Origin of the sequence: Caballeronia sp. LZ032 (assembly GCF_031451315.1) — a bacterium.
GTDB lineage: Bacteria > Pseudomonadota > Gammaproteobacteria > Burkholderiales > Burkholderiaceae > Caballeronia.
In genome coordinates this window covers 3,274,349-3,332,019 of sequence record NZ_JARUXP010000001.1, presented here as the reverse complement: position 1 = coordinate 3,332,019, position 57,671 = coordinate 3,274,349, and the positions used below count along the sequence as shown (strand labels likewise).

Annotated in this window: 48 protein-coding genes (1 of these 48 cut by a window edge); 31 read left to right on the top strand and 17 right to left on the bottom strand. The window is 58.6% G+C overall.

The genetic code is table 11. From position 1 onward, the window contains the following. The 3 genes in view from QCE69_RS15610 to QCE69_RS15600 are tightly spaced (at most 11 nt apart) and all read right to left on the bottom strand, a layout consistent with a single transcriptional unit that may run on beyond the window. On the bottom strand, nt 1–280 hold the beginning of the coding sequence (locus QCE69_RS15610) for a TIR domain-containing protein (protein WP_309931499.1). Its footprint begins 632 nt before the window's first position; only the first 280 of its 912 coding nucleotides appear in the window; its start codon is at nt 278–280; its stop codon lies off the left edge, out of view. Between the two features lie 11 nt (nt 281–291). Then, nucleotides 292–1,113: an E2 domain-containing protein gene (locus QCE69_RS15605; protein ID WP_309931497.1), complete on the bottom strand. Its 822-nt coding sequence runs from the start codon at nt 1,111–1,113 to the stop codon at nt 292–294. 10 nt (nt 1,114–1,123) lie between these two features. Then, nucleotides 1,124–2,650: a transcriptional regulator gene (locus QCE69_RS15600; RefSeq protein WP_309931495.1), complete on the bottom strand. Its 1,527-nt coding sequence runs from the start codon at nt 2,648–2,650 to the stop codon at nt 1,124–1,126. Between the two features lie 109 nt (nt 2,651–2,759). Between QCE69_RS15600 and QCE69_RS15595 the strand changes: the two genes are divergently transcribed. From QCE69_RS15595 to QCE69_RS15580, 4 genes are all read left to right on the top strand, one after another. Continuing rightward, nucleotides 2,760–3,638 (top strand): WYL domain-containing protein, encoded by an 879-nt coding sequence (locus tag QCE69_RS15595; protein ID WP_309931493.1) that lies wholly within the window; start codon nt 2,760–2,762, stop codon nt 3,636–3,638. A 117-nt stretch (nt 3,639–3,755) separates the two neighbouring features. Further along, on the top strand, nt 3,756–6,194 hold the full coding sequence (hsdR, locus tag QCE69_RS15590; RefSeq protein WP_309931667.1) for an EcoAI/FtnUII family type I restriction enzme subunit R: 2,439 nt from the start codon (nt 3,756–3,758) through the stop codon (nt 6,192–6,194). A 107-nt stretch (nt 6,195–6,301) separates the two neighbouring features. Next, nucleotides 6,302–7,771, top strand: coding sequence for a class I SAM-dependent DNA methyltransferase (locus tag QCE69_RS15585; RefSeq protein WP_309931491.1), 1,470 nt, complete (start codon nt 6,302–6,304; stop codon nt 7,769–7,771). Then, nucleotides 7,768–9,459: a restriction endonuclease subunit S gene (locus tag QCE69_RS15580; protein WP_309931490.1), complete on the top strand. Its 1,692-nt coding sequence runs from the start codon at nt 7,768–7,770 to the stop codon at nt 9,457–9,459. Before QCE69_RS15585 ends, QCE69_RS15580 begins: the two co-directional genes overlap by 4 nt. A gap of 367 nt (nt 9,460–9,826) precedes the next feature. Here the strand turns inward: QCE69_RS15580 and gyrB are convergent, their stop codons facing one another. From gyrB to dnaA, 3 genes are all read right to left on the bottom strand, one after another. Beyond that, nucleotides 9,827–12,310, bottom strand: a complete 2,484-nt coding sequence (gene gyrB / locus QCE69_RS15575; RefSeq protein ID WP_309931489.1) for a DNA topoisomerase (ATP-hydrolyzing) subunit B — start codon at nt 12,308–12,310, stop codon at nt 9,827–9,829. A 114-nt stretch (nt 12,311–12,424) separates the two neighbouring features. Further along, nucleotides 12,425–13,528, bottom strand: coding sequence for a DNA polymerase III subunit beta (dnaN, locus tag QCE69_RS15570; protein WP_309811212.1), 1,104 nt, complete (start codon nt 13,526–13,528; stop codon nt 12,425–12,427). A gap of 274 nt (nt 13,529–13,802) precedes the next feature. Continuing rightward, nucleotides 13,803–15,377, bottom strand: coding sequence for a chromosomal replication initiator protein DnaA (gene dnaA / locus QCE69_RS15565; protein ID WP_309912842.1), 1,575 nt, complete (start codon nt 15,375–15,377; stop codon nt 13,803–13,805). Nucleotides 15,378–15,792: 415 nt separating this feature from the next. Between dnaA and rpmH the strand changes: the two genes are divergently transcribed. The 4 genes from rpmH to yidC are packed head-to-tail and all read left to right on the top strand — an operon-like array spanning nt 15,793 to nt 18,556. Next, a complete protein-coding gene (rpmH, locus tag QCE69_RS15560; RefSeq protein ID WP_006998755.1) occupies nt 15,793–15,927 on the top strand; it encodes a 50S ribosomal protein L34 in 135 nt (44 codons plus the stop codon). Nucleotides 15,928–15,983: 56 nt separating this feature from the next. Continuing rightward, entirely contained in the window at nt 15,984–16,487 is a 504-nt protein-coding gene (gene rnpA, locus QCE69_RS15555) for a ribonuclease P protein component (RefSeq protein WP_309912839.1), read from the top strand. Between the two features lie 57 nt (nt 16,488–16,544). After that, on the top strand, nt 16,545–16,880 hold the full coding sequence (gene yidD / locus QCE69_RS15550) for a membrane protein insertion efficiency factor YidD (RefSeq protein WP_309811770.1): 336 nt from the start codon (nt 16,545–16,547) through the stop codon (nt 16,878–16,880). 8 nt (nt 16,881–16,888) lie between these two features. After that, nucleotides 16,889–18,556, top strand: coding sequence for a membrane protein insertase YidC (gene yidC, locus QCE69_RS15545; protein WP_309931487.1), 1,668 nt, complete (start codon nt 16,889–16,891; stop codon nt 18,554–18,556). A gap of 79 nt (nt 18,557–18,635) precedes the next feature. Here the strand turns inward: yidC and QCE69_RS15540 are convergent, their stop codons facing one another. Together QCE69_RS15540 and QCE69_RS15535 are read right to left on the bottom strand one after the other, a co-directional pair. Beyond that, entirely contained in the window at nt 18,636–19,070 is a 435-nt protein-coding gene (locus tag QCE69_RS15540) for a hypothetical protein (protein WP_309931485.1), read from the bottom strand. Nucleotides 19,071–19,261: 191 nt separating this feature from the next. Beyond that, nucleotides 19,262–19,678, bottom strand: coding sequence for a transcriptional regulator (locus QCE69_RS15535; RefSeq protein WP_309931484.1), 417 nt, complete (start codon nt 19,676–19,678; stop codon nt 19,262–19,264). Nucleotides 19,679–19,985: 307 nt separating this feature from the next. Here QCE69_RS15535 and mnmE point away from each other — a divergent pair, with 307 nt between their 5' ends. Then, nucleotides 19,986–21,374, top strand: a complete 1,389-nt coding sequence (mnmE, locus tag QCE69_RS15530) for a tRNA uridine-5-carboxymethylaminomethyl(34) synthesis GTPase MnmE (RefSeq protein WP_309919502.1) — start codon at nt 19,986–19,988, stop codon at nt 21,372–21,374. Between the two features lie 2 nt (nt 21,375–21,376). Here mnmE and QCE69_RS15525 read toward each other — a convergent pair whose 3' ends face one another. Together QCE69_RS15525 and QCE69_RS15520 are read right to left on the bottom strand one after the other, a co-directional pair. Next, nucleotides 21,377–21,847: an SgcJ/EcaC family oxidoreductase gene (locus QCE69_RS15525; protein ID WP_309931483.1), complete on the bottom strand. Its 471-nt coding sequence runs from the start codon at nt 21,845–21,847 to the stop codon at nt 21,377–21,379. Then, nucleotides 21,844–22,470: a LysE family translocator gene (locus QCE69_RS15520; protein WP_309931482.1), complete on the bottom strand. Its 627-nt coding sequence runs from the start codon at nt 22,468–22,470 to the stop codon at nt 21,844–21,846. The genes QCE69_RS15525 and QCE69_RS15520 overlap by 4 nt, the downstream gene beginning before the upstream one ends. A 401-nt stretch (nt 22,471–22,871) precedes the next feature. Between QCE69_RS15520 and sap1 the strand changes: the two genes are divergently transcribed. Both sap1 and QCE69_RS15510 read left to right on the top strand, forming a co-directional pair. Continuing rightward, nucleotides 22,872–23,216 (top strand): surface attachment protein Sap1, encoded by a 345-nt coding sequence (sap1, locus tag QCE69_RS15515; protein WP_309811190.1) that lies wholly within the window; start codon nt 22,872–22,874, stop codon nt 23,214–23,216. Between the two features lie 257 nt (nt 23,217–23,473). Further along, entirely contained in the window at nt 23,474–24,016 is a 543-nt protein-coding gene (locus QCE69_RS15510) for a YaeQ family protein (protein WP_309811187.1), read from the top strand. On the opposite strand, the gene QCE69_RS15505 is transcribed toward QCE69_RS15510, so the two are convergent. Continuing rightward, nucleotides 24,006–24,437, bottom strand: coding sequence for a VOC family protein (locus tag QCE69_RS15505; protein ID WP_309931480.1), 432 nt, complete (start codon nt 24,435–24,437; stop codon nt 24,006–24,008). The two genes, QCE69_RS15510 and QCE69_RS15505, sit on opposite strands and share 11 nt — an antisense overlap. 266 nt (nt 24,438–24,703) lie before the next feature. Between QCE69_RS15505 and QCE69_RS15500 the strand changes: the two genes are divergently transcribed. After that, nucleotides 24,704–25,279 (top strand): cytochrome b/b6 domain-containing protein, encoded by a 576-nt coding sequence (locus QCE69_RS15500; RefSeq protein ID WP_309931479.1) that lies wholly within the window; start codon nt 24,704–24,706, stop codon nt 25,277–25,279. Between the two features lie 115 nt (nt 25,280–25,394). Here QCE69_RS15500 and QCE69_RS15495 read toward each other — a convergent pair whose 3' ends face one another. Continuing rightward, nucleotides 25,395–25,619: a hypothetical protein gene (locus QCE69_RS15495; RefSeq protein WP_309931477.1), complete on the bottom strand. Its 225-nt coding sequence runs from the start codon at nt 25,617–25,619 to the stop codon at nt 25,395–25,397. A 71-nt stretch (nt 25,620–25,690) separates the two neighbouring features. Then, nucleotides 25,691–26,704, bottom strand: a complete 1,014-nt coding sequence (locus QCE69_RS15490; RefSeq protein ID WP_309931474.1) for a hypothetical protein — start codon at nt 26,702–26,704, stop codon at nt 25,691–25,693. A gap of 460 nt (nt 26,705–27,164) precedes the next feature. Here QCE69_RS15490 and QCE69_RS15485 point away from each other — a divergent pair, with 460 nt between their 5' ends. The 3 genes from QCE69_RS15485 (at nt 27,165) to QCE69_RS15475 (ending at nt 29,404) form a co-directional block, all read left to right on the top strand. Beyond that, nucleotides 27,165–28,682 carry a PAS domain S-box protein gene (locus tag QCE69_RS15485; protein WP_309931472.1) on the top strand — a complete coding sequence of 506 codons (1,518 nt, stop codon included), beginning with the start codon at nt 27,165–27,167 and terminating at the stop codon, nt 28,680–28,682. Between the two features lie 219 nt (nt 28,683–28,901). Then, nucleotides 28,902–29,084 (top strand): CsbD family protein, encoded by a 183-nt coding sequence (locus QCE69_RS15480; RefSeq protein WP_309931665.1) that lies wholly within the window; start codon nt 28,902–28,904, stop codon nt 29,082–29,084. A 71-nt stretch (nt 29,085–29,155) separates the two neighbouring features. Continuing rightward, a complete protein-coding gene (locus tag QCE69_RS15475) occupies nt 29,156–29,404 on the top strand; it encodes a CsbD family protein (RefSeq protein ID WP_309919480.1) in 249 nt (82 codons plus the stop codon). A gap of 58 nt (nt 29,405–29,462) precedes the next feature. Here QCE69_RS15475 and QCE69_RS15470 read toward each other — a convergent pair whose 3' ends face one another. Continuing rightward, nucleotides 29,463–29,699: a DUF3072 domain-containing protein gene (locus QCE69_RS15470; RefSeq protein WP_309931471.1), complete on the bottom strand. Its 237-nt coding sequence runs from the start codon at nt 29,697–29,699 to the stop codon at nt 29,463–29,465. 1,068 nt (nt 29,700–30,767) lie between these two features. On the opposite strand from QCE69_RS15470, the gene QCE69_RS15465 reads away from it, so the two are divergent. From QCE69_RS15465 to brxL, 9 genes are all read left to right on the top strand, one after another. Further along, entirely contained in the window at nt 30,768–32,126 is a 1,359-nt protein-coding gene (locus QCE69_RS15465) for an integrase family protein (protein ID WP_309931468.1), read from the top strand. 578 nt (nt 32,127–32,704) lie between these two features. Beyond that, entirely contained in the window at nt 32,705–33,157 is a 453-nt protein-coding gene (locus tag QCE69_RS15460; protein ID WP_309931466.1) for a hypothetical protein, read from the top strand. Nucleotides 33,158–33,503: 346 nt separating this feature from the next. Further along, a complete protein-coding gene (locus QCE69_RS15455; RefSeq protein ID WP_309931464.1) occupies nt 33,504–34,004 on the top strand; it encodes a BrxE family protein in 501 nt (166 codons plus the stop codon). A gap of 2 nt (nt 34,005–34,006) precedes the next feature. Next, entirely contained in the window at nt 34,007–34,795 is a 789-nt protein-coding gene (locus QCE69_RS15450) for a BrxA family protein (protein WP_309931462.1), read from the top strand. After that, complete coding sequence (locus tag QCE69_RS15445) at nt 34,776–35,351, top strand: BREX protein BrxB domain-containing protein (RefSeq protein WP_309931461.1); 576 nt, start codon at nt 34,776–34,778, stop codon at nt 35,349–35,351. Before QCE69_RS15450 ends, QCE69_RS15445 begins: the two co-directional genes overlap by 20 nt. Continuing rightward, nucleotides 35,338–39,012, top strand: a complete 3,675-nt coding sequence (gene brxC, locus QCE69_RS15440) for a BREX system P-loop protein BrxC (protein WP_309931459.1) — start codon at nt 35,338–35,340, stop codon at nt 39,010–39,012. The genes QCE69_RS15445 and brxC overlap by 14 nt, the downstream gene beginning before the upstream one ends. A 2-nt stretch (nt 39,013–39,014) precedes the next feature. Further along, nucleotides 39,015–42,890, top strand: a complete 3,876-nt coding sequence (gene pglX / locus QCE69_RS15435; RefSeq protein WP_309931458.1) for a BREX-1 system adenine-specific DNA-methyltransferase PglX — start codon at nt 39,015–39,017, stop codon at nt 42,888–42,890. 3 nt (nt 42,891–42,893) lie between these two features. Then, nucleotides 42,894–45,422, top strand: coding sequence for a PglZ domain-containing protein (locus QCE69_RS15430; protein ID WP_309931456.1), 2,529 nt, complete (start codon nt 42,894–42,896; stop codon nt 45,420–45,422). 5 nt (nt 45,423–45,427) lie between these two features. Next, on the top strand, nt 45,428–47,521 hold the full coding sequence (gene brxL, locus QCE69_RS15425) for a BREX system Lon protease-like protein BrxL (RefSeq protein ID WP_309931454.1): 2,094 nt from the start codon (nt 45,428–45,430) through the stop codon (nt 47,519–47,521). 320 nt (nt 47,522–47,841) lie between these two features. Here brxL and QCE69_RS15420 read toward each other — a convergent pair whose 3' ends face one another. After that, the gene (locus QCE69_RS15420; RefSeq protein ID WP_309931452.1) at nt 47,842–48,993 is read right to left on the bottom strand and encodes an XRE family transcriptional regulator; all 1,152 of its coding nucleotides are present in this window, start codon (nt 48,991–48,993) and stop codon (nt 47,842–47,844) included. Beyond that, nucleotides 48,990–49,589, bottom strand: a complete 600-nt coding sequence (locus QCE69_RS15415) for a hypothetical protein (protein WP_309931451.1) — start codon at nt 49,587–49,589, stop codon at nt 48,990–48,992. Before QCE69_RS15415 ends, QCE69_RS15420 begins: the two co-directional genes overlap by 4 nt. Before the next feature lie 461 nt (nt 49,590–50,050). Between QCE69_RS15415 and QCE69_RS15410 the strand changes: the two genes are divergently transcribed. The 6 genes from QCE69_RS15410 (at nt 50,051) to QCE69_RS15385 (ending at nt 54,922) form a co-directional block, all read left to right on the top strand. Continuing rightward, complete coding sequence (locus QCE69_RS15410; protein WP_309931450.1) at nt 50,051–50,527, top strand: hypothetical protein; 477 nt, start codon at nt 50,051–50,053, stop codon at nt 50,525–50,527. Between the two features lie 86 nt (nt 50,528–50,613). Continuing rightward, nucleotides 50,614–51,579: a DUF932 domain-containing protein gene (locus tag QCE69_RS15405; protein ID WP_309931448.1), complete on the top strand. Its 966-nt coding sequence runs from the start codon at nt 50,614–50,616 to the stop codon at nt 51,577–51,579. Nucleotides 51,580–51,662: 83 nt separating this feature from the next. Beyond that, a complete protein-coding gene (locus QCE69_RS15400; protein WP_309931447.1) occupies nt 51,663–52,664 on the top strand; it encodes a lambda-exonuclease family protein in 1,002 nt (333 codons plus the stop codon). A 19-nt stretch (nt 52,665–52,683) separates the two neighbouring features. Further along, nucleotides 52,684–53,616: a phage capsid protein gene (locus QCE69_RS15395; protein WP_309931446.1), complete on the top strand. Its 933-nt coding sequence runs from the start codon at nt 52,684–52,686 to the stop codon at nt 53,614–53,616. Further along, nucleotides 53,613–54,542, top strand: coding sequence for a hypothetical protein (locus tag QCE69_RS15390; protein WP_309931444.1), 930 nt, complete (start codon nt 53,613–53,615; stop codon nt 54,540–54,542). Before QCE69_RS15395 ends, QCE69_RS15390 begins: the two co-directional genes overlap by 4 nt. 62 nt (nt 54,543–54,604) lie before the next feature. Beyond that, nucleotides 54,605–54,922, top strand: a complete 318-nt coding sequence (locus QCE69_RS15385; RefSeq protein WP_409021190.1) for a hypothetical protein — start codon at nt 54,605–54,607, stop codon at nt 54,920–54,922. A gap of 615 nt (nt 54,923–55,537) precedes the next feature. Here the strand turns inward: QCE69_RS15385 and QCE69_RS15380 are convergent. Continuing rightward, nucleotides 55,538–55,867 carry a helix-turn-helix transcriptional regulator gene (locus QCE69_RS15380; protein WP_309931441.1) on the bottom strand — a complete coding sequence of 110 codons (330 nt, stop codon included), beginning with the start codon at nt 55,865–55,867 and terminating at the stop codon, nt 55,538–55,540. A gap of 180 nt (nt 55,868–56,047) precedes the next feature. Here QCE69_RS15380 and QCE69_RS15375 point away from each other — a divergent pair, with 180 nt between their 5' ends. Beyond that, complete coding sequence (locus QCE69_RS15375) at nt 56,048–57,199, top strand: toxin-antitoxin system YwqK family antitoxin (protein WP_309931439.1); 1,152 nt, start codon at nt 56,048–56,050, stop codon at nt 57,197–57,199. Nucleotides 57,200–57,671 lie beyond the last annotated feature (472 nt).

Sequence of the window (57,671 nt, the reverse complement as noted above, 5' to 3'; positions counted from 1 at the left end):
ATGGCAAAAGCGCAGCCATCTCGCCTACATGGTCTCCTGCCGAGCGCTGAGCCACCTTCTTCCCATTAACGGAAACATCGAAGGTTCCTCCGAGCAGGAAATACATATCGTTATCGTCGGCGCCCTGCTCGATAAGCGCGTCGCCAGCCTTGATGTCAACGAGTTCGAGGAGGTCGGCCAGGTCTGTCGCGAGTTGTTCGTTACCGGCAACGGTGCGCTGTTCGCGCAGAGCTTCTATAAGGCGGCGACGGCCAGCTTCGCCTTCAAATCGTTCTTTCATGTTTGTCCAAATCAAGTCAGCAGCTCAGCGCGTTCCGGCTCTGCAGCGGTATCGACATTCTTTCGCAATGGGCAATCGTCGCAAGTGCCACAGCACGTGGCGTCCGTGAAGACATCCCAGAACGCGGCTTCGGCTTCCTTCCATTCGAGCATTGAAGTCGCGAATCGAGCAGCTTGCAAAGCATGGTCGCCACATGAGCGAAACTTGTTGCGGCGCGCTATTTTTTTCCGTGCGCAAATGCACGGCTGCTGTTTGTTGGTGATGCGCCCCATTTTTCTCCAGACCGTGTAGATATGGACGCCGTCGAGGTACACGCGAAGAGTCGGGCCATTAGGATGGGGCACTTTGGGCCCTGCCTTCACCAGCAGGCGATTTTCTTGCAGCGCTTCCGACATGGGTCGACCTAGCGCTGCCGCGGCCGTTTCTGCTTCGTTCTGATGATGCGCAGCCGAGCCGTGCGCCCATCCATCTCCGGGCCAGCGCCGCAACTTTGCGACGCGTTCCTGCAGCAAAAGAAACTCGCGCAGTGTCTGCCACCACCGATGCGCTGCCGCGGTATCAGCAACTCCCATTGCGTCATGTTCCTGCCAGTACAGGCAGAAAGACCCGTTGCTATTTATGTGTCGCTCAGGGCAAAACGCGGGTAGCCGAGAGGGGGTCTTTTCTCTTGCGAACACATCGTCGCCGTTTTGATAGGCGACGATGTCGTAGCTAACCACGCGCCCATCGGCACGATGGATGTTTACCGTCAGTTCGACTTCGCTCGGAGCCAAGTGCGTAACTGTCGCCGAATAGTCGGCGGCCACGTCGGCGACGAAGCTAAGTGCAGACATGAGGGAGAACTCAACCTTTCGTGTGCGGGCGAACGGAACGTTCAGCTGGGCGGGGAGCCGCAGGCGTACTTGTGTATGCCGCCCGTTTCGCTGCTTCGCCGGTATCGTCTCCCTTGTCTGCAAGAGCTTCGACCGCTTCGTTATAGTCGAGGTTCTTGCGCTTCCGCGTACTGCCGAACAGCTTGCGAACCGCGTCTGACGCGACTTCATAGGCCTCGGGGCCGAGGGCCGTCTCCACCCCGTTGCAGCGCATTTGCTGTGCTTCAGAGGCAAGAACGCCGCGGCTCACGGAACAACGTACACGGTCACCGTGGATTCCGAGTCTCGTAAGTGTCATCGGGCCATATTCGAAACCGATGCTAAGACCAAGGTTCCCAGTTTCGTAACCAGCGTCTGTGAGTTTCTCAAGCGCGAGGTCAAAACTGCTTCGGAGTGCACCGGCCAGCAGCGTGGCGTTCCCTACCGTCGCTTTTTCGTCAGTTGTTTGCGCGGTTCCTTCACAAATCAGCCCATGAATGCAGTCGCCGATGAAGCGCACCCGGCGCCCTTTGAAATCGCTGGTCAGGACGCGTTCAAGCTCAGCCCGAACAACGTGCAAGACGCGAACGACATCGCCAGTGTTGTCATCAATATGGTCGCTCACGTATCGCGTGAACCCATCAATGTCGGCGTAGATGCTGATGGACTCCTGGCGTCGCGAGTTTTTCGGCGTGAGCTTGACAATGTCGATGTCACAGAAAGGCGGAGTGTGCCGACTAAATTCGAATGCCCCAATCGGATTGTTGTCGAGGTCCTCACGCCATTCTTCGACAATCTTGTCCGACGTGACTTCCAGCGCAGCGGCCTCTTCGCACTCTTCGATTTCCTGCCGGGTCAATCGTGTCGTCTTCGGCTCTTCGACCTCTGGCAGGTCAAGTGCTCGTCGGGCTTCGTTTGTCAAATAGATGCCTTCGGCCGAACCACCGCCAGCAAGTTTCGCGGCATGGTTCGCTGGGTCGCCCAAGAAGAGCGGCTCACGGTACCCGTTCCGCCCGTTGTTGACGGCGAGCGACTTGCCACTGTCGATACCGACGCGGACACGTGCCGCGGGAATCTTGTCCTCGTCGTCGCCCGTTTCTTTCAGCACGTCGATAATCAGTTGAGCGATGGCCACAGCACGGCGGACACGCTTGGCTTCGGCGTCGGTCTCGGTGTTATACGGCTTGGTGACGAGAGAATGCAACCGCTGATTGTGGAAGTCGACCCGGCGCGCGTCGACGCGGCTCACGATGCGGCTGACAGCCCGATAATGAAGGTTCAAGAACTGCAGCGTGCGTTTGTGGCAAGTCTCACCCTCCGTGACCGTAGAGTTCAGCATGTCGTCAAGGTTGATGATGTCCGCATAAAGATGCACTCCATCAACCCGATAGGCCTTGTTCGTCGGGATGTTTTCGAGCGCCAGTTCGCGAACATAGTCCGCAACGACGACGTTTTTGACGTCATCAATCTTGGCTTTGATGTGTTTCTCCGCGCGGTCGTAATTCCAGGTGCCTGCCATTTCCAATCTCCGTTCAAGATGAGACCCGTATGGACAGGTACTGCGCAGACGGGTATAGTTTTAATATACATACAGTAACTTTTCCCGTCAAGTTTCTATATCCATCAAGATGACCGATGCAACACCAAAGATGAGATGGGGGACAGAACGTCGCCTCGAATTTATCGAATTCCGCGTTTTCTGGGACGGTGGCGTCAACCGGAGCGATTTGACAGAGCGATTTGGGGTGTCGGTCCCACAGGCGTCAACCGACCTCAGCCTCTATCAGAAGCTCGCGCCAGACAATCTGGCCTATGACGCCAGCGAAAAACGATACACGGCATCGCCGGCTTTCGCGCCGCAGTTCCTAAATCCGAGTGCAGATGCTTATCTCGCTCAACTTCGGTCGGTGGCGGAAGGGCTTATTGACCCAACGGACACGTGGCTACAACGCGTGCCGTCCATAGACGCAATGCCGATTCCAATGCGACGCATTGAGCCAGCGGTGCTGCAAAGCATGCTCGAGGTGATGCGAAGCGGGCGCTCAATCGAGATTAACTACCTATCGATGAGCGTGTCGCGAACAGGAGAGATGTGGCGAAGGATTACGCCGCACGCCTTCGGATTTGACGGCGTGCGTTGGCACGCAAGAGCGTTCTGTCACATCGATAAGCGATTTAAGGACTTTGTACTGTCAAGGTGCAGTGCGACCCGTGAGCCGGGGCCCGCGGGTGCACGTCCGGAGGTCGACCGGGACTGGAACGACCATTTTGAGGTTCAACTTATTCCAAATCCAAACCTCGGCGCCGCCCAGCAGCGTACCGTCGCGTTCGATTACGCAATGAATGAGGATGGCATCAGACTGTCCGTGCGTCGGGCGCTCCTGTACTACTTCTATAGGCGCCTTGGGCTCGACTACATAACTCTCGATGCCGACCCCAATCGCAGTCCAGTGGTGGTCGCAAATCGCGACGAATTGATGGAGGCTCTCGGCTTTAATGTCAAGTAGACTCGCGACTCACGAGAGCGAAACCGAGTGGACGATGACGCGGTGGCCCGCTTCTGTCGCCAGCCGCTCATCCAGTACAATCAAAAACTCATAGAAAGCCACGCAATGGTTCGGGTTATGGACAAGAAAAAGCTATCCGAGAGGGATATTTGCACCAAGTTCATTACCCCCGCCATGGAGGCCGTCGGTTGGGATAAGCAGCGTCAACTGCGTGAAGAGGTCAACCTCACGGCGGGTCGCGTGGTTGTGCGTGGAAACAAAGGCGCACGCGATACCAAAACCATTCGCCGAGCCGATTACGTACTGTACTTCAAACCAGACCAGCCTTTGGCTGTGGTTGAAGCCAAAGACAACAAACACTCGGTTCGCGACGGCATTCAGCAGGCACTGGACTATGCCGCAATGCTCGACGTGCCATTTGCCTTCTCCAGCAATGGAGACGGCTTTCTCTTTCACGACAAAACACTCACCGATGGTGTGTTAGAACGAGAAATCAGTCTGGCTGATTTTCCTTCTCCCGAGGACCTCTGGCACCGCTACTTGTCTTGGAAAGGCATCAGTGACGAGCAGGCAGCAGTTTACGCACAGGATTACCACGCTGGCCGCTCTGCGCGTTATTACCAGGTTAATGCGATTAACCGCTCGGTTGAAGCGGTGGTCAAAGGCCAGAAACGTATATTGCTGGTTATGGCGACAGGTACAGGAAAGACCTACACCGCTTTCCAGATTATCTGGCGTTTGTGGAAGTCACATACAGCCAAGCGGATTTTGTTTTTGGCTGACCGCAATATTCTGGTCGACCAGACGATGGTCAACGACTTTAAACCCTTCAAGGGTGCGATGGCGAAACTCAGCGTCAACCAGAAGGGCGTCGAGAAGGTCGATGGTTCGGGCCAGAAGACGACTGAGTTGGTCGAACTGGGCATCAACACGCAAACCAAAAAAGTCGACAAATCCTACGAGATTTACCTCTCGCTCTACCAAGCGGTCACGGGGACAGAAGAAGAGCGCAACATCTATAAGCAATTTAGTCCTGATTTTTTTGATTTGGTCGTAATTGACGAGTGTCACCGTGGCAGTGCAGCGGAAGATTCGGCGTGGCGCGAAATTCTGGATTACTTTGGCAGCGCCGTTCATCTTGGGCTGACCGCCACGCCGAAAGAAACCAACGAAGTTTCGAACATAACTTACTTTGGCGAACCTGTTTACACCTATTCGCTCAAGCAGGGCATTGAAGATGGTTTCCTCGCGCCCTATAAGGTGATTCGCGTGGATTTGGACAAAGACTTGGGCTGGCGGCCTACCGCTGGCAAAGTCGATGCCAAAGGGCAGGTCATCGAAGACCGCATCTACAACCAGAAAGACATGAACAAGTCGCTCGTATTGACCCAACGCGACGATGCAGTTGCCAATCGCATTACCGAGCTGTTGCATGCCACTGGGCGCATGAGCAAAACAATTGTGTTCTGCGAAGACATCGACCACGCCAGTCGCATGCGACTGGCGCTGAGTAATGCCAATGCTGATTTGGCCAGCGCCAACCCGAAATACGTTATGCAAATCACGGGGGACAATGCCGAAGGTAAAATGGAGCTGGATAACTTCATCGACCCGAAGCGTGCTTATCCCGTCATTGCGACCACCAGCCGGCTGATGACTACAGGTGTCGACGCGCAGACCTGCAAACTTATCGTACTGGACCGTACCATCAACAGCATGACCGAATTCAAGCAGATTATCGGTCGCGGTACGCGGATTAACGATGACTACGGCAAGCTGTGGTTTACCATTCTGGACTTCAAAAAAGCGACCGAAAACTTTGCCGACCCCGCGTTCGATGGTGAACCCGTCGTGATTTATGCGCCAGAAGGCGATGCACCTGTCACGCCGCCGGAAGATAACGACGCGCCCCCTACCGATGAATATGGCATGCCCGTGAACGAACCTACTGGCATCGACGGCGGCTCAGGCGGCAATACCGGGCAGGGAGGCGGGACGCGCGTCAAGTACCTAATCAATGACGTGCCCGTCTACGTGGCCAATGAGCGCGTCCAGTTCATGGGGCCGGACGGCAAGCTGATTACTGAATCCTTGAAAGACTACACCCGCATCCAGCTCAAGAAGCGGTTTGTCTCGCTCGATGCGTTTTTACAGACCTGGACTGATGCCGACAAGAAGCAAGCCATTGTCGAGACCTTGGAGACACAGGGTGTGTTTTTTGACGAACTGGCCAAAGAAACGGGCAAAGACCTTGACCCGTTTGACCTAGTTTGCCACATCGCCTTTGGCCAAAAACCATTGACCCGCCGCGACCGCGCTGACAATGTCAAAAAGAAGAACTATTTTGCCCAGTACGGTGACACTGCCCGCAAGGTGCTGGACATGCTTCTCGACAAATACGCCGACGAAGGTATCGCCAATATCGAGCAAACCGAGGTGTTGCGGACGCCAGACTTTGCGCCACTTGGTTCGCCCGTTGAGCTGATTAAGTCGTTTGGCGGCAAGCCTCAATACCAAGCTGCACTGCGAAAACTGGAGCTCGCCTTGTACCAATGACGGAATAAACCCGGCCTTGGAAGGCTGTCAGCACAGTACCGAAATTTTCATTTTCAGACCTTCAGAGCGGAACACATTCCGCTCTCGCTCTGCTTTACGAGATACCCGTGACCATCAGTACAACCCTCATCAAATCCATCCAGGACATCATGCGCCAAGACGCGGGCATTGATGGCGACGCACAGCGTATATCCCAGTTGTCCTGGCTGTTCTTTCTCAAAATCTTCGACGACCAAGAGATTGAAATCGAGATGATGCGCGATGAGTACGTCTCGCCAATTCCCGAACAACTGCGCTGGCGCAACTGGGCGGCGGATGCCGAGGGCATTACCGGCGACGCGTTGCTGGGCTTTGTGAATAACGACCTGTTTGGCGCGCTTAAAGGGCTGAACGCCGATGCTGTGCTGAACGCCCGTGCATTCGTCGTGCAGTCGGTGTTTGAAGACGCCTTCAACTATATGAAGTCGGGTCAATTGCTTCGTCAGGTCATCAACAAAATCAACGAAATCGATTTCAACAACCAGCAAGACCGTCACCTGTTTAACGACCTGTACGAAAAAATCCTTAAAGACCTGCAAAACGCGGGCAATGCGGGTGAGTTTTACACGCCCCGTGCAGTCACGCAGTTCATGGTTGATATGGTCAGCCCGCAACTGAGCGAAAAAATCCTGGACCCTGCCTGCGGTACTGGCGGTTTTCTCGCCTGTGCGATTGAGCATTTGCGCACGCAGGTTAAATCGGTCGAAGACGAGAGCCTCTTGCAGCGGGCCATACACGGCGTCGAAAAGAAACAGATGCCCCATCTGCTTTGCGTCACCAATATGTTGCTGCACGGTATCGAAATCCCGGTTCAGATTCGCCACGACAACACTTTGGCCAAGCCGCTGGTGAGTTACGGCCCGCGCGATATGGTCGATGTAATTCTCACCAACCCACCCTTTGGCGGCACCGAAGAGCCGGGTATCGAATCCAACTTCCCTGCCGATGTCCGCACCAAGGAAACCGCCGACTTGTTCCTTGTGCTGATTACCGAGCTGCTCAAGCACAACGGTCGCGCCGCCGTCGTGCTGCCCGATGGCACGCTGTTTGGTGAAGGCGTGAAAACGCGCATCAAAGAAAGGCTCCTGTCCGAGTGCAATCTGCACACCATCGTGCGCCTGCCCAATGGCGTGTTTGCGCCGTACACCGGCATCAAGACCAATTTGCTGTTTTTCACCAAAGGCCAACCGACCAAGGACATCTGGTACTACGAGCACCAATACCCGGCGGGCTATAAAAGCTACAGCAAAACCAAGCCGATTCGCATTGACGAATTTGACGTTGAAAAAGCGTGGTGGGGTAGCGAAGCCGACGGCTTTGCCAGCCGCGTGGAAAACGAATTCGCATGGAAAGTCAGTATCGACAACATCCGCGCCAAGGGTTTCAACCTCGACCAGAAAAATCCACACGTCGGCGTAGTGATTAGCCACGACCCCGACGAACTGTTGGCGCAATATCAAGCTCAGCAGGCCGATGCGCAGACCATTCGCGACCAGCTTAAAGCTATTCTTGCCGCCGCGCTGGAGGGCAAGGCATGAAATTGACAGAAGGCTTTAACCTGCTTGCCACCGCCCCCGATGGCATCAAGCGCCTGCGTGAGCTGATTCTAAGTTTGGCCGTACAAGGCAAGCTTGTTCCACAAGACCCCAGCGACGAACCCGCCAGCGAATTGCTCAGGCATATCCGCGCCGAAAAAGGCCTGCTGATTGCTGAGGGAAAAATCAAAAAAGATAAACCACTGCTGGCGATTGGCGACGAAGAAAAACCGTTTGATGTGCCGCAGGGGTGGGAATGGGTGCGCATGCCCCAAATCGCAGAGAATCGCTTGGGAAAGATGCTAGATAAAGCAAAGAATACTGGGTCGGCATTTCCATATTTGCGCAATACGAACGTGCAATGGCGTCGATTTGTTCTTGACGACATCAAAGAGATTTATCTCGAAACGCATGAATTAGAAGAATTTAGGCTGCGGCTTGGTGATTTATTAATTTGCGAAGGTGGCGAGCCAGGCCGTTGTGCCATTTGGCGTGATGAGGTAGATGAAATGTATTTTCAAAAAGCATTACATCGTGTTCGAACGATTGGCGGAGTGTTGCCAGAATTTATTGTCCACTGCTTAGAAAATGATGCCTTTAGTGGGCGACTAAACGAATACTTTACTGGTGCGACAATTAAGCATTTTGCAGGTCAGGAACTTAATCGATATGCAATTCCATTGCCGCCCCTTGCCGAGCAAGCCCGCATCGTCGCCAAAGTCGAAGAGCTGATGGCGCTGTGTGACGCACTGGAAACGCGCGGCAAGCTGGAGGCCGAGCAACACACCCGCCTTACCGCCACGATATTCGACGCGCTCGCCGCGAGCGAATCGGCACATCAATTGCGGGAAAACTGGGCGCGGCTAGCCAGTAACTTCGACCTCATCCTCGACCGTCCCGAAGCGGTCGATGCGCTAGAACAAACCTCGCTCCAACTCGCTGTGCGCGGCCTGCTCGTTGAACAAGACGCGAACGACGAACCAGCCAGCGAACTGCTCAAGCAAATCCGTATTGAGAAAGACCGGCTGATTGCCGAGGGAAAAATCAAAAAAGACAAACCGCTCCCGGCTATCAGCGACGACGAAAAACCGTTCGAACTGCCGCATGGGTGGGAGTGGGTGAGGTTGGGGGAGCTGACTTCCGTAATTACAAGTGGCTCACGAGATTGGTCGCAGCACTACGCAAATGAAGGGCCCATTTTTGTGCGGATGGGTAACCTATCTCGTGGTTCTTACAAATTGCGTCTTGATAATATCCAGCGAGTCAAGCCACCGGAGGGAGGTGAAGGTACTCGTACCAGCCTTGAAGCTGGAGATATACTCATTTCAATAACTGGTGAAGTAGGTATGCTCGGTTTAATTCCAGAAGGGTTTGGTGAGGCGTACATTAATCAGCACACTTGTATGCTTCGTCTTTTTGATTCACTGCAAGGCGAATTTTTCCCTATGCTGCTTTTGTCAGAATTTGCCCAATTGCAATTCAATTCTCCCCAGCGTGGAATTAAGAACAGCTTCCGTCTTTCTGACGTAAGTGGGTTACTTGCTATTCTTCCACCTTTAGCCGAACAAGCCCGCATCGTCAACCGCGTCGCGGTGCTACGTGCCCTCTGCTCCAGCTTGCGCGAGCGCCTCGCCACCGGCCAGAAAATTCAGACCCATTTAGCCGAAGCCTTGGTCGAAAATGCAGCCTAGTGGTCAAAACAGCCAGATTCAAAGCTGGATTGTGAGTGGACTGCTGCCGGTTTCGTGGACACTTATTGTTAAAGGTTGTGGACTGGCCCGCGTGAAGCTGGCAATCCGGGCTTTGACGACGAAACCGGATTTGGTTTATAGGGCGCAGTCATCAACACATAACAACCGCCAAGTGAACGATAACCTTCGCTTAAGAATTACCGGGTAGCGTGAAAGAGAAGAGGCCGTCTTGGAAAGCTGGCCCTCTTCTCTTCGCTGGCCATGTATGTCGGGCAACATAGAACCAAGCTATTAAAGTGCTGCATCCATAAATATCTCGGTAGATGCTTCCCAACATCTCAGCTTATGGTTCCCGCTACACTACCCCTCAAACATCAATATTCCCCGCCCTCAACGCATTGCTCTCGATGAAAGCCCGGCGCGGCTCCACATCATCCCCCATGAGCGTGGTAAAGATCCCGTCCGCGGCGATCGCATCCTCGATCTGCACGCGCAACAACCGCCGCACATTCGGATCCATCGTCGTTTCCCACAGCTGCTCGGGGTTCATCTCACCGAGCCCCTTATACCGCTGCTTCGAAACATTCCTTTCAGCATCCGCGATCAACCACTTCATCGCGCTCTTGAAGTCCGTCACAGCCATCGACCGCTCACCGCGCTTGATCAACGCACCCTCGCCGATCAAGCCCTTGAACGTATCCGCCGTCGACACGAGCTGCTTGTAGTCCGCCGTCAACTGAAGGTCTTCATCGATCACCGAGACCTTCACATTCCCATGATGACGCCGCTTGATATGCAGCGACCGCAGCTCGCGCACCTGATCGTAGGCCGTCTCGACGCTGACTTCCGGCTTCAACGGATCCGCCCGCAAGCGCGCCTCCAGCCGCTTCGCCGAATCCTCCGCCGCCTCTTGCGACGACAGATCGATCACGACGCCATCCATCACCGACTCGAGCGACGCCGAATCGTAGATCCGGCTCAGCCGATCGACCACCGCCTGCGCCAGCAGATAAGCTCGCGCCAGTTCCCCAAGCGCATCGCCTGCGATGGCATCGGCGCCTTCGGCCGGGATCAGTTCCGAACCCTGCAAGGCAAGCTTCAGCATGTGCTGATTCAGCTCGTGCGCGTCCTTCATGTACCGCTCGTCCTTGCCCGCCTTGATCTTGTACAGCGGCGGCTGCGCGATATAGATGAACCCGCGCTCGACGATCTCCGGCATCTGCCGGTAGAAGAAAGTCAGCAGCAGCGTGCGGATGTGCGCGCCGTCCACGTCCGCATCGGTCATGATGATGATGCGGTGATAGCGCAGCTTGTCCAGGTTGTAATCGTCCTTGCCGATACCGCACCCAAGCGCCGTCACCAGCGTCACGATCTGCTCCGAAGAGATCAGCTTGTCGAAGCGCGCCTTCTCGACATTCAGCACCTTGCCGCGCAACGGCAGGATCGCCTGGAACTTGCGGTCACGTCCCTGCTTCGCCGAGCCGCCCGCCGAGTCACCCTCGACGATATAAATCTCCGACTTCGCCGGATCCTTCTCCTGGCAATCGGCCAGCTTGCCCGGCAGCCCGATGCCGTCGAGCACGCCCTTGCGGCGCGTCATCTCGCGCGCCTTGCGGGCCGCATCGCGGGCACGCGCGGCATCGACGATCTTGCTCGTGATGATCTTCGCGTCGTTCGGCGTTTCCTGCAGATAGTCCTCGAGCGCCTTCGCGACGACTTCCTCCACCGGCGCGCGCACTTCGGACGACACCAGCTTGTCCTTGGTCTGCGAGCTGAACTTCGGCTCGGGCACCTTCACCGAAAGCACGCACGACAAACCTTCGCGCATGTCGTCGCCGGTCGTCTCGACCTTGGCCTTCTTGGCGATCTCGTTATCGACGATGTACTTGTTGATGACCCGCGTCATCGCCGCGCGCAGGCCGGTAAGGTGCGTGCCGCCGTCGCGCTGCGGAATGTTGTTGGTGAAGCAGAGCACGCTTTCGTTGAAGCTGTCGTTCCACTGCATCGCCACTTCGACGGTCACGTTTTCGCGCTCGCCCACCGCATGAAACACGTTCGGGTGCAGCACCTGCTTCGCCTTGTTGATGTACTCGACAAAGCCCTTCACGCCGCCGCCGAACGCGAAATCGTCTTCCTTGCCCGTGCGCTGATCCGTCAAGCGGATGCGCACGCCGTTGTTCAGGAACGAAAGCTCGCGCATGCGCTTGGCGAGAATGTCGTAGTGAAACTCGACATTGCCGAAGATGGTCGCATCCGCGAGAAAATGCACTTCGGTGCCGCGGTTCTCGGTATCGCCGACCACCGGCATCGGCGAATACTGCACGCCGTTTTCCTCGACGATCTCGCGGTTCTGCACGAAGCCGCGCGCGAACTCCATGAAGTGCTTCTTGCCGTCGCGGCGCACCGTGAGGCGCAGCCATTCGGACAGCGCGTTCACGCACGACACGCCCACGCCGTGCAGGCCGCCCGACACCTTGTAGCTGTTCTGGTCGAACTTGCCGCCCGCGTGCAGTTCCGTCATGACGATCTCGGCGGCGCTGCGCTTCGGATCGTGCTTGTCGTCGCGCTTCAGGCCGGTCGGCACGCCGCGGCCGTTGTCGGTCACGGAAATCGAATTGTCCGCATGGATCACGACGTGAATGTCGTCGCAATAGCCGGCGAGCGCTTCGTCGATGGAGTTGTCCAGCACTTCGAAAACGAGGTGATGCAGACCGGTGCCATCCGACGTATCGCCGATATACATGCCCGGCCGCTTGCGCACCGCCTCCAGACCCTCGAGGATCTGAATGGACGAGGCGCCGTAGCTGTTGTCGGGCGTGTTGTCGGGTTGCGAATTTGTGTTTTCAGTCATGGAATTTTCCGGTTCTGCTTCACTGCCTGGGTTACCGCTCGAACTTTTCTGAACACCATTAAAAACGCCAAAGGGGCGCGCCGCCCCTTGGAGTGTTCACCGTGAATGCGCGGGTCAGATGCGCATCGGCATCACCACGTACTTGAATTCCTCGTTCTCGGGAATCGTGATGAGCGCGCTGGAATTGGCGTCGCCGAGGCTGACCGTCAGCGTGTCGACCTTCAGGTTCGCGAGCACGTCGAGCAGATACGTGACGTTGAAACCGATGTCGACGGTGTCGCCCTGATACGCGATCTCCAGTTCTTCCTGCGCCTCTTCCTGGTCGGCGTTCGTGGACATGATCTTGAGCTGGCCCGGCTCGACGAGACAGCGCACGCCCTTGAACTTGTCGGAGGTCAGGATGGCCGCGCGCTGCAGCGAGCGCTGGAGTTCTTCACGGCCGATTTCGAAGGTGTTCTTGTGCGACTTCGGGATCACGCGCTGGAAGTCCGGGAACTTGCCCTCGACCAGCTTCGACACCAGTTCCACCTGGCCGAAGCTGAACTTCACCTGCGTGGCGGCGATGTCGATCTTCAGATCGTCGTCGATGTCTTCCAGCAGGCGCTGGAGTTCGAGAATGGTCTTGCGCGGAATGATGACTTCCTGGCGCGGGAACGAACCTTCGATCTTCATCGACGAGAACGCGAGACGGTGACCGTCCGTTGCGACCGCCATCAGCTGGTCACCATCCACCACCAGCAACATGCCGTTCAGGTAGTAGCGGATGTCCTGCTGGGCCATCGCGAAATAGACCATGCCGAGCAGCTGGCGGAACGTCTTCTGCGGAACCGAAAGGCTCGCGCCGAAGTCAGTAGCCTGGTTGACGGTCGGGAATTCGTCGGCGGCGAGGGTCTGCAGCGCGAAACGGCTCTTGCCGGAGCGCACGGTCAGGCGCTTGTCCGAAAGGTCGAGCACGACTTCACCGGAAGGCATGGCGCGCAGGATGTCCAGCAGCTTGCGCGCGGCGACCGTGGTGGCGACCTGGTCGCTGCCGACGCCGAAGTCGGCGCGGGTCGTGATCTGGAGTTCGAGGTCGGTCGAAAGGAACGACACGTCGGCGCCGTTCTTGGTGATCAGCAGATTGGCGAGGATCGGCAACGTGTGGCGGCGTTCTACGATTCCGCTCACGGTTTGCAGCGGCCTTAGAAGATTATCTCGTTCGGTCTTGACCAGTTGCATAGAGTTCCTTCGTTGATGTATCGGCCCGTCCGCCGGTTTCGCCACTACTGGGTATGCCACCCTGACCGACGGACAACCTCGTAACCCGCGTTGCCGGCCCCCCGCCGGTCACTCGCGACAGCTTTGCGCCAAGCCGCCCAGGCCATGAGCGGCGAAACCTGTATTGTGCCTCAAAACGGCAGCGCTCCCTAAAAATGGGGGCCGTTTCGTCAAAAAACAGGCCCGCGCACGCAATATCTGACGCGTACGCCCGCAGCGCTCCGTCAGTCGGCCGCTAGCCCTTCAAGGTCTGTTCGAGCACGTGCAGTTCGTGGTTCAACTGCGCGTCGGTGCTGCGCTCGGACCCGATCTTGCGCACGGCGTGCAGCACCGTCGTGTGATCGCGGCCGCCGAACAATTCGCCGATCTCGGGCAGGCTTTTCTGCGTCAGTTCCTTCGCGAGATACATCGCGATCTGGCGCGGGCGGGCAATGTTAGCCGGCCTTTTTTTCGAATACATGTCGGCGACCTTGATGTTGTAGAAGTCGGCCACCGTTTTCTGGATGTTCTCCACCGAGATCTGGCGGTTCTGTACCGTCAGCAGGTCCTTCAGCGCTTCCTTGGTCAGTTCGATGGTGATGTCGCGTCCATGGAACTTCGAATACGCGAGGATCTTGCGCAGCGCGCCTTCGAGTTCGCGCACGTTCGAGCGCAGATGCTTGGCCACGAAGAACGCCACGTCCTCCGACAAACTCACGCCTTCCGACAGCGCCTTGCGCATCAAGATGGCGACGCGCATTTCCAGCTCGGGCGGCTCGATTGCCACCGTCAGGCCGGAGTCGAAGCGCGAGATCAGACGATCGTCGATGCCGGAGATTTCCTTCGGATACGTATCGCTCGTGATGATGACCTGCGCCTTGTTGGCGACCAGCGCCTCGAACGCGTAGAAGAACTCTTCCTGGGTGCGCGACTTGCCGGAAAAGAACTGAATATCGTCGATCAGCAGCAGGTCGAGCGAGTGGTAATAGCGCTTGAAGTCATCGAACGCCTTGCGCTGATAGGCCTTCACGACGTCCGAAACGTACTGTTCCGCGTGGATGTAGCGGATCCGGGCGCCGGCCTTGTCCATCAGCAACTGGTTGCCGATCGCGTGGATCAAGTGCGTCTTGCCGAGACCCACGCCGCCATACAGGAACAGCGGGTTGTACGAGATGCCGGGATTGTCCGCGACCTGGATGGCCGCCGCGCGCGCGAGCTGGTTCGCCTTGCCGGTCACGAAGTTGTCGAAGGTCAGCACCGGATTGAGCTTCGAACGCTCGTAGGCGGAATCGTTTTCACCGCCGGCCGGCGGAGCGCCGCCCGGACGCCACGTGCGACGGCCCGCGGCGGCTTCGTTGGCATCGAGGCTCGGAAGGTCGAGGTCGGCCGGATCTTCGGGCGTTGCCTGGGCGTGCTGGGCGGCTTCGGCAGCGAGCGCGTTGATGTGCGCGGCCGCGTTGGCGTGCGCGACGACCGACGGCGCGGGCGGCACGGCCGCGGCCGGCGCCGGTGCGCGCGGCGCGGCGGGCGCGCTCGGCCGCGGTGCGGCGTTCGGACCGCCGCCAATGGCGTTGCGCGCGGTGGCCTTCGGGTCGAGGACGAACTGGACGTCGATGGGCGCGCTGAAGAAATCGCGCGCGACGTCGGTGATGCGTCCGGCGAACTGGCTTTTCACCCAGTCGAGCTTGAAACGATTGGGAGCGGCGATGCGCAAAATGTGCGCATCGGCATCGAATTCGACCGGGGTCAGCGGCTTGATCCACGTGACGTACTGCTGCGGCGTCAGTTCCCGGGCCAGCAGTGCGGAACAGTGTTCCCAGAAATCGTTCATCGAATGCGGTCGTTTTGGTTGCTCCGCGCACCTGACGGCCGTGCTTGCCGAACGTTCGTCCGTTGACGGCAAGTCCCGGCACAGCCGAGCAGACGTGCTCCGGAGCCTTACGCCGCAAGGGTTTGCGGGCGGACAGCGAGCCGAAGCAGCAGGCGGATATTTGGGAGTAAGGCGAGATTCTAACGCCAAAAGAGACTGGCGCGCGAGTTATCCACAGGGACACATCAGGGTCCCGGAAGCATGAAAAAGCGGCCGGCGCGCGCCTCGCGTGCTGCTAACCTATTGACGGTCAAGTGAAAAGCAGTTTAAATAGCGGGTTCCGCGAAAACAGAATTCCTGAACCTCCGGCCATCGCGCTTGCAGTGACCACACTGGAGCCAAGCCCGCGCGGTCAATCAACTCAAGTGAGAGCACCATGAAACGTACTTACCAACCTTCCGTGACGCGCCGCAAGCGCACCCATGGCTTCCGCGTCCGCATGAAGACCGCGGGTGGCCGCAAGGTCATCAACGCTCGTCGCGCGAAGGGCCGCAAGCGCCTGGCAGTCTGAGTCTGCTGGCACTGCCGCAGATGGCCGCTCGCGGCGCTTCTGCCGACGAGCCGCTCATGCGCCGCACAGAAGTCTTGAATCAGGACATCGTTCAGTTGCCGGCGCAGGCCACGTTCCCCAAGGCCGCAAGGCTGCTGAAAACGGATGAGTTCTCATCCGTTTTTCGTTTGCGCCCCTGGCGACGCTCGCCGCACTTCGTCCTGTACGGCAAGCCAACGGGTCATGCAGCACGGCTCGGGCTAGTCATCGGCAAGAAGCAGGCGCCGCGCGCCGTCACGCGCAACCTGGTCAAACGGCTGGCGCGCGATGCGTTCCGGTTGCGGCGCGAACAGCTGAGCGGCTTCGACATTCTCGTGCGGCTGCATTTGAAGATCGACCGCAAGGCCATGCCGAGCGCGAGTTCTCCGCCGCTTCGGGCGCTCATCGGTCAGGAACTGGAAGCCTTGTTCGACCGTGCGGTACGCGAAGCAGCGCGCCGTTCGGCCGATTCCGTGACGGAGCCGCCCAAGGCGCCCGCCGTCGACGATTCATCCGGCCCGAGCAGTTCACCCGGGTCATGAAGCGCAGATGCGCCAGGGTTCGTCTCCGTGACGAACCCGGCGCGCAGCGCGAAGCTTATGCAAACGGCACTCCTCGCGTTGTTGCGCTTCTACAAGCTTGCTGTGAGCCCCCTGCTCGGCAACCGCTGCCGCTTTTATCCTTCCTGTTCCGACTACGCACGCGAAGCAATCCAGTATCATGGCGCCGCGCACGGCACGTATCTCGCCGTTAAACGGCTCTGCCGCTGCCATCCTTTCTCGGCCGGCGGCATCGATCTCGTGCCGGCTCCTCCGGGGCACGTCGGCGAACCCGACAAGCCAGCTTCGCAACCGGATTCCGCATCGTCGGACCCGTCCGCGCGCAACAAGCTTTCAACACTAAACGGCGCTGAAGCGCTTTCCGATCGACACTGAGACAACGCATGGATATCAAACGCACCGTCCTATGGGTCATCTTCTTCGTGTCAGTTGTCTTGCTGTTCGACAACTGGCAACGGGACCATGGGCGCCCGTCGATGTTCTTCCCGAGCGCGACGCAGCCGGCCAAGACCGCCGCCAACCCCGCACCCGGATCGGCGACGCCGGGCGCACAGCCCTCCGAACTGCCGAACGCACCGGCCGGCGCCGCGCCCGGCACGACGACGCCGCCCGCCACGGCCCAGGCGCAGGTCGTCAAGTTCTCGACGGACGTGTACTCGGGTGAAATCGACACGCGCGGCGGCACGCTCTCGAAGCTGGCGCTGATGAAGGAAGGCGACGGCAAGCAGCCGAACCTCTACATCACCCTGTTCGATCACACCGCGAACCACACCTATCTGGCGCGCACCGGCCTGCTCGGCGGCGACTTCCCGAACCACAACGACGTCTTCACGCCGATTCCCGGCCAGACCTCGCTGACCGGTGACGAGAAGACGCTGAAGATCGCGTTCGAATCGCCGGTGAAGGGCGGCGTGAAGGTCATCAAGACCTACACGTTCACGCGCGGCAGCTATGTGATCAACGTCGATACGAAGATCGAGAACGTCGGCACGACGCCGGTTTCGCCGGCCGTGTACATGGAACTGGTGCGCGACAACACGCCGGTGGAAACGCCGCGCTTCTCGCACACGTTCATCGGGCCGGCGGTCTATACGGATCAGAAGCACTTCCAGAAGATCGACTTCAGCGACATCGACAAGAAGAAGCAGGACTACGTCAACTCCGCCGACAACGGCTGGATTGCGATGGTCCAGCATTACTTCGCGTCGGCGTTCATTCCGCAACAGGGCGTGAAGCGCGACATCTACGTCGAGAAGATCGATCCGGATCTGTACCGCGTCGGCGTCAAGCTGTCCGCGCAGACGATCGCGCCGGGACAGAGCGTCAACGTCGATGCCCGCCTCTTCGCCGGTCCGGAAGAAGAGCGCATGCTCGAAGGCATCGCGCCGGGTCTCGAGCTGGTGAAGGACTACGGCATGGTGACGATCATCGCCAAGCCGCTGTTCTGGCTGCTGGAGAAGATCCACAGCTACGTCGGCAACTGGGGCTGGGCGATCGTGCTGCTCACGCTGCTCATCAAGGCGGTGTTCTTCCCGCTGTCGGCGGCGAGCTACAAGTCGATGGCGCGCATGAAGGAAATCACGCCGCGCATGCAGCAGATCCGCGAGCGCTTCAAGGGCGATCCGCAGAAGATGAATGCGCAGCTGATGGAGCTGTACAAGACCGAGAAGGTGAATCCGTTCGGCGGCTGTCTGCCGGTCGTGATCCAGATTCCGGTGTTCATCTCGCTGTACTGGGTGCTGCTGTCGTCGGTGGAAATGCGCGGCGCGCCGTGGATTCTGTGGATTCACGATCTGTCGCAGCAGGACCCGTACTTCATCCTGCCGGTGCTGATGGCCGTCTCGATGTTCGTGCAGACCAAGCTGAACCCGACGCCGCCGGATCCCGTGCAGGCCAAGATGATGATGTTCATGCCGATTGCCTTCTCGGTCATGTTCTTCTTCTTCCCCGCCGGCCTGGTGCTGTACTACGTGGTGAACAACGTGTTGTCCATCGCCCAGCAGTACTACATCACGCGCATGATGGGCAAGAACCGCAAGAAAGCGGCGTAAGCGCGCTGTCGCGATTGCATGTGAGAACGCCCGGCTTGCCGGGCGTTTTTTATTTGGGTGATGGCTTGTTGGCGATGAATCAGAGACGCTTGTCCACGATTGCGCGCAGTGTGCGGATGACCTGCTGCGCTTCGTCGATCAGCGCGAGCGCTTGCGCACGGGGCTCGCGAGCTCCGTAGGGTGCGGGAGGCTGTGCGGCTTCCAGTTGCGTCGGCGAAGTGGGGTCTTCATTCTCCCAACCTACGAGCCACGCCTTGGATTTACCGACGAGCCTCACCAGAAGTTCAAAGTTCTGCGGCGACGGCAGACTTTCCCCGTTGATCCATGCTTGTGCAGTTGCCGGCCGGATCGCAACGCCGAATAATCTCAGCCATACATACGCGAGATCCGTTCCACTGCTTACGTTGAACGGCCGTCGCTTGAACGCCGGCAGTCGCCGAAGTTCGGGCTGCACCTTGGTAAGCGCCAGTTCAATGCGCCGCGCAAAAAGCTGAAGGTCGATATAGCGTTTCATGGACGAAAGGTTCGCGCAAAACCTCGGACGCGCGAGCAATCAGGCACTGAGCGATTCCAAGCGGCTACCGTTTCTCCGGAGCCGTGCCATCGGACTCGAAGCCGCGTGCAGCAAGCGAAGCGAGCGGACCAAAGCCCTCCCCGGATTTATCCTAATTTCTTAAAACTTTGCCCAAAGAGGGGATCGGAAGCTCACCGCTTCATCGACCCATAGAACTGCTCGATAAGTTCTTCGAGCAAATACCGATGATGCGGCGACAGCGACTCGATCTTGGTCACCAGCTCGAGCGTCTCGCCCGACGCCGGATATTTCTCGTCACGGGCCAGCGGCTTGGGCGGACCCTTCGGACTGCCGCTCGGCGGCGGGCCGTAGTGCAGCCAATGCTGATCGACCTTGAACCATTCCGAAAGCGTCTTCAGCTTGTCGGCGGTTGGAATCGACCGCGCGGTCAACCATTTGTGCGCCGTCTGAGGCGAAACCGATTCGCCCCGGTAACGCAGATTGAAATGCAATGCGAGATCGGTCGCGCCGCGCATCTTTTCAGGTGCGCGGGTCATCGAGAATTTCAGCCGCTCAGAAAAATCGGCCTTTTCTTGTGGTGTAGGCATGACCGAATTGTGCGAAATATCCGCTGACTACAAGTCAACCAGTTACGCTATATATGGCTTGTTTCATCCGCATTTATCTTGCTCACGTTGATCAAATTACTGCTTGTCGCCAACATCATTTCATCAACAATGCCTTTCATTGTTGACTTATACGCCGATCCGCTCGTCAGTGCGGCCTGGTGGAGCGATACAGTCGAGTATCTCAAATAAGATAGCGCAAGAATCGTCCTATTGACACGGCAAGTGGTCCGGATTTGTCGTCGCGATACAATGCGCGCACCCTTCATCCCCCGTTTTGACTGCCGTCATGTTGAGCAACGACACCGATCCGATCGTCGCAATCGCCACCGCGCCCGGACGTGGCGGCATTGGAGTGGTGCGGCTGTCGTTAGGACGAGCGGGGGCGTCGGCGGCGCAGCAGGCGATGCTCGCGCTGTGCGGCGAAACGCTGTCGCCGCGGCATGCGAGCTACGTGCCGTTCCTGGATGCGGGCGGCGAGGCGCTCGATCGCGGCATCGCGCTTTACTTCCCTGCGCCGCACTCGTACACGGGCGAGCACGTGCTCGAATTGCAGGGGCACGGCGGGCCGATCGTGCTGCAACTGGTGCTGCAGCGCGCGATCGAAGTGGGCCGGGCGTTCGGCCTTCGGCTGGCCGAGCCGGGCGAATTCACCCGGCGCGCGTTTCTGAACGACAAGCTCGATCTCGCCCAGGCCGAAGCCGTCGCGGACCTGATCGAAGCCAGTACTGAAGCGGCCGCGCGTTCAGCCGGGCGGTCGCTGGAAGGCGCGTTTTCACGTGAGATTCATGCACTCGTCGAGGACGTGATCAATCTGCGGATGCTGGTGGAGGCGACGCTGGATTTTCCCGAGGAAGAAATCGATTTTCTTGAAGCCGCCGATGCGCGCGGCAAGCTTGCGCGCATCCGTCAGCAACTCGACACGGTACTGGCCGACGCGCGCCAGGGTGCGCTGTTGCGCGAAGGTCTTTCGGTGGTGCTGGCGGGACAGCCGAATGTCGGCAAATCGTCGCTGTTGAATGCGCTGGCCGGCGCGGAACTCGCCATCGTCACGCCGATCGCCGGAACCACGCGCGACAAAGTGGCGCAGACGATTCAGGTCGAGGGCATTCCGCTGCATATCATCGACACAGCGGGTTTGCGCGAAACTCAGGACGAGGTGGAGCGGATTGGCATCGAGCGGACGTGGGGCGAGATCGAGCGTGCCGACGTGGTGCTGCACCTGCTCGACGCACGCGAGGGGTTGAGCGTGGCGGACCGCGACATTGCCGCCCGCTTTCCGCAGGGCGTGCCGGTCGTGCGGATCATGAACAAGACCGATCTGGCCGGCATGCCCGCCGCTGCGCACGATGCCGAAGGCCACATTCGCGTCGTGCAGCTCTCAGCGAAGAATGGCGACGGCATCGCGCTGCTGCGCGACGAATTGCTCAAGATCGCCGGCTGGCAGGCGGGCGCCGAGAGTGTCTATCTGGCACGCGAGCGGCATCTGATCGCGTTGCGCGAGGCTCGCGAACATCTCGCGCTGGCTGCGGGACACGCCGATCAACGGTCGCAAGTGCTCGATTTGTTTGCCGAAGAGCTGCGGTTAGGGCAGGAGAAGCTCAACGCAATTACCGGAGAGTTCAGCTCCGATGACCTGCTTGGCGTGATCTTCAGCCGCTTTTGTATAGGCAAGTAAGCTCACAGTCCGTGCGGCTTGCCGACTCCGCGCAGTTCTTCGCTGAGCCTTTCGCCCTCCTCCGGACGCCCGTGAAACGCTGCGGGCGTGTTCTGGAACATTTCGATCCGATACGCGCCGTCGCAGAGCGACAGCACCATGGTCTGGATGGCGTTCAGCTTCGGATCGAGCGCGGTGCCGCCGCGCGGCCACATGCCGGCGATCGCGCGCACGAGCAGCGTCTGCCCATTCGCCATGCGCCGCACTTCGCGCACTTTCGCGACAAAAAGCGGCGTTGGATGTTGTTCGAAGATGGACCGCAGGTGTGCTTCGATGCAGGCGCGGCCATCAACCTGACTGCCGTCGAACCCGACGAGGCTGCCGCGTTCGGTGAAGCGCGCCGCCAGCGCAGGAGCGTCCTGGCGGTTCCAGTCTTCCAGCAACCCGAAATACGCGCGGCGCGCAATCGTGCTCCAGTTATCCGCCTGGCTCATGCTGCCTTCTTCCATGCCGCGGCGAAGATGCCCGCGCCCATCAGGAGCGTTCCGCCGGTGCGATTCACGGCTCGCTGGACGGATGGCTTGCGAATCGCCTTGCGTGCGCCGGAAGCGAGCAGCGCGTACGCGAACGCGTTGGCTGCCGCCAGACCGACAAAGGTGGCTTCCAGAATCGCAATCTGCGACACGCTCGCGACATGCGGATCGACGAATTGCGGCACGAACGCCACGAAGAAGATGATGCTCTTCGGGTTGAGTGTCGTGACGGCATACGCGTGCGCGATGATGCGGCCCATGCGCACTTCGTCGGTGGGTTGAGCGGCGTCGGTATCAATGACCGGCGCTCGCCACAGCTTTATGCCCAGATAAACGAGATAGGCCGCGCCGATCCATTTGACGAGCATGAACAATTCGGCCGAGGCCGCGAGCAGCACGCCGAGTCCGAGCATCGACGCGGTCATCGCGGTGAGATCGCCCAGGGCAACGCCCAGCGTGGTCGCCAGCGCGAACTTGCGCCCGTGGCCTAGCGCGTATGAGACGACCAGCAACACGGTGGGCCCGGGGATCGCGACGAGAATCGCGGAGGCGATTGCAAACGGCAGCCATTGAGCAAGGGGCATTGCTTTCTCCTGAAGTCGAAGCGTCGATTTATCCATGAACGCACGAATGTGGCAATAGGCCGCCTGGCCAGCTTGACGGGTCGATGCGGTTGCGCTTGGCTGTCGACGCGCGAACGCACGCGAAATCGTGCAGTGCAATATTCATTACTTCGGGCGGTTTTCAGCGGCTTAACGCCGCAGTTCAAAAGCTTTCATTTCCGATTGGCCGCCTTTCAGGTTTTTTCGGTTAATTGCCGCGATTAGACGAAGCGATTTACCCACGCCGCGACATTCTGCCGTGTTGCGGACGCACACAAGTTGTGCTTGCAAGTTTTTCTTACTCCACTAGCATGACTTTTGCGGTCATCCGCTTTTAAATACGTAGCTAATTTCGAGTGATTAGTCGTTCGGAGGCTAAATATATGCAGAAACGCGCCAGTGCTCTTTTTGCAATGGTCGGCCTGTTCGCCATCGTGTCCACCGCGCAAGCCCAGGACAGCGTTGTTCAGCCTCAGCAGACATTCACCTTCCGGCCTAATTCGTATGGATGCTTGTCGAAAGACAAGTTTGATTCGGCCGATCAGCACCAGAAAGCCGGAGAGCATCAGAAGATGCAGCAGTATTTCGAAGGCTTCGAATGTATCTCGACGCCAGTCGATTCCCACTTCCGTGTATTACGCGTCGTCGGCCATGACGTCGAGTTTGTCAATGCGTCGAACAGCGATACGCAAGGGATGTGGACGGCAGATCGTTTCATCGATCAATAATCCGGTCTGTATTTCAATCGCATTTGATTTGTCCGGCGCGATTTTCTAATCGCGTCGGTTGGTGTGTTTTGCTTCGGATTTCAGCCTAAGTCTTCTTCTTTTCTCACGCGCCGGACTTTTTGGTGCGCGTGCGTCGTCACGTCTTCCCATTTCCCTCGGATTCCCCGCACAATACCGGTCGCGCGTGCTCGTGTGCGTCGCACCGACCGCTTTTGCTCACCTGATTCGCCGGCCGAGCAGCCGGCGCCCGACGCTGAATGGCTCTCAAATCCACCATCTATAAGGCAGAGCTTCAGATTGCCGACATGGATCGCCACTACTACGGCGATCACTCCCTGACCATCGCGCGCCATCCGTCCGAAACGGACGAACGCATGATGGTTCGCATTGCCGCCTTCGCGCTCTTCGCGAGCGAACGATTGGAATTCTGCAAGGGCCTTTCCGACACCGATGAGCCCGATCTCTGGCAGAAGGATCTCACGGGGCAGATCGAGACGTGGATCGAGGTGGGGCAGCCGGACGAACGGCGTATTGCCAAGGCGAGCGGCCGCTCGGGGCGTGTGATCGTCATTGCCTATGCCGGAAGGACGGCGGACATCTGGTGGCAAGGGGTGAAGGGCAAGATCGACCGATTGCGCAATGTGACGGTCTGGTCGCTCGAGGAAGGCGTCGGCGACGCGCTAGGCAAGCTGGCCGAACGGACGATGCGGCTGCAATTGATGATGCAGGATGGCGAGGCTTCGCTCGGTAGCGAGACGGCCGATGCGGTTGAGCTGCGGTGGAGCGTGCTTAAGGGGTGATCGGTTTGTCGGCTGACGCTTCAGGCGGTCCCTTGAGTTCGATCATGTTGCCTTCGGGGTCGAACAGGTAGAGGGAAGGGCCGAAGCCTTCTGCGCCGTAGCGGCGCGCTTCTTCGCCGATTTTCACGTTGTGGTTTTCCAGGTGGGCGCGGAGTGATTCGGCGTCGAAGGGCTCGACGCGGAGGCAGAGGTGGTCCATGTTGCGGCCGGCGCCTGGGTTGCCGCTGTCGGGTCGGTCGATTTTTGCGCCGACGCTCAGGAGGTCGATCAGAGAACGGCCTGCGCGCATCTGGATCAGGCCTAGGTCGCGCTGCTCCTTCTCGATCGGACAATTCAGCACCGTGCGGTAGAAGGTCACCATGTTGTCGAGGTCAGCGCAGCGGATCACGACGTGATCGATTTCGCGGATGGTGAAGGACATGGTGAGGCGCTCGCGGTGGGGTTGCGAGGGAGTTTAGCGCGGGGAGAGATGGGAATGAGAAAGGCTTGGCGGGTTAGGCCAAGCCTTCAGGATTCGTAGTCGAGGAGTCGAGCATCGGAACCCCCCCTTCCCGGCGTCATTTTTCCTAAAGGTAACGTCGCTAGTATCCAGCGAATTCGCGTAGGCTTTTCTCAGGCCATCAGCCTCAGATAGGCAGGCTGCGCATCCAACCGGTTCATGCAGTCTTTGCAACCTGAGGAGCATTAATGGCGAAGGCTCCCGCATTGCAGCGTCCGGCATATGACGTTGTCGCACGCACAATGCACTGGCTAACAGTCCTGTTGATCGCAATGCAATTTGTGATCGGCTGGACAATGCCGGACGTCCACAAAGACACACAGCCGGTTAATCTGATCGCGTGGCATCTTGGGGTGGGCGCGACGCTCGTCACCCTTATGGCGGTCCTGGTGATCTGGCGATTGACGCATCGGCCCCCGCCAGATGACCTGCCGCCGCTATTCAGCATCGTCTCGCGCGTAACGCATTTTCTCCTCTACACCGCCCTAGTGCTGGTGCCGCTGCTCGGCTGGATCAACGCATCCTCAGGAGGTTGGGCAGTCCGCTTGCTGAGCGTGGTGCCCTATCCAGCGCTGAGCGAACCAGGCTCGACATTCGGCCACGCAATGGGTCATGTTCACGGCATCCTCGCATGGGTACTCTTCGCTTTGATTGGACTGCTTGTCGTCGCAGCGCTGTTCCATCGTCACGTTCGAAGGGACCATGTGCTGCAAAGGATGCTCCCCCGCGCAGGGCTGTCGCATGATCCAGCTCGACACCGCTAGCGTCCGCAAAAGCCCAAATCGCACAACGAGCCGCATCCAATCCGCTTTGCAGATTCCGCATGCTCGAAGCCTCTCGATCAGTCACTCAGCGTCGAGACCTGCGCGCCTGCTGCAATTAGCTCAATGGCGCCGACGCGGCAGCGGCAGAAGCGGCCCTCGCTTCCTTGGCGGCTTTGTGGTGACCGACTGCGCAACCCAAAGCGGCGCCTGTCACACCATGGTGTCTTGCTACGTGTCCGACAACGCCGCCGACTGCGGCACTCTTGATGCATCCCTTGGCGAATGCGAGTGCCGCACAAAGCGCGGCGATCAGAACAAGTACGTAGAACATTTGCTTCATCGTTTGCGATCTGAACGGTCAGACACTTGCCGCATAGAAGGAAAACTCAACGCCTCAGATACGCTGCGATATCAGGCGCTCTCGGCCTGGTCGCGCTGTAGGGGAGGTTGATCGTTCTTGCGGACCCACCGCAGACCCAGCAGTCCGAACAGTGCCGAGATGGCTCCGCCCAACACCAGGACGAGTGCTGCCGCCCATGCGACATGACTCACGCTCGCCGACGCCGCGTTCCCGGCCTCACGCGCTTTTTGTTCGCCGACCTGCTTAAGAGATTGAATTTTTGCGATCGCTTGGTTGTAGGTTTGTTCGTAGTTGTCCGCGATTTGCTGCGCTTCGACCCGCGACTTTCCTGTGTGAGCAACGATGATATTGACAAGCGCGTCGCGATCCGCGGCGTTCATTGCCGGCTGTGCCTTCTGCTTAAGACGGTCGAGAAATTCCTGCAGGTCTGTCGATGCGCTCTGAGGGTTGGCAGCCGTCCTCTCCGCGCTCGACGCGCCATCTGCCGTTGCGGCGCTAGCGGCGGAAGCAAGTTGTGTCGGCGACAAAGCAGATTTCCCACTCTCCTGTAGCAGCGTCTTCAGATTATTCTCGAGGTCGCCCATTTGCGGTGTCAAGCCATTCTGGTCAAGCACTGCCTTGACACCCGACGCGACCGTTGGCGTCACCGCAGCGAGCCCCTGACCGGCTAACGATATTCCTTGCCCGGCGACGCCTGCAGCCGCACCGACGACGCCGCTCGCCGCGCTTGACACGAAATAGAGTGTCGCTAGCGTGGTCAATGCCCATGTCAGCATGCCGTGAAGCGCACCGTGCTGAGGAGCGGTGCGGCCCGCGAAGAACCCTCCGACCGCTAACGCCAGCAACGTAGACACACCTACCCATATACTCGCGGCAGTGCCAAATCCGCTGAACGGATTTCGGTTGGTGAGAGGATCGAAAGCGCCAGCGCCTATTGCTGTGCCGATCACCGCGAGAAAGAGGTATGTCATCAGAGCGACCACGAAGCCGACGAAGGCGGCGGACCACGAAATGTGCGGCAGGCGGCCGCGCTCTTCAGCGAACGTTGAATTAAACGTTTTCATTGATTCTCCTAAAAATTACGTGATAGCCGACCACACGCGGCGATGGAGCACGCCGCTCGATGTGGGCCTCCTCGCGGCAGGCAGGGCTAGTCGTCAACCCTGATCCAGTTTCTCCAGAGCCTTGCGCACCATCGGGTCGCCGCATGCGAGGAACTGTCCATTGATGGGCAAACCCACGAGCATGATCAGGAAGTCATCTTTCGTTGTTTGCCCGCTTGCTCATCCGCTCCTCGCTAACTCCTCGTCGCTTGCGAAGGTGCAGACAGAACGCAGCAGGGGTTCTCGCCAGACGTCATTCGCTTGGATGCAGAGTTTAGTGATCGAGCGAAAGGACGCCATGGTGCATCCGCATCAGTACAGATGAAGCATTTGCTTCTGGAAGGCGATGGTTTTCATGCTAAGACTGTCGAAGCGACCGAAGTGTCAGACAAGCGAAGCATAAGAAGAAGGGGAAAGCAAAATGAATCAACGTAAGGATGGGGCAGATCAAGACGCTCAGACGGCAGCCGACGACAAGGTCCTACGCAAGCAGACTGACCGGCGTCAACTGCATCAGATCATCAGTGGCTTGACCGAAGGTGTCATCCTGGTCGAGCCTGATCAGACCATCGTATGGGCGAATCAGGCAGCGCTGGAAATGCACGGCGTGACGGAATTGGCCGAGCTAGGCACCGATGTGACTGAATACCGCGAGCGCTTTCGCCTGCGATATCGAAACAATCATCCGGTCCTCCCGGGAAGCTACCCGCTCGACCGCGTGATTGCTGGCGAAGAATTCAGCGATGTCGTCGTTGAGGTCGAGCGCACGAACGCAAGCGACTCGCAGTGGGTTCATCGAATTCGAAGTCTCGTGCTCACCAATTCGGACGAAGAGCCGGACTGTCTGGCTCTGATCTTGCACGATGCCAGTGACTGGGCAAGTGCCGAACAACGTTTTGAGCGAACGTTCAATGCCAATCCCGCACCCGCGCTCATCTGCCGGCTGCAAGACCAACGCTATATCAAAGTGAATCAGGGCTTCCTCGAGATGACAGGCTACGTCAGGGAACAAGTGGTCGGTCGCTCTGTGCTTGAGCTTGATGTTTTAGAGGGTGCGGAGCGACGTGACCTTGGCATCGAGCGCATTCGACAAGGCGCGACAGTCCCCCAGATGGAAGCCGTGTTGCGGCTCCCGGAAGGCGCCACGAAGTTCGTCGTGGTCGCCGGTCAGCCAATCGAGATTGGCGACGAAGCCTGCATGTTGTTTACGTTCATGGATCTCGAACCTCGTCGCCGCGCCGAGACGGCGCTCAAACAAAGCGAGGAACGTTTCGAGCGGTCATTCCGCATGAATCCGGTACCGACGGTTCTCTACTCGTCGGAAGGAAGAATGACCCTCGACATCAATGAAGCGTTCACAACAACAACTGGATTCACCGCGGAACAGATCGTCGGCCGCCCAATTGATGAAACAGCGTTGTGGAAGAATGACGCTCACAGCAAGATCACGGAGCTGCTCGCGCAAACGGGCAGTATCCGGAACGTCGAATTCCAGATCGAAACGGCGAGCGGCGACATACTCAATTGCCTTGTCTCCGCAGAGCCTGTCACGATCCATGGAACAGATTGCGTATTGATTGCGTTGCTGGACATCACTGATCGAAAGCGCTCCGAAATGGAACTGGTCTCGGCCATTGAGACCGTGATGCAAGATGCCTCCTGGTTCAGCCGCACGCTCATCGAGAAGCTGGCTAACGTCCGCAAAGCAAATGCTCCTGACGCAGGAGCGCACCTGTCTGACCTGACTGCGCGTGAATGCGAGGTATTCAAACATCTGTGTCGTGGCTTGTCGGACAAGGAAATCGCCAAAGCACTCGAACTGTCTCATGCCACCGTGCGCAACCATGTCTCGACGATTTATGCCAAATTGGACGTGCATAGCCGCGCGGAGGCAATCGTCTGGGCTCAATCGCGAGGACATTTCGCGTCGGAGCGTTGATACGTCAGCGGCTTCGGCAGCAACGACTGTGAGCATTGGCGAGACGGTCCACGACTCGAAGACGGGCGGCATGCATTTGCATCACTCAGGCTAGTACAAACGAATCTGTTGTTGACCCCTGGCCAATGGCATGCTGACCGCATGAGACGTGATGAGCATCTCTTTGCGTCGAGAAAGCAGTGACCGACCATGCGCCGACCTTTTTTCAAGGAGAACATGATGGACAAACACCGTGTCGATGGGGCAGCCAAGCAAGTCAAGGGTTCCATCAAGGAAGCCATTGGCAAAGTGACCGGCGATCGCACGACGGAAGCCAAGGGTGCCGCAGAGAAGGCCGAAGGCAAGGTGCAAGCGAGTGTCGGCAAGGCTGCGGACAAGGTAAGAGACACGCTAAAGAAGTAACGGTCAGCAGTGTTGATCGCTGGCCGATTGCATCCACCCAGCGATCAGCTAATCATTGGCGAGGACAAAAAATGTTTGAAAGAACAGAAGGCACGATTCAGAAAGCTGCGGGCAAAGCTCAGGCAGCCCTCGGAGATGCGACAAACGACGCGTCGACTCAAGTTGAAGGGCTTGCGCGGCAAGCTGCGGGCGCTGCGCAGCAGACCTACGGCGAGGCACTTAGCACCGTTCGGCATGTCACCAAGGAGAATCCCGTCATAAGCCTGGGTTGCATCGCTGTCGCGGCCTTCGCGCTTGGAGCGCTCTGGGCGCGACGGTAGGCATTTTCTCTGACAGGTTGCTGCAGATGAGCTGCGAGGGGATCTGGTTGGGTTCGAACTACTGGCTGCCTCGTCCGGTCTTCTTTTGAAGTTCATCAATACGCCGCGAGGCGTCGGCTTTGTTCAATGTGTCGTCGAACTGTTCCTTTGCTTCTTCACAAAGCGTTTTCAGATACGACGCCTGAGCACCGGTCATAGGCTCGTTGCCCGTTGTCCAGTCTCCCGGGTCCTTTTCCGCGTTTGAGGTCGGATGCGATTTGGGGTTTTCTTGCGAGTCGTTAGCACTTTGTGTCATGAGGGATCTCCTTAAGCCTGGGTTCTGGCGCAATGACCGTGCCGGGGACAAACATCGAGAAGCTCGCCCAACGGACACACTGCAATTTCCCGCTTTGCTTTGCAGTTCCCTCATCTACTGCAGCGCAGATGAATGCGACGCGGGTTGTTGAAGCATGTCGTTCAGGCTCTCAGCGCTCATCATTTACCCAAGCGACCCATCATGCGTCTAACTGCTCCCTCTCCGATGTCTTTGGCGCCATCAGAGCCGATTGTCATCGCCACCTCCGATCGCCATCGAGAGCGCTGTGGGGTTCCTGATACAAAGTAAGTGATTCAGCGCAAGCGTTTCCTGCGCATCTCGCAGAGACTGCCGGCTTTCTGGCAAGGCATCACTGCCGCTTCTTCCACGCTGAAACGCACATCGGCCAAGCGCGCCGCTTCGCCAGACGTTCGCTTCTGGCGCTGCACTGAACATTCTCACATTCAAGTTGGGCGCTGTCGGTTCATCTGTTCGCAACCTGCCCAGGCGCAGCATTCATTGCCCTCCGAAACTCAAGCGCAGCACCCTTTAATCGCGCTTGCGATACCTTGGTTCGCAGCTGCGTGCGGTTCCTTTCGCCAAAGAGCAACGCGAAAGCAGCCCCACGGTGGCTACGAGATTCATAAGGAAACGCGCTAGGTCTTTGCTCGACGTATCTACAGAACCGGCAAGCATTAGCGACGGATACAAGCTACCCCCGCAAAAGCCCCAAAATGGTCGCCGATGACTCGCGATGTAATCGGATGACAATGGAAACAAAAAACCCCGCGAGCCTTGCTGGCTGCGGGGTTTCGGGACTTCATCGGACTTACAAGGAATGTTGGTTGGGAGGAGGAGGATCGAACTCCCGACCTTCGCATTGCGAATACGAACAAGTCGACATTTCTTGAGATATATCGACATTGATCTAATTTTGTAACTCATTGTATTTTAACGATTATACGGCCTCGCAGCTACCAATCGATATTGATCAACATACCTCCTCTGCCGCATAATCCGGTTACACAGCAGTTACACGGGATTGTCGGCTAAGAATAAGGGGGTGAGGTGGCGAAGGTAAATTTCACCGCGGCTCGCGTGGAAGCGCATCGCTGCGCCGAAGGTAAGTCTCAGTCGTTCCTCTGGGATAGCAAGACGCCAGGGCTGGGTTTGCGTGCCGCTGCGGGAGGCACCAAGGCCTACATCTTCCAAGGGAGGATTTATGGCTCGACGGTGCGGATCAGAATCGGCGATCCGAAGAGCTGGACTATCGACCATGCGCAGGAGCGAGCACGAAACCTCCAAACGCTTATCGACAGCGGCATTGATCCGCGAGAGCATCAGGCCGAGCAGAAGGCAGCGCATGAGGCTCGGCAGGCTGCCAAGCACCGCCACGATGTGACGGTCGTCGAAGCATGGGGACACTATCTCGAGCATCTTCGCACGAAGATTTCTCCGAAAACGAAAAGGCCTCGGTCTGAGAGATACATCCTCGACCACATCAACCTTTCGTCACCGGGCGGCGGCATCGCCAAACGAGGCGGCAAAGAAAAAGTACGCGGTCCATTGGCACCGCTGATGACGCGCAAGTTGTCCGAAATCACTGCAACCTGCATGGCGGACTGGCTCGAGGTCGAGATATCCCGAGGGCCGACGAATGCCGCTCACGCGTTTGGTCTATTCAAGGCTTTTGTTCGATGGTGCGACACCCACGAGACCTTCGCTGGAATTGTCGCCCCCGACGCCTACGCGTCTCCCAAGGTAAAAGGAATTCTGCCTCGGAGCGTCGCAAAGGACGACTGTCTTCAGCGCGAGCAGCTGTCCGTCTGGTTCAGCGCGGTACGTGGCATCGCCAATCCGGTCATCAGCGCATACCTTCAAGGCCTCTTGATTACCGGCGCCCGTCGAGAAGAGCTAGCCGCGCTGCGTTGGGAAGACGTGGACTTCCGCTGGCGCAGCTTGACCATGAACGACAAAGTTGAAGGCACTGGCGGCCGAACTATTCCGCTAACCCCATACTTGGCAAGCCTATTGCGGAATCTTCAGCGTCTCAACGAAACGCCCCCAAAAAAGCGCCAAGTCGCTCGTCTCGCTGAAAGGGGTGAACAGTGGAAGCCGTCCGAGTGGGTGTTCGCCAGTAAAACAGCGTCCGACGGGAGAATAGCCGAGCCGCGTCACGCGCACAATCGAGCGTTGGCGCCGACAGGCTTGCCTCACATTTCGCTGCATGGCCTGCGCCGATCATTCGGCACGCTGTCGGAGTGGGTGGAGGTTCCGGTGGGCGTTGTCGCTCAAATTCAAGGCCATAAGCCGTCCGCAATTGCAGAGAAACACTATCGGCGTCGCCCTCTCGATCTCCTACGTATGTGGCATGACAAGATTGAAGCATGGATGCTCGAGCAGGCGAAGATCAAGTTTGAGCCTTGAAATGATGTCACGTGGGCCGTTCAACTGCGGCCGGCCGTCGCAGAAAAGCTATCGCGACGACAGATGGGATCGCCTGCAACCGTCGTCGCCCATTCTCACTAGGCTATGCGCCTCTCTGCGTTGAACTCCGCGGCCTAAGCCGCAGTTTCCGGGAACAAGCGGACCTGAGATACGCTCCCGCCCAAAGATGCTCCAGTGGGCTTTTCGACGCTTCTGTCAGAAAAACGAGGATCGAACTCCCGACCGCAAAACAGGTAACCGTCCACCAAACCGAGAGGCCGGAGATGCCCCCAAAAGTGCCCCCAACTTTGATTCCCTGCCCCCCCACGTACCCACCAATTCGTTCGAGACCTCGGGCACATGGAACGTTTCCACATGCTGCCGGCGTCATGACCGCTTCCCCCGCAGCAAATTAGTCTGATTCTTAATCCGTAGGTCGAGTGTTCGAGTCACTCACCCCACCAAAGAATCAAGCACTTAGCCCGCCTTTTCGGCGGGCTTTTTGTTTTCTGCGGTTTTTTGCTGCAGTTACCGCGCATCATGCTGCCGCGACGCTAGATCTAATTTCGGAGAAGCGCATGGCATCAATCTACAAACGTGGCCCGGGTCAGTACAAGGTCATCATTCGCCGCACTGGCTACCCAAGCCAAACCCGAACTTTCGAGACCAAGACTCAAGCCGAAGCATGGGCGAACAAAGTTCAGTCCGAAATGAATGCAGGCACATTCCGTGACCGCCGGTCGCTCGCCGGCATCACGCTTTCCGACTCGCTGGCGACATACCATGAGAAAATCACGCCAACCAAGAGGGGCGCGACGGCCGAACGCAACCGCATCCGCCAGTTACAGTCCCACCCACTCGCCCAGCGCCCGATCACCTGTCTCCACGCATCTGACTTCGCCAGCTATCGCGATCAGCGCCTGGCCCAAGTCAGCCCGACCTCCGTCCGACTCGAACTCGCTCTGCTGTCGCACCTATACACCATCGCGCTAAAGGAATGGAGCGGGCCAGTCGTACACGAACTCCGATAGTGCGTGAGGTTGTCGCGCGTCTGAGAGCAACATTTCTGAGAACGTCACTGATGCGGTGCTGGCCGACAGCGGCAGATTTGCCGGCGACTCGAAGCCATCCTTGTCACCGACGGCCCGGTGCTGATCATCGCTGACCCGGGTTCCAAGACCATCACGTTTGTTGAACGCCTCGTCTAAGTCAGCTACGGAAATTCGCCTCGACACTCCCTTCAAACGAGCCTGCGCCGATTCTTTTATGCGATGCGCCCGTTAACTGCTGCTCGGCGGGAGCGGAATGTGGTTAATAATTACGGATCTGCCCCACGTCGGCCCCGCTAACAGATCAAACGAACCTACGAGAAATGAAATGGATGAAGCCTACCTGCAGACATTGCTGCAAATGAGGATGCTCGTCGGCTTCCTGGGCGAGCGCGCTCAGTTTGCATGGTGGCCAACGGCGTTCTATGAGGCATCAAGCAGGCTCTTCCTGGAGCCCGTCTTCTCGAAGACTTCCCGGCTCGCCCAGTACCACGGTGTGCTGGAAGCAGCCAGACGATTGCACGACGAACATTTGAGCGTAGGCAGCTACCACCTGTTCCGTTTACCCGAAGAGATCGAGCAGGACCTGCACTTGATCGTGCAAAGCCGCGTGGGCGAAGACATTGCCATCCAGGTCCCTCAAACCAAAGATGCGGCTCTGGACGCCTTGAAGCGTTCGGCCGCCAACGGCACCGCGTCCAGCGTCGGGCCGACGGCTGTCGGAAACATCAAGGATCTCGATTCCGCCGATGTCTTGAATGCTATCGCGGGCTCCTACCTATCGGCTTTCACACAGAACGCCTACATCTATCCGTATCTTGCGGAGTAGTCGTGATTAAGCAAGTAAAGTACGACACAAATCTGGCCATGGGGTTGGGCCTGATCAATGAGACGAAAATTTTGCTGGAAGTTTGGGCGCCACGTACCGATGCTGACGAACTCTATAAAAAGGTTCTCGGGTTAGGACTTTTTTCGAACGTTTCTGCCTACCGTTTGAGGAACATTGTTGTTAGATGCTTTGCCAATCGGTACCTAGCGAAGAGCGGGCGGGCGGCGGCAGATTTAAGGCGTCTCTTGCCGAATCTGACGCAACCTGAAATTGCGCAACTTTTTTTTATTTATACCTGTCGCGCTAACCCAATACTTGCTGACTTTGTTAGAACTGTGTACTGGGGCAGCTACGAGTCCGCAGTCGACGTGGTTACTAAAGAAAATGCCGAGAAATTTATTCGACGCGCGATCGACGATGGCAAGACCCCTTCTCGCTGGGCAGAGGGTCAGATAGTGCGAATGGGCCGCTATTTGACAGGATGTTGCTCAGATTTTGGTTTGCTCGGCGGAGCGTCGACCAAGGGGCGGCGCATCGTCCCGTTCCGCATCTCACCAAGCGTGGCCGCATACCTTGCCTACGAGCTGCACTTTTCCGGCGTCGGTGATAATGCCCTGCTGACACACGAAGACTGGCAGCTATTTGGCCTAGCGCGCGAAGACGTGCTGGATGAGATCAAGCGGCTTTCGCTGAAGGGATTGCTCATCGTCCAAGCGGCTGGTGATGTGATCCGAATCAGCTGGAAACAACAAGACATGGAGGCGCTCTGCGATGTCCTCACTCAAAGCTGACTTCGACGAACTGCGGGAGCGCATCCGGCAAGGGCGCGAACTCGGCCATGCGAGCTTCGAGCCGATTTACTACCTAGTCTTTTCCCCCGAACAGATTCTCGAGGTGAAGCGACAGACGCCCGCCTGGGCGGCCAAGCTCCACCAGGAAGGGTGGGAAGTGCATACGTTCTCCATCACAGAACAGATCTGGGCGTTGCTCAAAGATGACCCGTTATGGCCACTCTGCGTGATGGAAGACAAATCTGCTCCGCTCGACTGGCCGCGCACCAATAAGTCATTGGCGGACATCCTGACGGCGGACGACGGCCTACTGAAACTTCTGGAGGATGCCCTGCAGCCGCTCGAAGGACAGCAGAATGCGCTGCTATTGGTGACGGACCTGGAAGCGCTGCATCCATTTTTGCGGATCGGTGCCATCGAAAGTCAGCTCCAAGGTAAGTTTCACGTACCGACGATTTTTCTGTACCCCGGCGTGCGAACCGGCAAGACGCGCCTGAAGTTTCTCGGCTTCTACCCGGAAGACGGTAACTACCGATCCGTCCATGTCGGCGGCTGAACAGATAAAAGAACCCCAGAATAAACCTATGACCATCCGATCACTTTTCGACCCAAGCAAGGACATCTACCGGACCATCGAGAAGGTCATCACCTATGGCGCCTCGCAAGAGGGCCGCCTGAAGGCCGAGATCTCCGAGTACGTGGTCACCGAGAGCATTGAGGACCAGTTCCGCAAGCTCCTTGATCGCATGCAGTTGGCGATGGAGTCAGGTGGCGAGAATGAGATCGGTGTCTGGGTCTCGGGCTTCTACGGGTCAGGTAAGAGCTCGTTCACGAAGTATCTCGGCCTGGCGTTTGATGATCAACGCAGCATCGACGGTACGCCATTCATCAGGTACCTGCAGGACCGCCTCCACAAGCCGCAAACAAAGGCCTTGCTGAGTACCGTGGCACAGCGGTTCCCGGCCGCCGTGGTCATGCTGGACCTTGCTAGCGAAATGCTCGCCGGCGCCACGATGGAAGACGTCTCCACCGTCCTCTATTTCAAAGTGCTGCAGTGGGCAGGTTATTCGAGAAACCTCAAGGTTGCCGCCTTCGAACGCATGATCGAGAAGGACGGCCGCACGCCCGAGCTTTATGAGCGCATTGCCGATGCGCTGCCCGGTGCGACCTGGGCGCGCGTTCAAAACAATCCACTGGCCATCGACGGGCTGATTCCGAAGATCGCCCACCAGATGTACCCAGCGCTCTTTCCGGAAGCCAAGTCCTTCTCGTCCAGCACCGAGGGCTTCTTCCAGTTCGAAGACCAGCGTGTGCAGGAGATGATCGACATCGTCCGCGAGAAAAGCGGCAAGCAAAACATCATCTTCATCGTCGACGAAGTCGGCCAGTATGTCGCCTCGCGTGACAACCTGATCCTCAACCTCGATGGCTTGGCCAAGAACCTCAAGCGGCTGGGCAACGGTAAGGCCTGGGTCATCTCTACGGCGCAGCAGACGCTTACTGAAGATGACCCCCGTGCAGCGCTGAACTCGGACAAGCTCTATAAGCTCAAGGATCGTTTCCCGATCCAGATCGACCTGGAATCGAGCGATATCAAAGAGATTTGCTATCGCCGACTGCTCGGTAAATCGCCGACCGGCGAGACAGCGCTTGGCAAGCTGTTCGATGCCCACGGCCAAGCGCTGCGGCACAACACCAAGCTGCAGGACGCCAAGTACTACGACGCGGACTTCAGCAAGGAAAGCTTCACCAATCTCTACCCATTCCTGCCGGCTCACTTTGACATTCTGCTTCACCTGCTAGGTGCCCTAGCCAAATCCACCGGTGGCATCGGTCTGCGCTCTGCGATCAAGGTGATCCAGGACGTCCTCAAGGGCGAAGGCGGCTCAAAGGCGATGGCCGATCAGCCAGTAGGCTGGCTCGCCACCACTGTCACGTTGTACGACGAGCTGGAGAAGGACATCCGTCGTGCGTTTACCTCCATTCACCAGGCGGTCGGCAAGGTTCAGATTCGCTTCCCGGATTCGCAACTCCATCAGGATATCGCCAAGTCCGTTGCCGTGTTGCAGATCCTCGGCAATTTGCCGGTGTCAGTGCAGAACGTCGCTAGTCTGATGCACCCATCCGTCACTGCGCCATCGCATGTCGACACGGTTCACAAGGCCGTGGAAGAAATGTTGGGTGACGTCCATGTGCCGCTCGGTGAGAAAGATGGCAACCTCGTCTTCCTCAGCGAGAAGCTGCGCGACATCGAACAAGAGCGCGGCGCCATTGCTCTGCGTACCGTGGATGTGAAGCGCATCTTCAATGATGCGCTTCGTGAATCATTCGACCCGCCCCCCCGCGTCAGCCTCCACGGCACGATGGCCGTCGCTACGGGCTTGAAGGTCCAGGCAGGCAGCGCCATCACCAGCCTGGCCAGTGATCAGAGCACCATCCAAACCGTCGTGGAGCTGGTGCATGCCAGCGACTACGAGGCCGCCAAGAACCGCATGCTGGACGACTCCCGCAGCCGCGCGGGGCGCAACATCATCGGGCTGTTGGCCCGGTCCAACCCCGAGTTGGACGACCTTGCCAACGAAATCTATCGCTGCCAACGCATCGCCGAACTGCACCGCAACGAGCCCGACCAAGAGGTCAAGGACTACTGTACTGGCCAGCTCGACCGCGCCGCCAAGCTCGCGACCCACCTCCAGAGCAAGATCAAGCAAACCCTGCAGGCCGGCTCGTTTGTTTTCCGTGGCCAGGCGACGGCAGTATCGGCGCTGGATGCCGACCTGCTGGAAGCGGCCAAGAAGCTGCTCTCCGATGTGGCTGACCAGGTGTTCGACCGCTACGTCGAAGCCCCGGTGCGCGCCGGCACTGACACCGCCGAGAAATTCCTAAAGGTCGCCAACCCCGCCGCCATCAGCAGCAGCGTGGACCCACTTGGCCTGGTGCAGACGGCTGCGGGTCGCGCCTCGTTCAAGACCGATCACAAGGCGGTAATCAGCATCCGCGACTACATCGACAAGCGCGGCACGGTCGATGGCAAGCGCCTGCTCGACGACTTCAACAACGACCCATTCGGCTGGTCGCCAGATACAACGCGCTACATCGTCGCCGCCATGCTGATGGCCGGTGAAATCAAGCTTAAAGTTTCGGGGCGAGAAGTAACTGCCGCAGGCCAGCAGGCGATCGACGCCCTCAAGACCAACAACTCCTTCAAACAGATCGGCGTCGCGCTTCGCGACGAGCGCCCGTCCATCGAAACCCTCGGGCGGGCGGCAGAGCGGCTCACCGAACTGGTCGGAGACATGGTCATTCCGCTGGAGCAGGAGATCAGTAAGGCAGCAGCCAAGCACTTTCCGCGCTTCCAGCACGACTACGGCTCCTTGGCCGAAAAGCTCAGTGGCCTCGGGCTGGCGGGCAGCGACCGCATCCGCACCTTGAATCAGGACATTGCCGACGTCCTGTTCACCGATGCGTCGGACGCACCCCAGCGCCTGGGCGCCGAAACCTCCGCCATTTACGACAACATCAGGTGGGCGCTCGAAGTGAAGCGCGTGCTCGACAACGGGCTCGATGCCACGCTGCGGGATCTTCAAGCCCATCGCCGCGACATCGAAGCCTTGCCCGACACCGGTGTTCCGGGTGAGTTGCGCCGCGAAGTGAGCGAAGACCTGGGAACCTTGTCAGAGCGCTTGGGCAAAGAGGACTTCTACAAGCATGTCGCCGACTTTAACTCTCAGCTCACCCACCTGAAAGGGCGCGTGCGTGATGCGGTCATCACCCTGTCAGAACAGCAGAAGCTGCGTTTGAGGGAAGGCGTCGAGGACTTGCAGCGCATCCCCGAATGGGACGAACTCACCCAAGAAGAGCGTGGCAACGCAGTGAACCGGCTGGATGGGCTCGCTCTGGCAGCCACCCACAATCTGGCCGGACTCAAGAAGCTCCTGGCCCGCGACTACGACATCAACAGCACGCTCGAAGAGCTCAAGCGCTCCATCCAGCGGCAAGGCCAGGAACGCCTTCGCCAGCGTATGGAGGAAGAGCGGGCCAAGACCGGCGAGAAAGGCCCGGCCAAACTCTCCAAGTCGATCTCCGTACCAGCGAAGATCACATCGGCCGCGGACATCGACTCGTTGATCCAGCAGCTCCATGAAATCAAGGCGCAGCTCGGCCTCTACTCTCAGATCGAAGTGACGTTCTCGGTAGGTAACGGAGGCGAGAAGTAAGCATGGCCTTCGACCAAACCACAAGAATTCGGCTGCAGCGCTTTGTCAACGACGCACGCCGCGTGCTGGAAGAGGAGTTTACTCGTCAGCTCCATAACGACTACGGCATGGACCCGAACGCAGGCAGCGTTACGGAGCTGGCCAGCCTGCGCCACATCAACGATGCCCAGCGCGAATCCGCGCGCATCTTGCGCGACACCTTGGCGCACTACTGCGCCGGTGGCAACATGGCCGCCAGACAGGGGCTAGATCGCATAGTTCGAGAGCAGGCCTTTACGGTGCTCAACCGGTTGGCCGCCCTGCGCATGGCCGAGGCGCGCGGGCTGCTGGTGGAATCGGTGGGCAACGGCCTCCAGGCGAAAGGGTTTCAGCTTTACGCACGACTTGCCGGCACAGGACTGGGTGAAACCGGCGATGCCTACCGCGCCTATCTGTTTAGCGTTTTCGATGAACTGAGCCAAGATCTGCCGGGGCTTTTTGACCGCTACTCACCGCAGGGTCGCCTGTTCCCACGTGAAGCGGCGCTGCTGCAAGTGCTCAACCTAGTCAACGATGCCGAGATCGCTCCCTTGTGGAGCGAGGACGAAACCATCGGCTGGATTTACCAGTACTTCAACTCCAAGGAAGAACGCAAGGCGATGCGCGATGCCTCGCAGGCGCCGCGCAACAGCCACGAGCTGGCAGTGCGCAACCAGTTCTTCACGCCGCGGTACGTAGTCGAGTTCCTAGTGGACAACACTCTGGGACGTCTGTGGTTCAACGCCACCAGTGGCGCAACCCACCTGCGCGAGCGTTGCCAGTACCTGCTGGTCAAACCCGATGAAACGCCCCAAGCTGCTACAAAGCTGCGCGATCCGCGTACCCTGAAGCTACTGGACCCCGCCTGCGGCTCCATGCACTTCGGCCTGTATGCCTTCGACCTGTTTGCCGAGATTTATCGCGAATCCTGGGCTTGGGAGCAGCTACACGGCCCCGGCTCGCTGGACGTTTCCGCCCAGCCCCAGGCGGCGCTCAAGCCGCTGAGTCAGACCTACGCCGACGAGGCAGCATTCTTGTGCGACTTGCCGCGCCTGATCATCGAGCACAACATCTACGGCGTGGACATTGACCCGCGCGCCGCGCAGATCGCCTCACTGGCACTTTGGCTGCGAGCGCAGCGCGCCTGGCACGATGCCGGCGTCAAGGTCAAAGACCGCCCGCTCATCGGTCGTGGGCATGTCGTCGCTGCCATTGCACCTCCGGCAGAGCGTGATCTTCAGCGGCACTTCTCGGCCGGCCTAGATAAGCGCGACGCCGAGCTGTTTGAGAAAACCCTACAGCTTCTGAAGGGACTTCCCGAGCTAGGAGTATTGCTACAGGTCGAGAAAGACCTTCAGAGGCTAACTAAAGAGATATATGTTGGGAACGGGACTGGCCTATTCGCCGAACAGGAGCAAGAGACCTGGTGGCAGGCCGAAACCAGGTTGCGAAAGGCACTCCTTGGGTTTTCTCATGCAGCGAAATCGACATATCAAGCACGGCTATTTGCTCAAGATGCGCTGGATGGGTTGCGTTTGATTGACCTCTCAAGCGAGCGATTTGATGTCTTGGTGATGAATCCACCGTTTGGCGAGCCTACACGCTCGACGAAAACTTACCTTGATGAGACTCTGCCACGATCCAAGGGAAATCTTCTCACGCAGTTTATCGAGCGAGCAACGCAATTGGTTCGGCCGGGTGGCCGTGTTGGAGCGATTGTCAGCCGCACATGCTTCTTTCTCCAGAGCTTTTCGGCATTTCGCAAGTCGGTGCTGGCTGAGGATCTCTCACTGGAGAGTTTTGTTGATCTTGGACAGGGGGTGCTCGATGCGATGGTGGAAACTGCAGCTGTCACTTGGGAGAGGAACCACGGAAAGGGCGATGAAGCGATCTTCTTTCGAGAGCTTAATCGGGTCGATAAAAACAGCGGTCTACTCGAATCAATTCACTTACTGAAGAGCGGGCGCGGTGGCAATAACCTCTTTATGAAGCGAGTCGAGCAGTTTTCAGTCTTTGACGATATGCCGTATGTGTATTGGATCAGCGATTCGATCGCCAGAAAGATTGCAGCACACCCCGCAGTCGAGCCGTTGGAATGCTCCATACGGGTTGGTTTGCAGACTGGGGATGATTTCAGATTCCTGAGACTTTGGTGGGAGGTGAACAGCTCTGAAGTTGTGATCCCCACCAAGAAGCACGATGTAGAAGAGCTTCGCCACGAAGCTATCGAGTTAAGTAGAAGAAAAAAATGGGTGTGGTACTCAAAAACGGAATCAGCGTCGCCAGTTCTTTCTTCGATACACCTATATGTCAACTGGTTTGAGGACGGTGCCGAGATTAAGGCCTATCACGTTGGAAACGGCCACTCTGCGTCGAAATACGTAATGTCTGAGTCAATGTACTTCAGACCGGGCTTCAGCTACATGCTTCGCTCAAGTCGCTTAGTTCCCTATCTCGTGCCTTTAGGGGTTATTCCGACAGCAGGCAGAAGTCAGGTGTACCCAAAGGAAGGATCGGAAATTTGGCTTGCGGCCCTGTTGTCGTCGAACCTAGCCACTGCTGTTTCCCGCTTTCGCGGCGAGGCGTTCTGGCAGCCAAAATTCCAGAACTCAATGGTTTCTGCGATACCTTACATCAAGCCGGAAGCGAACGACCTAAATGAGGCATCCCGTATCATTTCGGATGTGCGTGAGAGGATGGCTGAAAAATTTAAGCGTGATGAGACCGAAATCCTATTCACGACACCCTCACTTAACGGCGAAGGTGAAAGGCGTCAACTCTTCAACCGTGAGACTCTGATAGGCGCAATGTTTGATGGGCGTATAGCTGAGTTGACTGGACTGACGCGAGACGAGTTTGGCGCCGTTCAGCGCGATCATAACGAGGCATTGGTCCGGATGTCGGATGCTGACGCTGCAGACATTAATGGCGATGAAGAACAGAGTGATGAAAGTAGCTCCGATGCCGACGAGGTTGATGATGAGACATTCTCACGCCTGTCGTGGGGCGTGGGTGTGGCCTTCGGCCGCTTCGATTGGCGGCTAGTTACTGGCGAACGCCAAGTTCCACTCGAGCCGGCCCCGTTTGATCCGTTGCCGGCCCAAAGTCCAGGCATGCTTTCTGACGTATCCGAGTCATTTCATGTTCACAACGGCATCTTGGTGGACGACCAGGGGCACCCACACGACCTAGTACGCCTCGTCGAGGAGGTGCTTACCCGCGTCGCGGTGGCTGTACCGGATGATGTTCGCCGTTGGCTGCAACGCGAGTTCTTCCCCTTTCACTTGCGACGCTATGCGAAGAGCCGCCGTAAGGCACCCATCTACTGGCCCATGGCGACACCTTCCGGCAGTTACACGTTGTGGGTCTATTACCCGAGCCTCTCAAGCCAGACGCTCTACACCGCCATCAACGATTTCGTCGAGCCCAAGCTAAAACAAATCGGTGATGACGTGACGGCGCTGCGCAATCAAGGCGTCTCCCGTACACGCGAAGACGAAAAGCAGTTCGAGACACTGCAGGCCTTCGAGTTCGAGCTGCTTGAGCTGCGCGACACACTGCTTAAGCTAGCGCCCACCTACAAGCCCAAGCATGACGACGGCGTGCAGATCAGCGCCGCGCCACTGTGGCCCCTGTTCCGCCACAAGGCCTGGCAGAAAGTGCTCAAGGACACCTGGGCCAAGCTGGAAAAAGGCGACTACGACTGGGCGCATCTGGCCAAGAACTACTGGCCGGAGCGCGTGCGGGAAAAGTGCAAGACCGACAAGTCGCTAGCCATCGCACACCGCTTAGAGAATCTGTATGTCGAGCCCGTGGCCAAACCGAAAAAGGCGCGCGGCAAAAAAGAAAGCCGGGGGTGATGAATGAGTATTGCTGAATTTATCCGCGAGAGCGTGCTGCGGCCGCGCTTGAAACAAGCCGGCGCCTTGGTGGTATACGACGCCGACCAGCGCTACCGCGAACAGTGTTTCGATCTGGCGGCTGACAAGGTGCGGGTGGTGGATGCATCAGAAAGCAGCATTGAATGCCGCGAGGCGGCGCTGCTTGCGCTGCGCGAGGTGGGGCAACCCAAAGCCCCATTGGAAGGGGTTTTAATCTATGTGCCTTTCAGACGACCAGAGACTGACGCGCAAAAGCAAGCGGACCCGTTCGCGCTATACGCAGAATGCGGCGCGGCGTTCCCGCAGGACGATGGCGACGAGTACCTGAGCCTTTGCCTGCGTGCCAAGCCGGATCACGCTACCGAGATCCGCCAGGCGTTTGCCGGGTCACCTGCGGGGCCTACATTTGCGGTTATCGATGCCATCGGCGGCGGCGTGAGTTGGCCCCAACTGCGGGCAACCTTGCGGGTTGAATCTGGCCGGGAGATTCTGGTGGCACTACTGGCGCCGAGCGCCAGCCAAACCCAAGCGCTGAAGGGGCAGGAAGGCTGGGTGGAAGAGGCGCGCGATTTCCTGCGCGCTACCTTGAGCCTCAGCGTAAAGACCCGCGGCAAGACCTGGGCCGCCTTGGCGGATGAGCTTTGGCGCTACGTGCTGTTCAGTGAGTTCGTTTTTGATTTACCGGTGGCGCTGCCAGAGACCCTGAAAGGAGTGCCATATGCCCCCCCCGAAGCTAGGCCCATCGTCGAGGATGTTTGCGAGCGCCTGCGCAGCGACCCGAAATCACGCGCGGTGTACATCGAGCGAGCCGAGGGCATCGAGGCAGAGCTCAATCTGGCGGATCTGTGTGGGTGGATTGAAGACTTGGGTGAGCGCGACACCTTCCCATTCGAGGAGCGGACCTTCCTGCGCACGGCGATCAAGGGCGTCGTAACCGGCGACACTGATGCCACGCGCCGTGTGCTGTCCCGTCATAGAAGCTCGGTGTGGCTGGGCAAAGGCGAAAGTCAGGCGCAGTGGGAGTTGGTGCGGTCTGGCCTGAGCTTGGTCGAGGCCTGCGAAGACTTTGAACGCCAGCTGCCAGACCACTCACGCTCTCAGGCTGATCTGATCGACTTCTACCTGGGCAGCCTGCGAGAAGCGGACCGCTTGCAGCGCGAGTTCGAGCAAGCGGCAGGCGATTTCCTCGACCAGCACGGCTTGATGCACGAGGTGATCAGCCAGGCACGGGCTCGCTATCGGCGCCTGGCCGAAAAGGTTCAGGGCGTGTTCGTGAAGCACGTCGAGACGGCTGGCTGGCCGCCTAGCGCACGCCTCGCCAACGCCGATGCCTTCGATCGGTTGGTGGCAGATCGGCTCAAAGAATGCGGGCGCAAAGTGGCCTACCTGATGGTGGACGCCCTGCGCTACGAGTTGGGCGTGGCGCTCGAAAAACTGCTGGTAGAGGACGGCCCGGTCGAGCTGCAAGCAGCTTACGCGCAGCTGCCGACCATCACTTTGGTGGGTATGGCGAGCTTGTTGCCCGGAGCACGCACAGGTTTGACCTTGTCGCTGGAGAACGACTCACTCGTGCCCAAGCTGGCGGGGGCGCCAGTGGGCAACGTTCCGCAGCGCATGAATGTGCTGGCCAAGCGTTACGGGGACCGCTTCTCGGAAATGCTGCTCAACGATTTCGTGCGTGGCAAACCGAAGATTTCAGAGACCGTCGACCTGCTGGTGCTGCGCTCTACGGAAATCGACAGCCAGTTGGAGAGCAACCCCGAGACGACTCTAGGCTTGATTCCCGGCACGCTTAAGCTGATTCGCGTCGCACTGCATAAGCTGCGCGGCATGGGATTCAACGAAGCTGTCATCGTGACCGACCATGGCTTCTTCCTCAACGCGCAGGCGGAGGCTGGGGATGTGTGTGTCAAACCCCAAGGCAAATGGCCAGTGAATGCGCATGACCGCATAATGCTGGGCAATGGTTCGGAAGATGGTCACAGCCTAGTAGTCAGCGCTGAGAAGGTCGGCATTCGGGGTGACTTCTCCCAAGTGGCGTTGCCCCGCAGCATGGCGCCCTATCGCTCTGGGCACTTATATTTCCACGGCGGGGCGTCCCTGGCGGAGGCCGTTGTACCGGTGCTGGTGGCGCGCCTAGATACCGCCGCCCATGCGGAACTGCGTAAGATAGTGGTGGAGCTGGGCTACAAGAACGGCGCCAAACGAATTACTACGAGATTGCCAGTCATCGAAGTGATCCTGGTCGCCGACGATATGTTTTTGCAAGACATGAGCGTTGAGATCTTGCTGGAGGCGCAGGACAGCAATGGCAAGGTGGTCGGTGAGCCACGCCCAGGCGGCGATGTGAATCCCGCCACCCGAACCGTGACCTTGATGGCAGGTCAGCGCAAGCAAATCGCGCTGCGCATGGACGACGAGTTCAGAGGCAAGTTCTCGATCAAGGCGCTGAATCCGACCACGCTTGCGGCATACAGCGCTCTTGCGATTGAAACCGACTATACGGAGTGAACCCTATGGACGAACTGGACCAAAAGCTAAATGCGACCTTCGACGGCAAAGTGCTGCGCAAGGACTTGCTGCATCGGATCAAAAAAGGCACCAACGTCCCGACATTCGTCCTCGAATTTCTGCTCGCTAAGTACTGCGCAAGTAACGATCAGGCGGAGATGGATGCCGGCATGGAAGCGGTGCTTTCCTCCTTGCAGGAGAACTACGTTCGCCCCGATGAAGCCAATGCGGCTCAGTCCAAGGTCGCCACCAAGGGCAAGCACCGGTTTATCGACAAGGTCCACGTTCGCTATGTCGAGAAAGAAAAGCGCCACTGGGCATCTCTGGAAAACTTCAACTCGCAGCGCATCGCGATAGGCGAGAAATTCTACCGTGACAACGATCGACTGCTTGAAGGGGGCATCTGGGCCGAGGTGACCCTCTCGCATAACGATATCGACGACGACGACTATGCGTTCTCCATCGAGGATCTACGGCCGATTCAGCTCTCGCGCTTCGACTTCGAACGCTACACCGAAGGCCGTGCGGCTCTCACACGCGACGAGTGGATCGCGGCTGTTTTGAGGTCGGTTGGCTTGGAGCCAAGCAAGCTGTCGAAACGCGTGCAGATGCACTTCATCGCCCGACTGGCGGCTTTGGTGGAACCCAACTACAACTACATTGAACTGGGGCCGCGCGGCACGGGTAAGTCCTACTTCTTCAGCGAATTTTCACCTTATGCCACACTAATCTCGGGTGGACAGGCAACCAAGGCCACGCTGTTCTACAACAACGCACGTCGCAAGGTGGGCCTGGTCGGCTATTGGGACACAGTTGCGTTTGATGAAGTCGGCGGGATCAAGGTGCGTGATCCGGACACGATACAGATCATGAAAGACTTCATGGCCAACGGCCGCTTCTCGCGCGGCGCCGAGGTCATTGCCGATGCCAGCTTGAGCTTCGTCGGCAATATTGATGTCTCGGTGCAGCAAGTGGTGAATTCCAACGAGTATGACCTGTTTCAACCACTGCCCCCCGAGCTTGACCTAGCTGTGATGGATCGTTTTGCTGCCTATATCCCAGGCTGGGAAATGCCCAAGAATAGCAGCGAGTTTCTGACCAGCCGATATGGCTTCATTACGGACTATCTGGCCGAGGCCTTCCACTACCAATTCAAGCACACGAACCGCTATGAGGAAGTCAGCAAGCGCATTCGTCTTGGCAAGTCGATCGAGGGGCGCGACGAAAAGGGCATCAAGAAGACCGTGTGTGCGTTTTTGAAGATCCTGCATCCGAATGGCCCGCCTTCAGACGAGGAGTTCGAAGAGTACGTGGCTTACGCGACCGAGTGCCGCCGCCGCGTTAAGGAGCAGATGAACAAACGCAAGCCTGACGATGAGTTTGCGCGCATCAATCTGTCCTACTTCAAGTCCAGCGGTGAGGAGGTGGTTGTCTTCTGCCCTGAATCGAAAGATGCTGCGGCAACACAGCAGCCAGCTCGTCGCGGATTGAGTCAGGTGGATCAGCAGCCCAGCGCGGTAGTCAAAGTGCAGCCAGCCGTTCAACCTCCGGCCGCCGTTGCAGCGGAACCTCCAGTAGCTCCGTCGGCGACTGCTCCGACCCCCGCGGTGGTTACGCCAACACTGGTGGAGCTCAAGGAACAGCACTTCAGCATCCTCTATGGCGACACTGGTTACAGCTATGAATCGATCCTTGGCCCCTACTTGCAGGGCGCGAAGACCGTCGTCATTGAAGACCCGTACATCCGACTCCAACATCAGATTCAGAACTTTGTGCGCTTTTGCGAGACTGTGCTGAAGGCCGGTACTGCGAAGAAGATCAGCTTGATCACTGGCTACGACGACAAGACGCAGTTGGCCGAAATTGCCGAAAAGCTCGAAGAACTCAAGCAAAGTCTGCTGGAGCTGGATGTCGAGCTGGAGGTGAAACTCAACCCCAACATCCATGACCGCGAGATCCGCCTCGACAACGGCTGGATCATCAAGATCGGTCGTGGCCTGGATTTCTATCAGAAGCCGGGCGGCTGGTTTGAGGTTGGAACGAACGATCTGAGTCTGCGAAAGTGCTTGGAGACCAAGGTAGATATTTTCCGGGCGTGAGGCAGGCTCTCAAGCAAAGCCTCGGTCCGCCACTGGCAAGTCGCCTGATCGCCTGTGTGCTTCTGTCAGTCAGTGCAGTGGATTCGCCCAACGGTGTTTGCAGGCCGAGGCACTGTCTCCCAAACCGGCATCCGCATGGCTACAGGCGCGTTGCTTCGGCTCTTGCTTTACCTCAGAATCGACTCCCAGCATTGCTGCAATTTTGCTGCAGTTGGTAGTGGGTAAGCCGACGCATAGAGAGTAGTTCTGTCATTCAGTGCCCACCGCGGGTCACAACAGTGTTGTCGCGCGCATTCATCCACAAGAAGAATGCGACGCGCTTATTGACCTCTCGTGGAGTTGGAGCCAATGCTACCGCTTCGCGCGCGCCGCCCCACGGACATTGAGTAAACGTTATCGGGCTTGCTAGAGAAAGCACCATGATCGAAGCGGGCGGCGAGCAACTCGTCCAGCAGTGAAGCTTGCACCCTCATCTCTTGGGCCAATGAGGTACGAGAAATACCAAAGGCTTCACGCAGCACTTGAATGCTGTCTGCGATCAGTTCAGGTACTTCGAATGGCATCTGCTCGTCCTCAACCTCTCTCCGCGCTTCGCCACGGCGAGTCAGGCCGATCACGCCACTGCGGTACTGCTCCTCGGAAAACACGCCCAACTGACGCCCGCGATAGAGAATTGCAGCCTTAGACACCCCCCAACGTCGCTTGATATCGACCAGTGCCGACCAGTTTAGTCGCGTGCTGCGTAATGCGGCCCTGCACTCTGCAGCGAAATACCGGCGCGGCATAAGGAAGGCGCTCGCAAACCGATTTGCCTGAGATTCCGTGACCTTATCTCCGGTCTGCACACCGATGTGCAAGCAGAAGTGACCTATCTCGTGCGCGATACCAAAGCGCGCGCGAGATGCCGAATGACTATCCGCGTTCATCGCGATGACCGGGCGTCGCGTCGCAAACGATATCGCATCGATTTCAGGGGCCAAGCCATTTATCGGCATCACGACGGCGCCAGCATTTTCCGCGATACGCGTCATGTTCTGAATAGGACCAAGGCCCAACTCCCAATGCTCCCGGGCGCGCTCTGCCGCTTGCTCGATAGCTTCGACGGTGGTGGTATCTCCCTCTTCAAAGCCGTATCTGGGCAGATCCAGGTGCTCGTCCATGACGTTGACCATGCGCTTCAAGAATTCGCCCCGCGCACGTGCGATCTGGTGAAGCACGGCTTTGGTCGTCAGTTGCTTTCTGAAGTGGCATTGCTCATCTGCGATCGGCATCGGGTCCGGCTCGACAAAGTACTCCGGCAAAACCGCGACCGTGTCGCAAAGCCTCGTGACGAGCGCAGAAGTGGGTACATCGACACCAGACTCGATGCGACTAAGAAACTGCTTCGAGCAACCGATCTGATCGCCTAGATCCTGTTGAGAAAGGCCGTGAAACAACCGTGCAGTCCGCAGGTTTGAACCAATGAAAGTCATGAGGCGTCAGGAGTTGCGGCGGCATCGTCAGCGTCAGTCCGCTTCGGACCAACAGGAGCTTTCCCGACATCTTTCGCCGGCGGTGTATTGGCGGAAACCACGTGAAGCGCCTTCATGCCGCCGGACACCCACTTGCATTTCACAATGCCCATTACGTCCTCACCGACAAGCACCACGCGGGGATCGTCGGCATCTGCGTATCCGCCATCAAGGATGAAACAGAATTTGCAGGGCACGCCGTTCTCTACTTCGTCAAAGAACGACTGCTGAATCGGCGTCGCTTCGAGCACCGCAGGCTTGGTGGGCTTTTCCGGATCATCAGCGGCAAAACGGCACGGTATGCCTTCGATCGTAAAGACGAGATCATTCCCTGCGTGGCGCAACTGAAGCCATTCAAATTGGCCCGACAATGCGACAGATTTCAGCCGGTTCTTCTGACGGGCGAAGCGCGTAGTGCCACGCGAATAGCCATCGTCGTACTCGCTTTGTAGATCGGTTAGCGTCGTAAAATGTTCGGCGATCAGAATGTCCGCGACAATTTCGAGACGCTCGGCATGAAGGCCAGGATGAAAGACTTCCGGATGCGGCAGATTCATTAGTGTGTGGCCTTATAACTGTGCAAATTTGGAAAAACGTCAACCGGATTTTTGTGCAAAATCGGGAATCCGTCAACTGAAATCTGTCGCCCTGGTATTTGTCGCCAACTCTTTCGCCAGTGGCACAAGCGGCGGCGTCACGTAGGGATGGATTGGTCTTCGACTTAATCGCAGGCTCTGGAACGCACCTCCTCTGACGTGTGGCCTCGTCTGGAGGCTTGCGCTCACCTGATCCCGACGCCAGTTTTTTTCAGACCTATATCACCCACCTGAGCATGGCACCGTTGCCGCTCCGTCGGCACGTTCCCGTGCTGACGCATTCCGTCTCAGGAGTCCGGTGATGATCCCCATATGTCCCCTCGACTATTTGGTCGCCTTCGTGATCGCTTTCCTTCTTGGCGCGCTCTGGACGTTGTGCTTCGGCTGCTACGCCAACAAGATCCGGCGAGAGGCGGCCGCCCATGCATGATCACCGCCCATTTGAGCCATCCGATGATGACGAGGAGTGGCTCCTGCACTGCCGGCGACCGCACGATCCACGCGAGCCCCCGGATGATCGCCACCTTGGCGATGAACTGACTCGCTTCCACTCTGGCACGCGCGGCGCGATCTATCCGTGTCCGGCCTGCCAGTCGTTACTGACTGAGCCGCGTCATCGTGCGCGGCGCATCGGCGGCGCAATTGGCGCTGCTACCGGAGCAACCAGCGCGGCGGCGGCGGCACTGTCCGGCGCAGAAATCGGAGCGACAGTCGGTACGCCTGGCGGGCCATTCGGCATGCTGTGTGGTGCCATTGCGGGCGCGGTCATCGCTGGACTGGCCGGAGCCGCCGCCGGCTGCGCGACCGGTGCCGCGCTCGGCGAGACCCTCGATCAAAAAGTGTTCGACAACTGGCGCTGCCGCGCTTGCGGTCACACGTTCTCCATCCGGCCGGACTGATCCGGCTTCTGCTTTTTCACTCTCCTGTATTTCCACTTTCGCCCGGCCCTGTGCCGGGCTTTATGCACTTCTCTGGAGGTTTTTTCATGCATCTCGTATCCGCAATGGCCTACGTCGGTGAAACGCCATGGCATGGTCTCGGTAACCCGCTTTCCCCCAAACAGCCGATTGAGGTCTGGGCTGAGCAGGCCAGTATGGACTGGAATATCGAATCGGCCGAAGTCCGCTACGTCGCCGGACTGCCCGGCTCCGGTCTCGGCTCGATCCATGCGTTTCCCGAGCAGCGCGTGCTCTACCGCTCCGACACAAAAGCGCCGCTGTCCGTCGTGTCGTCGCGCTATCAGGTCGTGCAGCCGCGCGAGATCCTCGAGTTCTACCGGGATCTCACCGAAGTCGGCGGTTTCGAGCTGGAAACGGCTGGCGTACTCAAGGACGGCAAGAAGCTGTGGGCGCTCGCTCGTACCGGCCAGAGCGCAACGCTCAAGGGCCGCGATGAGGTGAACGGGTATTTATTGCTTGCGACAGCCTGTGACGGGACCCTCGCCACTACGGCCCAATTCACGTCGGTCCGAGTCGTGTGCAACAACACCCTCGCGATCGCGCTCGGCGACAGCGCTGGCGCCGTCAAGGTGCCGCACCGTAGCCAGTTCGACGCGCAGGCCGTCAAACGCCAACTCGGCATCGCGATCTCGTCGTGGGACGGCTTCATGGTCCGCATGAAGGCGCTGGCCGAGCGCAAGGTGAAGGACGCGGCCGCCGAAGCGTTCTTCCAGCGTGTGTTGACGTATCCGGCGAGTACGGGTCTGCCTGCCCCGGCGACAAATGACAGCGCGATCAAGGCTGCGCACGCACTGTACGCCGGTCGCGGCAAGGGTGCCACTTTGCCTTCTGCTGCTGGCACCGCCTGGGGCCTCGTGAACAGTATCACCGAGTTCGTCGACCATCAGCGCCGTGCGCGCAGCAATGATCATCGGCGTGACGCCGCATGGTTCGGAGCAGGCGCCACGCTCAAGCAAAAAGCGTGGGACGAGGCGATGAAGCTCGTCGTCTAGATGTTCCCCCCACCGTCATAAAGCGCCCGGTCGAGCTACCGCTCACCGGGCGCTTTGTCTTTGATGCCTCCAAGGAAAAGGAAATGTCACAACTCATTCAAGGTGCGAAACTCAGCCGGTCAGCTCCCGCCCTTCGCCTAGTCGAGACGGGCGGCCTGAGCCGTACCGACTGGCTCGAGGTGCGCCGGACCGGCATCGGCGGCTCGGATGCTGCGGCTGCCGTCGGACTCAATCCATACAAGAGCTCATTGGAACTGTGGCTCGAAAAGACTGGCCGTGACGCAGAGCTTCCGAAACCCGACCCGCACGACACGACGGAGCCAGTCTACTGGGGCACGTTGCTTGAGCCGATTGTCGCGGCAGCCTACACGCAGCAGACCGGCAACCGTGTGCGGAGGGTCAATGCAGTACTTCAGCATCCGACGATCCCCTTCATGCTCGCGAACCTCGATCGCGAAATCGTCGGCGTGCCAGGCGTGCATATTCTGGAGTGCAAAACGGCCGGAGAGTTCGGTGCACGACTGTGGCGCGATGGTGTGCCGGAATACGTGCAGTTACAGGTCCAGCATCAGTTGGCTGTTACCGGCAAACGCGTCGCCGACGTCGCGGTGCTGCTGTGCGGCCAGCAGCTGGCGGTGCATCGCATCGAGCGCGATGACCAGCTGATCGCTCGGTTGATTTCGCTCGAAGCGCAGTTCTGGCAATACGTGGCGAACGACACGCCACCGCCCGCTGATGGCTCTGAGTCTGCGGATCGAGCGCTGCGCTGCCTGTACCCGGGGACGGCGGGAACCACGGTGGACTTCTCTGACGACCGGAAGCTATCCGCGGCCTTCGCGGATCTGGTCGCAGTGCGGGCTGAGATCGAATTCCGCGAAAAGGAGGAAACGAAGCTCAAGCAGGCGATCCAACAGACGATGGGCGATGCATCGCATGCAGTTTTTGAAACCGGTGAAGTCTCGTTCAAACGCAGCAAGGATTCCACCGGCGTCGATCTGAAGCGGCTTCTAGCCGATCACCCCGCGTTCGAGAAGCAATATGCCATCACGAAACCCGGCTCGCGCCGGTTCCTTGTTTCTGTCTGACCTACAGGAGTATCAAATCATGCTGAAAGGATTGGCAATCACCCCGCCCGTCATCGGGCGGATTTCGATCGGCCGCGTGGTCGAGAAAAACGGCAAGCGTCTGCCGGAGAAAGATGATCAATTCACCGTGACGACGCAAGTCCAGAACCGCGACGGATGGATGCTGCACCCGCTGAACGAATCGCTGCGGAAGGCGACAACCGACAAGCTGCGGTCGATTCCGGTGCGGTTTCTGTTCAACGATCCGGGCCTTAACCTGCGCGCGGAATATTCGCTGTTCGATCGTGAGTCCGGCCGACCCGTGTGCGTCGGCAACGGCGAGACGTGCCGTCGTTCCGGTCACGCCGGCATCGAAAATCTGCCGTGTCCGTCCCCGGACGGCTGCGCGTTTGGCCAGAGCGGTGCCTGCAAGCCTTACGGCCGGCTGAACGTGTTGATCGGCGACGAGGACGGGGACGGGATGGACTCGTTCATCTTCCGCACCACCTCGTATAACTCGATTCGCACACTCGCCGCGCGACTGCATTACTTTGCGGCGGTATCTGGCAACCTGCTCGCGTGTCTACCGCTCGAACTGAAGCTGCGCGCCAAGTCCACCACACAGAGCTACCGTTCGGCGATCTACTACGTCGATCTCGGTGTTCGCCCAGGCAGCACGCTAGAAGCAGTGATCACCGGGGCGCGTGAGCTGGATGCACGGCGCAAGACTGCCGGGTTCGATCAGGCCGCACTCGATACCGCCGCACAGATCGGGTTCAGTAACGGCGCGTTCGAGGACAGTATCGAGGAAGTCGTCTCGGTCACGGACGAGTTCTATCCGGCACCGTCCGATGACGACAATGGTCACGGTGACGGTAACACTCATACCGACGTTACCGGGATTCCCGCGACATCCAGCCTGAAGGGCCGGCTGGATCAGCGCGCCGCACTGCTCGGCGGGAAAGCTGCATGATCCGTCGCTCCGCACTCGTTTTGGCCGCCGCATCAACCGGCACCGCCGTTTGCATATCGGTACTGGCCGGCTGGCAGCGCGGCGGATGGTTGTCGGAACGACTGGTGTGGGTCGCAATGGGCGTCGTGCTTGTCGCCAGCGCACATCTGCTGCCTGCGCTGTGCCGTCCTGCGCCAGTTGCTGTACGTGCCGTCGGATTCGTGCTGTGGCTCGGCTGCATGGGCGCAGCATCGTTCGGCCATGCGACGTTTTTCCTGCTGTCGCAGCTCCATGCCGGCGAAGTCCGCATAGCGGCCATTCCGGTCATCAGCGTTCCGGCCCACCGGACGCTGACGGCGGTGATGGCGGATCGCGTGTCGGTTGTGTCCGACCTGGCTGTTGTCAATGCTCGGCACTGCATCCGCGACTGCTCTGCGCTATGGATACGGCGAGCCTCCCTGGCTGCCCGGCTTAATGCCCTTGATGCCGAAGCGACCGACGTGCGACGATATCAAGTCATCGAGAACGGTAACGTCGCTCGCCGTGACTCGGCCCGCGACGATCCAGTCACGGCGCGGCTTGCTGCGCTCCGGGGCGTCGCGGATATGAGACTCGATCTGTTCGTGGGTCTCGCGTTCGCGGCCGTTCTTGAATGCACTGCCTGCCTACTGTGGTGGATTGCGATGCAACCGCGACAGGAAGCACCTCGAGTCACGGATCATGATGGCCTCGTGTCCCCGATCATGGTTGCCGTAGCCACCGGAAGAGAGGCTGACGCGCCTTCGGTTACCACCATGACCGAACTAGAAATCGAAGTCTCGAAGCTGCGCCGCGACATCGATGCCGGCATCGTTCGCCCCACCGTCGCCAGCATCCGCCAGTACCTCAACTGCTCACAAGCCAGAGCCGCTGCCCTGCGCAAGCGGGTCGTCGACGCTACGACATAAGCCGGGCGCATCCCGCGCCCGGTTTCCTTTTCTGATCACGCATCCGGTTCATCCGGAGGCTCGTGCTCGCCCTTTTCCCGGAGAACATCAGAATGCAAATCTATCGGAGCCCACGTTTCACAATGGGCCGACCTGCTATAACGCCTGCGGCCGAAGCGGCTCTCCATGCCGCCGGCATTCATCCGCTGCGACTGCTGGCGCGACACATCTACGGTGACTGGGGCGATCTGCCTGCCGAAGACCTCGCCGAAAACGAACGCGCGCTGTTGTCCGGCGCACGGCTGCTGTCGAGCTATGCGATACCGGGCGGCGGCAAGGTTTGGGTCATCACCGAAGCCGACCGCTCGATCACGACCATTCTGCTACCGGAGGACTACTGATGCCCGCCCTGATTCAACAGCTGCACCCGATGCTATATCCGGGGCCACGGCTGATACTGGACGATACGCGTCAGTCAGTCTTCAGCCAGCAGGGAGACTGGGATGCCGGAAGCGCCCTGCATTGCGCAGCCATGGCGCTCGCGATACTCGGCAGACTGTCCGATCCGGTTGGTGCGCCCAGCTACGCGAACGGCCCCATTGCGCATTTCTGGGATCAGGCGTGGCCGCATTACCTGCACGGACTGACGCCTTCAGAATGCGCCGCTTTCGTCTGGGAACTCGATGCTGACGTACAGCCTCGTTCAGTTCGAGGGCTCCGCCGACGGACTCGTGCACTTTTGCGCCGGGGAGTTGGCCGCGGGTGACCGGTGGTCATCTGGATTGTCAATCCGCCTAACCGACGAGTGGCATACAACGCAGGTCGTCGGGATCGAGGAACGTGATTCGATCCCGAATGCATTGCTGTTGCTCGATCAGGCGGAGGCTGCGCCGGTGCTGGCCGCGTGCAATGCGCAGCTGGAGTTTGGGGAACCGCACGCATCTCACATCACGGCCGACTTGACCGTGCAGGCGGACATGGACGGCGCGGTGTCGATCCGCAAGCTGGTACCAACCCTACCGGAGCCGGCTGCGCTTGATCTCAGGCGGCGTCGCCGCATTCGCGCGGCGTTCCCCAGTCGGGACGAGCGATACCCCGTTCAGCGGCTCGAACAGGCCGGCCAGCGTGATATTCAGCGCATGGCAGATATTTGCCAATGTCTCGACCGAGGGATTCGCGATGCCGCGCTCGATGGCCGAGATATACGTCCGGTCAACGTGTGCCTCGAAGGCCAGCGTCTCCTGCGACTTGTCGACCTCGTGCCGGCGTTGCTTGATGCGCCGGCCGAGCGCCACCGTTATCGGTGCGGGCGAGCGGATAGCAGGGGCGGGGCGTCGGGTAGTCATGGAAGGCAGGATGCCCGGATGACGACTGATTCACGACGCTACAAACTATTCAATTTTTGAAGTATCTACTCTTCAATAACGAAATTTCCTGCCGTTATAGAGGCGAGGGACAGCCAGCTCACACGCCAGCATTGCATCCCATTTCGAGGTGTAAACACGACAGCGAGAGAAAACCAATCAGTGAAGAACACCGAAGCCGGGCCGCCTAGATCGGCTCGTCCACGCGCCGAGACGATCTGCATGCCGGCGCGTCCACACCCTCACCTCTACACACCGATGAAACAACGAAAATCCCTGCGGTTTGCGCTTCTGCCTCTGGCCTTCGCTTCCATGTTGCTCTCCGGCTGCGGCGACAAGATGCTCGACTTCCGCAACGCCCAGATCAACAACGGCAAGGTCTACGCGGGCGATGCTAACAGCCCGTTCTCGGGCACTCTGACGAACGTCTCTGCTGGCCAGATTCTTGGCACACAGAACGGCTTCGGCAAGCTCATGAACGTCGTCAACTACGACCTCCCGAACGCCACGGTCGGCGCGATGGGGCTTGGTTCCATCTGCGACGTTCATGTCAAGGACGGTTGGCTCGACGGCAAGGCGACATGCAAGACGCCGCAGTCCGACATCGTTCGCATGCAGATGACATTTACGAGCGGCACCCTCGACGACGATTTCATTGTCTTCGGCGCATCCGGCAAACAGCCCTTTGTGACCGTGACATTCAAGAATGGAATGCCAGACGGTGTGCAGAAAGTCTACAGTCCCGAGACGAACAGGCTCGTCTATGTTAATCACTGGGAAGGGGGCGTCGCGACCGGCATAGAGGAAGGCTACTACGCGGACACGGGAAATCTTTACGTGCATGCGACCCGCGTCAACGGTCAGTACGACGGCCAACTGCTTGTGTACGCGCCGGACGGCAAACAGGTTATTCACAGCGTGACTTACGTTGCCGGGAAAAAGCAAGGACCTGACGACGAATACGATCCCGCAACCGGTCAGCAGATTGGCCATGCCGACTGGGAAAACGGCCAGATGGACGGTGTCGTGAAGGTGTGGGACACCAGCGGAAAGCTGGTCAAGGAAGTTACCTATGATCACGGTACTCGCATGCCGATGGCAGATGAGATCGCGGCACAGGCCGCGCTCGACGAGCAGGCGAAGGCACAACTTCAGGCCAACACGGATGCGCAGGAACACATAGCAGCCGTCTCAGCGTGCGTTCAACGCCATCACGATGAGTTCCACAAACAAACTGGCACTTACACCAACTCGCCGACGCTGGAGCAGACGGCAGAATGGCAAAAACAATGCGAGGCGTCTCCGGGAGCCTAAGGCCGACTCCAATCGAGTAGCCACGCTCGCATGCGCAAATGCATTGGCGACACGGCAAACAAAGAAGCGGCAATCATCTCGACCGAGATGGTTGCCGCCTCCAACGATTTCCATCTTTTTTTGTCGAATTGCACGGCGCGCAAAGCGCCTCATCTGCAATTATCGAATTGACGCAGGCCGAAATGCTTGAACGAGTTCGACCTGTAAACGGTCGGCCAAGCTTGCATGACCTCAACGACCGCGTCCAAAGTCAAATAAGCATCCGTCTAGTGCCCGGCTCAGCGACTTCTCGGTCTTAGCGGAGGGTCGCCGGCTGGCTGCCAACAGGCAGCTGCTTAGCGATATTGAACTTTCACCTCTCGCCGGTTGAAGTCCCCGATGGGCAGTTCAAACTCCTCCACCTGTGGGCGGCTAAATTCCCCCAGGCAGGACCAGCGGATTATGCGTCGGATTCCTCAGTGACGGCAAGCCT

Excerpts from the sequence above, each read along its gene's own strand:
- QCE69_RS15510 (WP_309811187.1), top strand. The coding sequence starts at position 23,474 with ATGGCTCTCAAATCCACCATCTATAAGGCAGAGCTTCAGATTGCCGAC.
- rnpA (WP_309912839.1), top strand. The coding sequence starts at position 15,984 with ATGCGCCGCACAGAAGTCTTGAATCAGGACATCGTTCAGTTGCCGGCG.
- QCE69_RS15505 (WP_309931480.1), bottom strand. The coding sequence starts at position 24,437 with ATGTCCTTCACCATCCGCGAAATCGATCACGTCGTGATCCGCTGCGCT.
- brxL (WP_309931454.1), top strand. The coding sequence starts at position 45,428 with ATGGACGAACTGGACCAAAAGCTAAATGCGACCTTCGACGGCAAAGTG.
- hsdR (WP_309931667.1), top strand. The coding sequence starts at position 3,756 with ATGGACAAGAAAAAGCTATCCGAGAGGGATATTTGCACCAAGTTCATT.
- QCE69_RS15400 (WP_309931447.1), top strand. The coding sequence starts at position 51,663 with ATGTCACAACTCATTCAAGGTGCGAAACTCAGCCGGTCAGCTCCCGCC.
- dnaN (WP_309811212.1), bottom strand. The coding sequence starts at position 13,528 with ATGCAACTGGTCAAGACCGAACGAGATAATCTTCTAAGGCCGCTGCAA.
- QCE69_RS15540 (WP_309931485.1), bottom strand. The coding sequence starts at position 19,070 with ATGAAACGCTATATCGACCTTCAGCTTTTTGCGCGGCGCATTGAACTG.
- sap1 (WP_309811190.1), top strand. The coding sequence starts at position 22,872 with ATGCAGAAACGCGCCAGTGCTCTTTTTGCAATGGTCGGCCTGTTCGCC.
- QCE69_RS15535 (WP_309931484.1), bottom strand. The coding sequence starts at position 19,678 with ATGCCTACACCACAAGAAAAGGCCGATTTTTCTGAGCGGCTGAAATTC.
- QCE69_RS15500 (WP_309931479.1), top strand. The coding sequence starts at position 24,704 with ATGGCGAAGGCTCCCGCATTGCAGCGTCCGGCATATGACGTTGTCGCA.
- brxC (WP_309931459.1), top strand. The coding sequence starts at position 35,338 with ATGTCGGCGGCTGAACAGATAAAAGAACCCCAGAATAAACCTATGACC.
- QCE69_RS15595 (WP_309931493.1), top strand. The coding sequence starts at position 2,760 with ATGACCGATGCAACACCAAAGATGAGATGGGGGACAGAACGTCGCCTC.
- QCE69_RS15420 (WP_309931452.1), bottom strand. The coding sequence starts at position 48,993 with ATGACTTTCATTGGTTCAAACCTGCGGACTGCACGGTTGTTTCACGGC.
- mnmE (WP_309919502.1), top strand. The coding sequence starts at position 19,986 with ATGTTGAGCAACGACACCGATCCGATCGTCGCAATCGCCACCGCGCCC.
- QCE69_RS15410 (WP_309931450.1), top strand. The coding sequence starts at position 50,051 with ATGCATGATCACCGCCCATTTGAGCCATCCGATGATGACGAGGAGTGG.
- QCE69_RS15430 (WP_309931456.1), top strand. The coding sequence starts at position 42,894 with ATGAGTATTGCTGAATTTATCCGCGAGAGCGTGCTGCGGCCGCGCTTG.
- QCE69_RS15455 (WP_309931464.1), top strand. The coding sequence starts at position 33,504 with ATGGATGAAGCCTACCTGCAGACATTGCTGCAAATGAGGATGCTCGTC.
- QCE69_RS15380 (WP_309931441.1), bottom strand. The coding sequence starts at position 55,867 with ATGACTACCCGACGCCCCGCCCCTGCTATCCGCTCGCCCGCACCGATA.
- QCE69_RS15580 (WP_309931490.1), top strand. The coding sequence starts at position 7,768 with ATGAAATTGACAGAAGGCTTTAACCTGCTTGCCACCGCCCCCGATGGC.
- QCE69_RS15390 (WP_309931444.1), top strand. The coding sequence starts at position 53,613 with ATGATCCGTCGCTCCGCACTCGTTTTGGCCGCCGCATCAACCGGCACC.
- QCE69_RS15605 (WP_309931497.1), bottom strand. The coding sequence starts at position 1,113 with ATGTCTGCACTTAGCTTCGTCGCCGACGTGGCCGCCGACTATTCGGCG.
- QCE69_RS15475 (WP_309919480.1), top strand. The coding sequence starts at position 29,156 with ATGTTTGAAAGAACAGAAGGCACGATTCAGAAAGCTGCGGGCAAAGCT.
- pglX (WP_309931458.1), top strand. The coding sequence starts at position 39,015 with ATGGCCTTCGACCAAACCACAAGAATTCGGCTGCAGCGCTTTGTCAAC.
- dnaA (WP_309912842.1), bottom strand. The coding sequence starts at position 15,377 with ATGAACGATTTCTGGGAACACTGTTCCGCACTGCTGGCCCGGGAACTG.
- QCE69_RS15460 (WP_309931466.1), top strand. The coding sequence starts at position 32,705 with ATGGCATCAATCTACAAACGTGGCCCGGGTCAGTACAAGGTCATCATT.
- QCE69_RS15470 (WP_309931471.1), bottom strand. The coding sequence starts at position 29,699 with ATGACACAAAGTGCTAACGACTCGCAAGAAAACCCCAAATCGCATCCG.
- QCE69_RS15600 (WP_309931495.1), bottom strand. The coding sequence starts at position 2,650 with ATGGCAGGCACCTGGAATTACGACCGCGCGGAGAAACACATCAAAGCC.
- yidD (WP_309811770.1), top strand. The coding sequence starts at position 16,545 with ATGCAAACGGCACTCCTCGCGTTGTTGCGCTTCTACAAGCTTGCTGTG.
- gyrB (WP_309931489.1), bottom strand. The coding sequence starts at position 12,310 with ATGACTGAAAACACAAATTCGCAACCCGACAACACGCCCGACAACAGC.
- QCE69_RS15415 (WP_309931451.1), bottom strand. The coding sequence starts at position 49,589 with ATGAATCTGCCGCATCCGGAAGTCTTTCATCCTGGCCTTCATGCCGAG.
- rpmH (WP_006998755.1), top strand. The coding sequence starts at position 15,793 with ATGAAACGTACTTACCAACCTTCCGTGACGCGCCGCAAGCGCACCCAT.
- QCE69_RS15520 (WP_309931482.1), bottom strand. The coding sequence starts at position 22,470 with ATGCCCCTTGCTCAATGGCTGCCGTTTGCAATCGCCTCCGCGATTCTC.
- yidC (WP_309931487.1), top strand. The coding sequence starts at position 16,889 with ATGGATATCAAACGCACCGTCCTATGGGTCATCTTCTTCGTGTCAGTT.
- QCE69_RS15495 (WP_309931477.1), bottom strand. The coding sequence starts at position 25,619 with ATGAAGCAAATGTTCTACGTACTTGTTCTGATCGCCGCGCTTTGTGCG.
- QCE69_RS15490 (WP_309931474.1), bottom strand. The coding sequence starts at position 26,704 with ATGAAAACGTTTAATTCAACGTTCGCTGAAGAGCGCGGCCGCCTGCCG.
- QCE69_RS15480 (WP_309931665.1), top strand. The coding sequence starts at position 28,902 with ATGGACAAACACCGTGTCGATGGGGCAGCCAAGCAAGTCAAGGGTTCC.
- QCE69_RS15405 (WP_309931448.1), top strand. The coding sequence starts at position 50,614 with ATGCATCTCGTATCCGCAATGGCCTACGTCGGTGAAACGCCATGGCAT.
- QCE69_RS15525 (WP_309931483.1), bottom strand. The coding sequence starts at position 21,847 with ATGAGCCAGGCGGATAACTGGAGCACGATTGCGCGCCGCGCGTATTTC.
- QCE69_RS15445 (WP_309931461.1), top strand. The coding sequence starts at position 34,776 with ATGTCCTCACTCAAAGCTGACTTCGACGAACTGCGGGAGCGCATCCGG.
- QCE69_RS15485 (WP_309931472.1), top strand. The coding sequence starts at position 27,165 with ATGAATCAACGTAAGGATGGGGCAGATCAAGACGCTCAGACGGCAGCC.
- QCE69_RS15395 (WP_309931446.1), top strand. The coding sequence starts at position 52,684 with ATGCTGAAAGGATTGGCAATCACCCCGCCCGTCATCGGGCGGATTTCG.